The sequence below is a fragment of the Vibrio sp. SCSIO 43135 genome (genome assembly GCF_023716665.1).
GTDB lineage: Bacteria > Pseudomonadota > Gammaproteobacteria > Enterobacterales > Vibrionaceae > Vibrio > Vibrio paucivorans.
The window spans coordinates 1,037,928-1,095,598 of sequence record NZ_CP071860.1 but is presented as its reverse complement, the minus strand read 5'-3'; the positions used below and the strand labels follow the sequence as shown (position 1 = coordinate 1,095,598).

Below are 57,671 nucleotides of genomic sequence, written 5' to 3'. Positions count from 1 at the left end.
TTAGAAAAGAACATTGAAGTCTTGCACGATATTAGTCAGGGCAACTTACGAGAAGTAGAGATCACGCCACACAGTGATAAAGACGTACTGGCCAATTCTCTGGTGACTATGGTTGATAGTTTACGTTCTATTCTGGATGAAGTAGAAGATCAAATCAGCAGTAAAACGCTCCAGCTTGAAAGTAATCAAAGTTCGTTGATGGAGCTGATAGAAAAATTCAAACATACCCAAACTCAGCTCATGGAAACCAAGAAAATGGCAGCGCTATCGGGCATGTTGGTTGGTATGGCGCACGAACTAAATACGCCACTTGGCATCACAGTGACGGCAGCCTCTTTACTCCATGAGCGTTCCCAAGTGTTAAAAGAGCGCTTTAATGACCATACGATCTCAGTTGAAGATATGGCTGAGTTTTTTAGCGTGTCGACTCAATGTTTAGAGATGATCAACGACAATCTATATCGTTCTTCCGATTTGGTAAGTCAGTTCAAAGCGGTGGATCAAGAGATGTCGCCGGAAGAGCCTAAAGTCGTGGTGTTAAATGAAATACTCAACGACATCTACATTCACCTTAACGAAAAACTTACTGCTAATGGTGTCGAATTCACGATTGATTGCGACAAAGAAGTGCTGGCGCATGTGCCACCACTGTCATTGCGTTGTGCGTTAGAAGAGCTGGTCAACAATAGCGTAAAGCATGCATTTTCCGGTGAGCCCGCTGGCAACAAGCACATAACCGTGTCTGTCGTGTCGTTAGGCGAACTTATCCAACTGACTGTTGAAGACAACGGGCGCGGTATTAACGGTGAGCACATTGAGCAAATCTTTCAACCATTCTTTACGACGCTTCGCGCTAATGGCGGTGTTGGGCTGGGGCTTTATATGGTCTACAACATCTGTACCAAAAAGTTTAATGGCTCGATAAGCGTCGAGAGTGAGCCTGCTGCCGGGGCGCGCTTTATTATTTCTATGCCTGCAGCGAGCGCGAGAGAGGCAACCGCCTAACCTTGTTGCGATCTCTGGGAGGATAAAAAGCGGTCGTTTTGTGCTAAACCTAAAAGAGCAGCCGACCCGACGGGGGAGAGACTATGGAACTATTTGCAGACTATCGACATGAAGGGGAAGAAAAGCCTCCTACAGCAGCAGTCGAGAAGCTGGAAAAGGCGTGGAAAGTATTGCTAGTGGACGATGATGAGCAAATGCACAAAGTCACCAAACTGGCACTGAGCGGCTTTGAGTTTCAACACCGAAAGTTAGAACTGATTTCGGCGCTTTCAGCGGCCGAAGCGAAAGAGCTCTTAGCGCAAACGGATGATATAGCACTCGCATTGGTTGATGTTGTCATGGAAACCGAACATGCCGGGCTAGAGCTCATTAAGTACATTCGTGATGAGCTGAATAATCACTCTATTCGATTGGTATTGAGAACAGGGCAGGCAGGACAAGCCCCTGAAGATGTGATCATCAAAGATTATGAGATTGATGATTACAAAGAAAAGACCGAGTTAACTACCCAAAAGCTGAAAACTTTGTTGTATTCCATGTTGCGTTCCTATCGCGACTTATGCCTGATTGAAGAGCAGAAAAAAGGGCTTAGTCGTGTAATTAGCGCATCGGCTAATGTGCAAAATACCTCCTCATTGCAGGCCTACGCTTCGTCTGTACTCAGTCAGTTAACCTCCTTACTTCAACTTAACGCATCGGCATTTTATTGCATTGTTCAGCCTAGGCCAGAAGGAGAAGAAAGCTGTGCGCTGACACTCGCTGCGACGGGCGGCTACGTTAACTTCTATTCAGAGTGTTCCTTTGATGTCTTACCCGCAAGCGTTTCACAGCGGTGCAAGCAAGCACTAGAAGAGCGTAAAACTCAAAGTTTCGATGATGCGTTTGTACTGTTTATGAATGACGATCGTGGCTTAGATAATCTTCTGTACATCAACTTGAATCGAGAACTCTCCGAACTCGATAAGCAGCTGCTTGAAATCTACATGCAAAATATCGGGCTTACGTTTGAAAACCTTCACTTGCTTGAAGATCTAAAAGAGACCTCGAAAGAACTGGTTCACAATCTGGCGAATGCGGTAGAAGCGCGAAGTAAAGAAACAGGGGCACATGTGGAACGGGTTGCGTTGATTTCTGAGCGGTTGGCTCAGCTCTATGGGCTACCTGAATATGATGTTGAGTTGATCAAATCTGCCTCTCCTTTGCATGATGTGGGCAAAGTTGCCATCCCGGACAGCATTCTACACAAACCGGGTAAATTGGATGCTGATGAATGGGAAGTGATGCAAAAGCATGTGGAATATGGCGTGGACATACTGAGTCGCTCTAATCGTAAACTCATTACCGTCGCCAGAGAAATTGCAGGCTCTCACCATGAGAAATGGGATGGCTCGGGGTATCCAGAGCAGCTATCTGGTAGAGATATTCCGATTAGTGGGCGCATTACCGCTTTGGCCGATGTGTTTGATGCACTTGGCGCGAAGCGCTGCTACAAAGAGCCTTGGCCTGATGACGAAATTATGCAAGAGATTGTCGCGCAGCGTGGCAAACACTTTGAGCCTGAACTGGTGGACCTTATGGTCGACAACTGGGACGACTTCATTGCGATACGTGATTCTCTGCCAGATTGAAACTATCTAGTTCAATCAAGCTGACGGGTTAAATATGATAGTCAGTATCGCCTTGCTCTGCATCGGACAAGGGTAAGTCTTTTGGAATGCGTAAGGTAAAGTGGACGCCTTGATTCAGTTTGGATTCAAACTCCAATTCTCCTTTTAGTTTCTGATTCACAAGATTGTAAACGAGGTTCAAACCGAGCCCTGAACCACCTTTGCCTCGTTTGCTGGTAAAAAAGGGCTCAAATATCTTCTGATGCAAGGCTTTATCTACGCCAGAGCCATTGTCTTGATAGTGGAATATGACCCAGTCATCATCGTCTTCAAACGCAATTGCAATTTCTGGCTGTTCTTGATTTGAAAATGCATGATTGATGCTGTTCATGATGAGGTTTGAGACGATTTGAGTCAGCACGCCGGGTAAGCTATTCATGTGGATGCTACTACTGCCGTCTAGAGCAGGGACTACGGGCACCTTGCGAGTTTCAGGATGAAGTGAGGCGATTAAGGCTTCAAGCACCTGTTTAACATTAAACTGGCTGCGGCTCTCAGAGACTTGGTCGACAGCAGTTTGTTTAAAATCCTTGATGAGCTGGGCTGCACGGCTAAGGTTGCTTTCCAGCATACTTGTACCTTCACTGATTTGTTCCATCAAATCGGAGAATTGGTTGCTCGTTAGTGTTCCATTTTCAAACAATGAGTTCAGTTCTTGGGTAACGTCTTTAATCACAGAGGCAGCTGTCACTGAGATGCCCAAAGGAGTATTGACTTCATGGGCAACTCCCGCAACTAGTCCACCAAGGGCTGCTAATTTTTCAGATTGAATCAACTGGTCTTGCGCAGCCTGAAGTTGCTTCATGCTTTGTTCTAAATCGTGAGTTCGATTAGCGACTGTCTGTTCGAGGTTTCGGTTGAGAAATTCGAGTTCATGCTGGGCATTTTTTAGTGCTGTAATATTTATTGCGCTACCACGATAACCGACAAAGTCCTGTTTCTCGTAGCGCGCTTTAGCCTGAAACATCACGTGGTAGTGTGTGCCTGCCATAGTGAAGCTTTCTTCGCACATCGAGAAGTCTTGTTTCAATGCAAGTTGGACTGGAAGATTATTCAGTTGAGAGAATTCTGGTATGTCTTTGACGTTCGGCTTAGTTTGAGTATCGATACTGAATGCCTCTTGCATGGGGTCTGAGCAATAGATGAGTCGCCCTTGAGCGTCGGTTTCCCAGAGCCAATCAGAGGCAGTATGAGCAAAGTCGGCTAAGCGCTCCTGTTCTTGTTTGATGTTGTCGTAAAGTGTGGTGACGTTTTGAGTGATTTTATTGGTTTCGTCCGCGAGCCAGTTAAGTTCGTCGTCTTGTTCCATTATCCACTTGTTGTATGGCAATTGGAGCGGGCCTTTGGGGTGTCGAGGGTTGAAAAAACGTAAGTACTTGGCAACTTCGAATATGCGTCGATTCACGCTTTGGTGGAATACCATTAAGATCAGATAGCACACCAGCGCGGTTTTTAAAGCGTTCAACAATAAGGTGATGAAAAACTGCTTCAAAAGGTAGCTATAGATAGCTTGGGCGTTGGACTCTACGTAAATTTCCCCAATCTCTTCTGGTTCGCTTGCATCTGTCGCTTGATGAAACAACGGATAGAGGTTTGATACTGCATTGTCTTGAACCTTTTCTCCAGCACTGAATGTGTAACGTCCGGAACGTATTTCTAGGTAGTCGATTTTAGGTAAGTTGACCAAGCCGTCTAAACGTTGTTGGAGAAGAATTAAATCGAAATTCCACAACGATGAAGCCAGTAGGCTGGCATGAACATTCTCGACCTCGTAGTGCCGTTGCTCAACATCATCGAATTCTTGGTTATAGTCCCAGTAGAGTTGCATGAGTGTGGTAACAAGAGTGATGGCTCCGCTGAGTAGAATCATGATCAAAATGATTCTTCGGCCAATTCGGCTGAATAAAGGGTGCTCGACGCCTTCTTCGAACTTGTGATATCTACCCATACCAAGGCCAACCCGTTAAACCATAGGTTTAGTATAGGACTAATATACATACATGCTTAACTTGCGCTGGGCTACACTCAAGGTAGGAGGCGCCTATGAAGGTATTGCTGTTTCTATGTATTTGGAGCGTTAACTCGTTTGCTGCGACGGTTTTGCTGATTGAAAGCTATCACAGTGAGTACGCGTGGGACAAAAGTTACGTTCGAGGCATAGAGAGTCAGTTAACCGACGACATTGAACTAGTGAAGTTTCAGATGGACACCAAGCGGATACCGAAGTCGGAATATCAGCTGTCGGCGAATAGAGCTTACCAAACCTACCAAGACATTGCCCCGCAAGTCGTCATCTTAGGTGACGACAACGCCCTGAGTTATATGCTGCCTAAATTGTACGATGAGCCCATTTCCATCGTGTTTCTAGGCATTAATTCCAATCCAAGAAAATTGCTTGCGAAATATCAAGGGCAAGCCAAAGTCACTGGCATTTTGGAGCAGCCTTTGTTTGTAAAAACTATGGGGGAAATTGAAACTATGCTGCCTGAAGGCAGGAAAAAAATCCGCGTGATGTTCGATTCGGGAGTGACGTCAACCATTGCTCAGCGATACATGGAAGGTCAATATCAAACGCTCAGCCAATCAATCGGAATGGAGGCTGAAATCCTAACGATTGAAACTCAAGCTCAATGGCACGACAAAGTGCTATCCGCAAACCAGGACGGAGTTGGGGCGATTGTCATCGGGTTGTACCATACGATCGTAGATCGTAACGGCGACAATGTGACGGCCGACACGATAGTCAGTTGGACCAACAAACATTCTCAAGTTCCTTTATTTGGTTTTTGGGATTTCTCTGTTGGGAAAGGCAAAGCAGCGGGTGGAGTGGTGCTGTTTGGGGAAAGTCAGGGAGAGTCGGCTGGGAAAGCGGTGACGGCGATCGTAGCCGGTAAATCGGCGAGTGAAATCCCAATCCGTGTTGGTCAAAAAGGCCAAGCTATTTATCACCCGCAGGAAATGGCCCGCTGGGGCTTAACTCCGCCGGACAGTTGGCAAGCAATAGAATAAAGGTTGCGGAGTTACTGACGCGACTTTCGTTTCACTTCATACATGCTTTCATCGGATTCGGCTATCAGCTGGTCTAGAGTGATATTGCTAAAGCAATCATTAATGGTTTGGCCAATACTTAAGCTGGTAAGGGAAAGGTGGTCTACGCCTTGAGTTTGATGGGCATAGAAGTCGGTAATTCGTTGAGCCAGCAAGCCCAGCTCTCGTCGATTGCTAAGCAGAGACAGAACAACAAACTCATCGCCTCCCAAACGGGCGACTACATCGTTGTCACGACACTCTTTTTGCAGAACATCAGCCAGTGTTTTTAGGCATTCGTCGCCAGCTTGGTGGCCGTATTGATCGTTGACCATTTTCATTCGGTTAACGTCGATGTAGAGCATCCCCATTGCTTGCTGGTATCGGGGAGCATCTTTGATTTTTTGTTCGCCGAGTAGCTTGAAGCCACGGCGATTTAGCAATTCTGTCAGTTCATCAACTAGAGCTAAGCTTCGAATCTCGTCGAGATTACACAAATGCTTAAGATCAGCCGCGACTAAACGACACATCTGATTGAGCAGCCGGTGAAGTTTTTCATCGTAGTCAGTCACATGTTTATCAATCATGCAAATGGTGCCGAATACGTCACCGTTCGGCCAAAAAATGGGTAATCCACAGTAAGAACGAACCGACTCCTGCACAACGACAGGCGCGTTTTTCCAAACATCGTCGACCAATGCATTTTCCACGTAGAGCCCTTGTTTTGTCTCTACGGCATGTTTACAAAAGCTCTGTACTTCTCTGGGCCAAGCATCACCTTGCTTTAAAAAGTTATCTTTGTTGCCGCTGGTGACAAGGACGCGAAATTCATCTTGGTTGAGCTGGACGATGGTGCCACTGTCTGAGCCAAAAAGTTCCGCAACTAAATCGACTAACTCTTGCCACTTGCTAATATCGAAATGGCCTTCACTTATCATCGATAAGCATTGCTGAGAATCCTTCATATCCGCGCACCTAGCTTGCCAGTCATCCTTTAAGTTTAATAAAAATTTGCTCACTTACCTGAGAAGTTCGAAGCGAAGTGAAAATTTATGCTATTGTTTTAGCTTTTAATTTACTCAAGAAAATCTCATATGGAATTGAAAGCCTTTATCGAAAAGCTCAACGCAGCGCCGGAAACAGTGCAATTTGAAGACTCAATGGCAGTGATTGAGCAAAATTTTGAATTCACACCAACTCGCTTTGAAAACGGTGAGACGGTGAACGAAGCGAACCAGAACAATGGTTCATGCAAGATTTTCGCATTTGCAGAATTACAAGGCCTATCGGAGCAACAAGCATTAGCGTGTTTTGGTCATTTTTATCGCGAAGATGTGTTACAGCATCCAGATAACACAGACCACCAAAACATCCGCAACTTCATGAAAACCGGCTGGGGTGGAGTGAAGTTTGATTCAGCGGCATTAGCCCCGAAATACTAAACTCAATGTACGAACAAGGGAGGCAACAGCCTCCCTTGTTGTTTGTATGATGATGGTCCGGCGTTAAGCGGCGAGTGGCATCTCATTTGATGGGTCTTGTTTGCCATTAACTAAACGTAGCCCAATCATGGCTAAAATAGACATGATTAACATCAGCCCACCCAATGGCATTTGGTTGCTCGCTGGGATAAGCGATGCTCCTAGGGTCGCGAAACCCGCTCCTAAATTCTGCATTCCACCTAAAATAGCACCACCAGTACCTGCATGATAAGGGAAAGGCTGAAGTGCGCCTGTAGTCGCAGCAGGGAACAGAATGCCTGCGCCAAGAAAATAGATTGTTGCCCCACCAATGAGAGTAATTGCGGTGGTCATGCCCATTAAGCCTGGAATTAACACAACCAAAGATCCAAGGATGATCGCCGCTAAACCAACATTTAGTGCGGCCTTTTCACTGCGTTTTTGCGCAATGATGCTCGATAAACCTGCACCAATGAGGTAACCCGGGATTGGTAGTACAAACAGCAGGCTGACCGTTGTTGCTGGTAGTTGTAATACACCTCCCAGTAACACACCGGCTGCGGCTTCGAATACTGCAACGCCAGAGAACGTGGCCACCAAACAGATCAAATACCCTTGAAAGCGTTTGTCAGACAATACGTACTTGTAGCTGACGGTTACTCGTTCGTACTTACGCGATGCTTTCGGCAAGGTTTCCATCATGCTGGTCATCATAGTGATCACAACAGCGATACCAAATAGAGCCAAAAACATATAGCTTGAGCGCCAGCCTAAAGTTTCGGTTAGGTAACCCCCGAGCACAGGTGCTATCAGTGGTGAGAAGATCACACACATGCTGATCAAGCTGTTGGCGCGGTGAAGTTCAGCACCGTTGAAGCAGTCACGCGTTAGGGTACGTGACATCGCACCGCCACTGCCAATGCCCAAACCTTGGATAAAGCTGCCAACAAGGAACCATTGGTATTCGTGAGCAAATAGGGCAACCAAAGTGCCAACAATGTAAATCGCAAGCCCCGCAACAATGATCGGTTTACGACCGAGTCTGTCCGACAGTGGGCCGTAAATAAACTGCGAAAAACCATAGGGGATTAAGTAGCACGCCATCACGGCTTGCAAAGAAGCGGGTGAGACTGAAAACTCGCCAGCCATATGACCAATAGATGGTACGTACATGGTTTGGGTCATTTGGCCAACCGCAGTCAAAATTGCGATCAAGAATGTCAGTTTCACTAAAGGAAACGATGCAGACATGATAAATCTCCATCAAGAAGGCGAACGAAACCATTAGCTGGGCTATCGACCAGCTAATAACGAATATTTAAAGGGGAAATCCTAGGCGCGAGATATTATTGCTGCTCGGGATGATTAGCAATCAAAAAGTGTGATCTCACGCAAGATAAAAATCTATGATTTGAATTAGAAAAACTAATCCACAATGAAGGGCGATTTGAATTGAAGAATTAAGCGATAGGCAGGGCGTTTAAACACTTGCGGCAAATACATTGGTCGCTGTTTACGAGCGAAGAGGTATCACGTTGCTCGACGTTGAAACACCAGCAGGTAGACTTACCCGCACTAATGTCACACCAAGCGGGTTCGCCACAACTTTGACAGAGGTGAGTTTGCTTCTGTTTAGTGAGTTCTGCCATTACTTCGTCGCGTTCTTGTTCAGTTACGTGCTGCCATTGAACGATCTCATCGATAGTGCGATGACACCCCTGGCAAATACCACCATTATTTTTGCATGCTGCGATACATGGAGTTTTCAAACCGAGCCCTAATACTTCTTCAATTTTGCGTCACTATACCTTATCTCAACACGTTTAGATAAAGCGATTGTATTTGAAAAAGGGAATGATTATCATTTAATGAAAATGATAATTACTCTCATGTGTAAAATTAATGATCACTTTACTTGTGGCGCTGCTGTTTATGATGGGGCTGGGCGCAAAGCTCTCAATCCCGATTACCTTGCTTATTCCTCTTCTGACTTTAGTGACTTTTGCCCACTTAGCACTAGGCTTGAACGTGCTGCCTGTCCTGGCTTTCGTATTTGTTGCTGCGCCAGTATTGATCCGCCTTAAACGCTCCTCCCATCTTCACGCATATTTCGCTGCCAGTGTTGTATTGCCAACTCTAATTGGGCTGATATACATCTGAAAGCTTGGCTTGGTTGCACAAAATGGCTTTGGATATAGTTTTTGCCGCTGAGTTAAGGTAGGATCGCCGCCCTTTTTTACGTGCAGATAGCGGGTGGTGCAGGTGTATATAGGTTTTGACTATGGTACAGCAAATTGTTCAGTAGCTGTGATGGAGCAAGGCTCCCCACGATTGTTACCACTTGAGAACACGAGCTTTTATATTCCATCGACGCTCTGCGCGCCGACAAGAGAGTCGGTATCTGAATATCTATACCGACATTTAGATATCTCGCCATCCGACAAGATTGGTGAACAAGTGCTTCGTAGTGCGATTCGATTTAATCGTGACGAAGGAATAGAACTTGAGCCTGATGACCTAGCGTTTGGTAAAGCTGCCCTTGATCTCTACTTAGAAGATCCGCGCGATGTGTATTACGTAAAATCACCAAAGTCTTTTTTAGGTGCCTCTGGCTTACATGAGGTTCAAGTTAGCTTCTTTGAAGACCTTGTATGCGCGATGATGGCTAACATTAAGTCGAACGCTCAAGCGAGTTTGAATGTAGACGTCACCGATACCGTTATTGGTCGCCCGATTAACTTCCATGGTCGAGGTGGTGACGTCGCCAACCAACAGGCTGAAAGCATTCTTCGCAAGGCTGCGTCACGAGCTGGATTTAAGAACATTGAATTTCAATTTGAGCCAGTAGCTGCCGGGCTTGAGTACGAAGCGACACTCGATAAAGACCAAACCGTGCTGGTGGTCGATATTGGTGGTGGTACCACCGACTGCTCGTTAATTCAAATGGGACCAAGCTGGAAAGGACAAAGTGACCGCAGTGCAAGTTTACTTGCCCATAGTGGCCAGCGGGTTGGCGGAAATGACCTAGACATCTACTTGGCGTTCAAGCAGATGATGACGCCATTTGGCATGGGTAGTCAAATGAATGCTGGGATAGAGATGCCGCTTACTCAGTTTTGGAACCCAATCGCAATCAACAATGTTGAGGCGCAGCGTGCCTTCTACTCAAGACAAAACTTGGCAGAGCTAAAACTGCTGCAAAAAGAAGCGCAGCACCCTGAGCGATTGGCTCGTCTCATTGAGGTATTCCATGAAACGTTGGGCTACAGCATTATCCGTCAGGCTGAAGAGGCGAAGATTGCGCTTTCTGACGTTGTGTCTCATACCGCCAACATTCGTCTGTTACAAGAAACGCTTCAGATCGATATTGAACGACAGCAAATGATCGAGGCCATTGAATCGCCGAAAAGTAAGATGTCGGAGTTGGTTAAAGAAGCGGTAGAGCAAGGTGGAACGAAGCCAGATGCCATCTTCATGACGGGAGGTTCTGCTCGTTCACCCATTTTGCGCCATGCCGTAGAGCAGCAATTACCGAACATCCCTGTCGTGAGTGGAAACTACTTTGGATCAGTTACCGCTGGGTTAGCTCGTTGGGCTGAGATTTGCTTTAAGTAGCGAGTGCAGGATTAGCACGCTTACGTTCAAAATTAAAAAGCTCAGCTTGGCCGCTGAGCTTTTTGCTATTTATGCGTTGGGGGGCGATAGGAGAGAGACGCATCGCTTCTCATAAATACATTGCTGGCGATAAGGCTGCCTACACAGACGGTGACCAACGCTATGGTTGTAAAGTAACTTGGGACTTCACCAAAAACTGGAATCGCAAGTAAAGTCGCAATGGCTGGCGTCGCACTACCAAAGGCTGCAGAGCGTTCAGCACCGAGTATGGAAATGGCATGTAGATACGTGAATGATGCTACTAGGCCTGCGCCAATACCTTGAAGCATCACATGACCAAATAACTCATTCCATGGCCAAGAAGAAACAGTAGTCGTAGCTAAATGACTGTCCAACGTGCCGGTAGCGATCAGTAATATCAGGGCTGCTGAGGAAATGAGTGAAATGAAGCCTGCGCTGACTAAAGGTGAGAGGTTTGCGACCCTAGCGCAAATGGTAAACACCGCCCACATTAAACTGCCCAGTAAGAACAGCAAATGCCCCGTGATAGGGGAGTTGCTTCCAGAGGTCGCCTCTGCGCTGCTAAGACTAGACACAAAGAACATACCGATCCCTGCTATCACCAGTGATAGCCCAACGATACGGTGACTACTTAATGGTTGCGCGAAGAAAAACACCGCCAGCCCTGAAACAAACAAAGGCAGTGTGCCTGGTATTAACGCGCTGCCATCAGCGACGGGAGCGTATTGCATAGCGGTTGCAGCGACAAGCAAATAAGGTAATCCGCAGCCAATTAACATTCCTGCCAAGTAACGTTTTGGGACAGCAAAGATGCTTGTTCGAGCTCTGTACGCGAAAGGCAGTAACACTAACGCAGGCAACAGAAAACGAGTCAGTGCGATGTCGGCAGGGGTTAAGTCTGAAATCGCGCCGCCACGCAGCGATAGAAAAAAGCCCGACCAAAGTAACAAAGTCGCGATAATCGCGAGGTAGCCTGAAAACATTCCGTGTCCTTTGTAGTGTGTTAATTATTTGTGAACAACACAGTAATTATGGAGGTTGCTAGACGCATTTATCTGGCAAGTTTCACTTTGATTGGCTAATAATGCGCATGTATAAACTAATAAAAGTGAATTTGTTGGTGGTTTTCAGCTTTAAGAGGCGCAGTGAACAAGATGGATAGAATTGATAGACACATACTAGAGCTGATTCAAAAGCAGGGTAGACTGCCAACCGCAGAACTGGCTGACCGAGTAGGATTATCCGCATCGCCTTGTGCCAGACGGTTAAAACGTTTGGAAGAAGAGGGGTTTATAACCGGCTATAGCGCGAACTTAGACAAATCTAAGGTAGGAGTAGGGATGACGGTGTTTGTCGAAGTTAGCCTCAACAACCATCAAGCAAATTCCATTGATAACTTCGAAAGGGAAGTGAATGACCTTGATGAAGTCACCCGTTGCCATGTAGTGTCTGGGGCGTATGACTACTTGCTAGAAGTCGTGAGTAAAGACCTTACGGGTTACGAAGCCTTTATTCGAAAGCTTCAGTGCTTAGAAACCGTTAAAGACATCCACACGCACTTGGCTATTCGCCAAGTTAAAACCGGTATTACCCCGATATTGAACTGATGGCTTGTACGTTGGGGTCAATAGCGTTGTGAATCGTCACGGTATCTCGACCAGCAAGCTTGGATTCATACAATGCAAGGTCTGCTTTTTTAAACCAGGCTTCTACACTGTCATCGGGCATGCACTTAGCTAAGCCAATACTTAAGGTCACTGTGGCGTCTTGAGGGTATTGATGCTGCTTAACCTTCCGCGACAAGTAATGAAGTTTTTTCTGTACATCCAGCTCAGTGGTGTTTCTACATAGCAGCAAAAACTCATCACCTCCTAAGCGAAATAGCGTATCTGTGTCTTCGGTGTTGTGAGTGATGGTTTGAACCACTGCGCTGATCACTTCATCCCCAACGTCATGTCCATGTTGGTCATTGATCTGTTTAAAGAAGTCGATATCAATAATGGCGATACAGGCTTGCTTGCTTGGCTTAGAGGCGAGCCTAGCACTCTCTAACAGAGTATCGAGTTGGTGACGATTCAACGCTCCTGTGAGTGGATCTCGTGTAGACAAATATCGCAGCTCACTTTGCAGTAGCCTTATGCCACGAACAAGAATATGCGCCACAACCGCCGTAATGAACATTGCAGTGACAAACCTGCCAATAACACTGACCTCTAGATTAGGTATTGCGGCCGCTGAGCTACCCAAAATGATCGCAGTGTTCACCACCAAAGCTTGGGTTTGAGGCAGTAAAAACACTACCGATAGAATAATGGGAAACACCCAGTAGGTTGCGAGCGCCCCAAAAATGTAGATCGCTAAAATCAGCGACATAATGAGCAAAGTAACCGGAATAAGGTGACCAAGAGAAAACGTTTTGCGTGTTGTATTGGCATACACTTCAAACAGCAAACTGATTTCAAACAGCAGCAACACTGTACCGAGCGCATTCTCATTGATGAGGAAGTTTTTGATACTTAAGGGGATAAAAACGAGAAAGCTAATGACACTTAAGAATTTGAGCACCGTGTAGTGCTGGCTAAGATCCAGTATTCCGTTGCTGACTTCACTAAAGGATTTTGGCTTCATATCCATAAACGACCTCTAAGCTCGCTAGCCAACGCATACAGATTTTTCTTATAGTCTAAAAACCATACTCCTATAGGTGGTATTGCGCAAAGTTTATGTGTGAAAAGTGTGGGCTGGTAATTATGTGCTAGAAGCTATGGTAACGGCGTTCATCTAGGGGCTTGTTTTATGTGCATGATAAATAAGAAAGCCTAGCGATGACGCTAGGCTTTTTGTACTGGTTACCTCCGAACGTTGGAAGTTTGTCCCGCGGGGACACGAACCGTCACGTAGCTGACACTTTGGCCATTGACTTGTTTCTGCTTGGCAGTGACCCTCTGACCATCGACGATTAAAGCTGAGTAATCTCCATAGAACCAAGCGTCCCATTCGATTGAAAGGGAAGAGTGGTTAGTGAGAGTCGACTGGGTCAATCCATCATGTCGAATAGCCACTTCTTGCTGGCCAATAAATAGCTGCTCAACTTCCAACCAGTCGATATCAGAGGTGAGGTGTGATGCAGTTGTGACACGGTGGTTAGCCGCGTCGGGTTTAATTCCCATTAAGCCTTCGATGGTATTGGAGATAAACGTAAAGGAAATTTCAGGGTAATCGCCGTTGGTACCTTGTGTCGGACGCTCATGTGGTTCGTCTTTTACGTCCATAATGTATTGCATCCATTTCCATGCTTCTTCATTACGGTTGTATGGAAAGTAAGTTTCAGGAATATAGGTGTATGCTTCGATGTTGCTTGGCGCTTCTGGAGTAGAGCCGATGCCATCACCTAGATTGTCAGCAATGAAATCTAGGTATCTATCGTTACGAACGCCGGGCTCCGTGATGAGCTTCATTGGCATAAACCAGCTGTTCTCTTTGCCGAAATCGTTGAGACGTAACCCATCTTTTTGAACGATGTTAACGTAGTTATCAAGTGGCTGTGCTGGGTCAGCGATGCTCCATTCTTCGTTGAAGAACGCTTTGAGCCTTGCGGCTTTTTCTCGCCAAATTGCCGCTTCGCCGTGTTCGCCTCTCGCTTCTAGCATTCCGGTATAAGCAACGGTAGCTTGGTAATGTGAGCCAATGCCATCTCCCGCTTCAATCGGGAATTCGCCTCGTTCATTATACGTTGCGGAACCTTCAAAGATGCCACCATACCCTTCAGCGATGCCATTTGGGTCTTGGTCGTCATGCAATTCGATATAGTCTGTTAGGACCTTGGTGTAAAAGCGCCACAAGTCTTCATCTTCGATGTAGCGGCTGTCGCCAGTCCATTGATACTGTTCCCATGCTTTTTCGACAAACTCGAACTGCGCAGGCACTTCACGCACAAACCAAGAATCATCGGTATAGTCGATAGTATGTGGGGTACCGTCGAAGTTAACCGCCCAAATGGTGTACCACTTTCTGGATTCGGTAGAGTGTCTGGCAAAGGTTTTGAACATCGAGAAGTTTTCAAGATCGAGCCCTGCGATCTTCGCGCCACTGGCTTGGTGTAAAAAGTCGCGCGAGTAAAAGGCCGTCCGATCGAAATAGCCAGCCCAGTAAGACGGAATGTAATCAGCCGTCCCACTGCCATCGTTGTTGTTTTCATCTCGGTTTACTAAATCGTGCTGTCCCGTCATTACGAAACGGCGAGTTTTGTCGATGGCCCAAGCGAAAGAGTCTTGTAGCTTCTGGTTTGAAGATGTTACGACAACCTGCTTTTTTTTCTCGATGGCTTTGATCGTCCATTGAGCTTCTTTACCTTTCTCATCAAACACTATAACAGTGACGGGCTGAGTGAGATCAAGAATGTCTCCATTTGCAATGGTTGAAGTGCTGGTACTTGAGATCTGAATGTTATCGACTGTGATAGCAGACAAGTCGGTTCCGTAAGGAACATGAAATTCGATTGTACGGTTGTTCTTGTTGAGATTTGTCACACCAGTCTGCTGCTCAGCAGTGAACTGAATGATTTGATTGAACTTAAGGTGGCGATGGTCACTTCGCGTTTTCACTAGTGCTACTTTGTCGACACTCACACCGCCTTGGTCGGAGCCTGAAAACCACACCTTCAATTGTTCGCCTTGCTCAAGCGCCACGCGTTTGAACTTGTGTTTTTTGTAGCGTTTATCTTGGTTATTACGCTTAACGTTTTCACTCAACAGTATTTCGTCGGCAAGGTTAGCAAAGCCATAGATAGCGTCGTTATCTGGACTCATTATGTGGGCAGACAAGTCATAGTAACCAGTCTCAGGTACGGTAATGATCTGGCTGATGTGATGGTTTACACCTTGTGCAACACGGCCACGAAACTCACCTTCGTATGCGTGATCATCTTTAATGTTGGCAAACCAGTAACTCCAACCTAAGCCTTGATCTTCAAAGCTAGGGTTGACCAGAATATTGTCGTTTTGGTGCGCGTAGGCAGCGCTTGATATTGTCAGTGCGACAGCCATAGCAGAGGCAAGTGTTGTGTGTTTCATCGTCGTCTCTCTATTAGTATTAGAGTTTTATAGTTGTGTTGAGAAACCATGAGAGCAATGACTCTCATGGCTGAATTTAATTCAAATTGGGTTGGTAGGATTAGTTCGCGCGTGCAGGCTCAGCGGACATTGGAGCGCTGTCTGGCTGAGCATCTACGTGGTCGTATTTAGCAGTGAGATGGTCTTGAATACTTTGTTGGTAGGCGCCGTTAAGTTTGTAAAATCGAAAGTACACCACTAAAGCAATAGCAAAGAAAAAGGCAGGTAAGCCGACCATGATGCATTGCATCCCAAACACCGTCTCTGCGCTTTGTTCTACGTTCGGTACGTAATCGACGGCGGTAAGCGCAATACCGATAAAGAATGCCGCAAATGCAGAGCCGGCTTTTACCACTAAGGTTTGTACAGAGTAGGCGATACTTTCACAGCGTGTGCCTAGCTTGTATTCCCCGTAGTCCACGGTATCCGCAACCATAATGACATTTAACACCCAGAACAGAGCCGTACCGATTTGCAGGAGGACACCGGCAGCTGAGATGAGCAAAATGCTTTGTTTATCGTATAACCCAACGTATATGAGGACTGCGCTGCCTAAGATTGGGAAGCTCGATGCGCAGGCCCACAGAGTGCGACGCGAAAACATCTGCGCAAGCTTAGGAAACAGTACCAGAGTAATGAGGTTGGCAACGCCAGCGTAAGCCATGTAGTAAGGGAAGAGGTCTTCATTACCGACGACATAAGTAAAGTAGTAAACGGCAAACGCGGTAATGATGTTGGTTGCTAAGTTGTACGAGAGTGCCATGCACAGCACGCTAGTGAGTTGGTCATTTTTGTAGATAAGAGAGAGCAGTTTTTTTAGTGATACTTTTTCTTCTGGTTGCGCCGAGTCTCTAGTGTCGGTTGAATAGCGCTCATTAACATTCTTTAGAGTGATAAATGTTGAAATTAAGAAGCACACAATCAGCAGCGCAGAGAAAACTTGAAATCCGAAACCTTTGTCATCGCCGCCTACAAAGTTAATAAACGGCATCGCAATAGCAGCGGTAACAATCCAAGCAAGGCTGGCAAAGAATCTAGGGTAAGGGACTAGCTCTTCACGTTCGCGTTTATCCAGCGTTAACGTTGGTACCAGTGACCAAAAAGGAATGTCCATCAGGGTGTAGGTCATACCCCAAAGAATGTAAGTGACAAACGCATAAGCAATGAGCCAAGGGCCATCGATGTGGTGCGCGCTAAACAGCATAAGAAGCACAACGGAGTTGGCAATGGTACCGATAAGAATCCAAGGTTTAAATTTGCCCCAACGACTGCGAGTATTGTTGACTATCCAGCCCATGATGGGGTCATTGACGGCGTCCCAAATTCGAGCAACGAGGAAGATCGTTCCTACCGCTGCCGCCGAAATACCGACGACGTCGGTGTAGTAGAACATCAAATACATGTAAACAATCGTGATGGCGAAATCCTTGCCAAACGCACCAAAGCCATAAGATAGCTTGGTATTCATAGAGATACTCATTGTTACTCCTTACGCCCCCTGTTTAGGGGGCGCTATGTAGGTCACGTTATAGTGGTTGTTTTTGTCGTTATTTTTTCTAATTACTTTTGATGTACCCAAGCCGGTAGCCAACCCTCATGCGCTTCGATAAGGTCATCCACCAAGGCATAAATTTCATCGAGCCCTAGAACGGCGGCAGTATGTGGATCGAGTAGGGCTGCGTGATAAATTCGCTCTCGATTCTCCGTTAAAATCGCTTCGGTTAATAAAGTTTGAACATTGATATTGGTCTGCATTAGGGCGGCAAGGTGGCTTGGTAGAGTGCCGGCTTTGATTGGCTGAACACCATTAGCGTCGACCAAGCAAGCGACCTCAACGCAGCACCCATGTGGTAGGTTATCGATGAGGGATTCATTCTTGACGTTGCCGTAGATAACGCTTGGCGTGCCAGTCCATATGGAGTTCATAATGGTACTTGCGTACTCATGCGATTCTTCCACAGTAATTTGCTCAGCGTTTTTAAACTCTTCTAAATCCTTTTTCCAGTCTGCAATCTGCTCAACACAACGCTTAGGGTATTCGTCGAGTGGAACCTTGTAGCGTTCAATCAAATCAGGGCGATTTGGTTTGATAAAGTAAGGGGTGTACTCAGCGAAATGCTCAGAAGATTCTGTCACGAAATAGCCTAGCTTTTTGAACATCTCATAACGCACTAAGTTGGTACAACGGCCACTATGGTGCAAGCCGGGTTTTGGAGCCTTACCACTTTCAAATGCTCCTAGAAGATCAGGATAGATATCGACGTATTCACCGTGCTCATTTTTCTTCTCTAGCGTTAAGTAGTAAGCCATGTGGTTGATGCCCGCACAGGTATAGCGTAAATCTGAGTAGTTCAGATCTAAGTCGCGTGCGAGTTCTTCTGCGGTGCCTTGTACCGAATGGCATAAACCTACTTGTTTGATATGAGGGAACTTTTCGTACATTGCCCAAGTATTCATTGCCATAGGGTTCACGTAGTTAAGCATGGTCGCATTCGGGCAGACTTCTGTCATATCCTCGCAAACTTTCCATAGGCGCGGGATAGTTCTCAAAGAACGCATGATGCCTCCAGGACCTAAGGTATCGGCAATGGTTTGTTCTAACCCATGACGTTTACACACCTCAAAATCGGTAACAGTGCAAGGTTCATAGCCACCAATTTGGAAAGCAATAACAACAAAATCCGCTCCTTGTAGGGCTTCCTTCTGATTGGTATGGCAGGAAATAGTGCCGGTCGCCCCTGATGATTCCATGAGTTTTCGAACTACGATGTGAGACTCTTCTAATCGAAGGTCATCGATGTCCATTAATGCGATATGAGCATTTTTCAGATCTGGTTTGTGGAATACGTCCCCAAGAATGTTTTTGACGAAAATCGTTGAGCCGGCACCAATGAAAGTGATTTTTGGGCTGTTCATGTTAGGAGTCCTTCTGTTTTGTGCTTGTTGCAATGCAATCAAATTACACGTTTGCCAAGCCAGAATTCCTCTCAGATAACCCAATCAGTGTCCTGATTTCTAATATTCGCGATTCCGCAAATTAAAATCTTAGGAAATGGGATAACTTTATTGAATAAGCGGAGGTATGCTGTCTATTCGGTCAGTAAAGATAGAGCCTTCAAAGGCTTAACTCACATATACTTACAGAATTAAGTTCGGCAACCTGGAAGTGTGGTACGGTTTGGTGAAGATTCTTTGTTTTCTTATGCCAAGGTTGTTATACGGATTCCTAAGGAATAATCATGTCGCAGGATTTGGATACGATGAGTGTAGTCACTCAAGATGAATACTCACCAGAGACGGTGTCGGTCAGCCCGCTGTCTTTGTATTCGTCGTATGAAAAAATCGATGTGGAACTCAGAGCACCCCATGCTATGCCCGGCTACCATTGGCATGGCCAAGTGGAAGTGAATATTCCTTTCGGTGGAGATATTGAATACATCATCAATGGTAGCCCGGTAGTGATTAAAAATGGCTCAATAGGCTTATTTTGGGCCTCCGTACCTCACCGGCTGACCAATCCGGGTGATAGCCACAATATGGGTATCATCAATATTCCAATCCATCATTTTATGTCTTGGCCACTTAATCGCGATCTTATCAACCAAATCACCCACGGCAGTGTTCTCCAGTCGCTATCGGGCCGTTTAGTCAGTGAGTTTGAATTGGCGCGCTGGGCGCAGGATGTCAATCATCCTTCGGAAAGCCGCCAGCAACTTGCTATTGATGAAATTGGCTTGATGCTAAAACGCTTATGCTTAGACGGCTGGGAGCAACTGCTGGTTAATACTCAGGAAAAATCAACGCAGAAAGGGGTATCTAAGCATGCTCAGTTCTACGTAAGTCAAATCTTAGAGTTCATTGCGACTCACCATAATCAACCCTTGACGTCACAGTCGATTGCGGAGCATGTTGGGCTGCACACCAACTATGCGATGAACATTTTTAAGCGCACGATGCAGATGACGATTAAGCAGTACATCACCGCAATGCGTATTAATCACGCCCGCGCTTTACTGAGTGATACAGACCGTTCGATATTGGATATCTCTCTAACGGTTGGTTTTAACTCCAGCAGCCGCTTTTACGAGACATTCCAAACTTATATCGGCTTAACCCCCACTCAATACCGAAAAGCGTCTCGGGAAGACCATCGTTGGAGCGCCCATGGTAGCAGCCCGGTGTATGACCTTGAGAAAGGGGCCTGCGATGGCAAAAAGCCACTAGGTATGGCCGGTAGCTAAACGCCCAAAGGTTTACTTTCATGTTCTGTGTTAAAGCCGCTTTGTAATAAGAGCGGTTTCATTTCAGTGTGTTTGGTATTCCGTGTCTATAATTTTATAAGTCAGTGAATTTGAGTTAATGTCATGACGCGTTTGATTGTCCAGCAATTCGTATCGTCAAAGTCGGTAATATCTATCATATCTTGGTTGCTATCACTGATGGCGATAGCCCTGCTGGCGTGTGTTTATTATTTTTTATCTACACTGGATAATCTGGCTGAGTCGGAACTTAAGCAAAGGGCAGAACTCGCTCTATACATCGAAAACGAGCATCACGAAGATATCTTATCTGAATACGCTTTTTGGAACTTTGCATATCAAAAAGTGTATGTCGACTTCGACCCTGAGTGGGTTGAACGCAACATTGGCCAATATCTATTAGACCACTACGAATTTGATATCAGTATCGCTATCGCGCCGGGAAATCAGATGAGGGCGATGTCGGTGGATGAGCAGGAAGCTAACTTAACTTACGAGCAAATCATGGATGCGGGGCTGTCACAGTTGTTAACAGCTACTGCTGAAGGGCGTGAACAAGAAGAATCACTCAATGGGTATTTGAAGCTAAATGAAGACGTGTACTACTTTTTATCTGGGCATTTCGTTGAAGAATTCACAGAGCAGCCGAGGCCAGGGCACTATTTGGTTCTAGGGATAAAGGTGGATCAAGAATACCTTGATAAACTATCGCTGAATTATCAATTAGATGACTTAGCGCTTGTTACTGAGGGTACTTCTCTGAAGAACAGCTTGTTATTGTACTCACCGAAAGGCGAGGAACTAGGGGCACTAACTTGGACTCCATTTGTCCCCAGCAAAGCCATCCTACCCAAAATTGCTCTGGTGTTCTTAAGCTTACTTGTTATCTCGATATGTATTGTTCGCCATTTACTCAAAAAAGAGCAGCAAGACAGAAAAGCGTATGAAGAACGACTGTACCGAGAAGCGACGACGGATTCCCTGACTAAAGTAAAAAATCGACGCTATTTCATGGAGCTAGGGAGAAACGAGCTGCGCGTGCATCACTATCGGCAAAAAGGTATGTGTTTACTGGTGATGGACATTGATCACTTCAAATCCATTAACGATCAATACGGCCATCGAGCCGGCGATCAAGCCTTAGTACATTTCGTTACTCTGTGTAAGCAGAACCTAAGAAAGTCAGACATTATCGGCCGTATTGGTGGTGAAGAATTTGCTGTGGTGCTACCTGAAGCGGATATCGATGCAGCGTTAGAAGTGGCTCAGCGTGTTCAAGATAACCTACGTGACAGCGACTTACTCATCAATAAACACCGGCTCAAAATGACAGTGAGTATTGGGATCGCGATACTTAGCAACGAACCTAGTTTTGAGTTGTTGTTAGAACATGCTGACACGGCAATGTACGAAGCAAAAGGGGCGGGAAGAGATACGACGCGTTTCTACAAGCATGGCATTGCAGTTGCTAATTCAGCGTCATAGCTAAAAGGTCACTCCTGCTTTCAATAAAAAAGCCTGCCAAATGGCAGGCTTTTTAATGTTAATTGGTTCGATATCTAGACAGAATCTCACCCAAGTTATGTGATGCGTTCGCTAGATTACCCACACCAACTGAAGATTGCTCAGCGACTTCGCGAATCGCATTCGATTGAGTTCGAATGTCAGACAGTTCGGAAGCAATATCGTTTGCGACAGCACTTTGTTCTTGAGCTGATGTAGAGATCTGAATGCTCATATCGTTGATAGTGCGAGCTGACTGAGAAATTCTTGCCACATCGTCGCCAATATCACTGACAAGCTCGCTGCTGGTTTGCGCTTGGCTTACCGTCTGGTTGGTAATCTTAGAGATGTTTTGGCTTTCAGATTGAAGCTTTTCAATCATAGCTTGAATTTCTACCGTAGCCTGCTGTGTACGGCTTGCTAATGTACGCACTTCATCCGCAACGACGGCAAAGCCGCGGCCTTGTTCACCCGCTCGCGCTGCTTCAATTGCGGCATTTAATGCCAGTAGGTTCGTTTGTTCCGAGATACCGTTGATAGTCGTGATGACGTCACTAATTTGAGTGGTATTCTCGTTCAGGGTAGCGACCGAGCTGGACGCATCTTCAATATAGGAAGATAGGTGGGCAATTTCCTGAATAGCCTGCTCAACACGCTGGCGACTTTCTTCAACTTGTGCAGAATCTTGTTCACTCTGTTCTGTTGCTTGATGCGCGATATTAGAGACTTCCTGAGCCGATGCGGTCATCTGCTCCATAGCGGTCGCAACTGAATCTAAAGAAGAATACTGGCTTACGATCTGTGATTCACTGTGCTTCATGTTTTGTTCGAATGAAGACGAAGTGGTGCTTAGCGTTGTTGCGTTGTCTTTTACTGAAACAACCAATTCAGTCAGTGTGTCCATCGCATTGTCGAGGGCACAGCCAATAGTACCGAATTCATCACGACCCGGATGAAATCCAAGGCGTGACGTTAAATCACCTTCAGCAATCTTTTGAGTCGTGGTGTAAAGCACCCAAAGTGCACCACCTAAGAATGTCGCAATCCAGTAAAGCAACAAACCGAATGGAAGCGCCCATAAGTAACTAAGCAGCATCGAAGTCAGTGCGTCTTGACGCGCAGCACTATACTGTTGAGACATGTCTTCAGTTAGCGCATAAACCTGACCATCACGACCTTTCGCTGTTGCAGTCACAGAGCCATTCTCAAATGTGGTCGCCGCAAGAACGCTACGCTGACTGAGATTGTTGACGTTATCTGCAGGGCTATCACTGCCGGTAAGAATACCTTGCAGCTTGTATTCCACCGCTATTGTTGCTTGTTGTTGTGCTTGTTCGATTGTAGAAAAGTATCGTGCACCAGCGACGAATGTTAAGGCAGCTAAAAAGAGAACAAAAATGGCCCACATTTTGTCATTGACCGACATCTTGATAAACAATCGATCTATCGTCCTGAAATCAACTTCTTTCATGGTTACTCCATAACAGCAATTTGTAAGCGATTAGTGTATTAATCTTGGAGAGAATCGTATGAGATTTAGATCGACTTATTGTGAAATGTAATGATATGAAAGTTACATATAAGAGATGTGTATCACATTATTCTTATGACGAAAAAGGGGACAGGCAGTGCCTGTCCCCTCAAATACTTCAAGGCTCATTAACCTAGAGCAGGTAGTACGCCTAACGTAATCAGGATCTGAGCTGAGATTATCAACACACCGATGCCTCCAGTTAGATAAAGAGCAGCATGTCCACCCAACACTTGGTACTGGCCTTGGTAGTCTTCAGATTTACGTACTTTATGTACCATAATGACCGGCAAGAAAATCGCCAAAATAACCAACGCAATAGCCGCATAGCCCAATGCCATAATAAAGCCTTGTGGGTAGAACAGAGCGAAACCCAGTGGCGGAGTAAACGTGACGACTGCAGCGACGACTCGATTAAAGCCTTGGCCCTCTTTTTTCATTGTGTCGCCAAGGAACTCGAACAAGCCCAAGCTGACTCCGAGGAATGAAGTCAGTAGAGCCAAGTCAGCGAATACACCGACAATTTGACCAAGGTCTGAACGGTGAACAGTTTGCGAGAGTGTTGAAATCAACCCAGATAGCCCAGAATTATCGACTAACTGGCTTTGGCTAACAACACCAAGCGTCACTACTTGCCAGAAAATGTAAATAACCAGTGGAATTGAAGAACCAATTAAGATGGCTTTGCGCAGAGAGCGGGTATCGCCATCTAGGTAGTTAACAATGGCAGGTATACTGCCGTGAAAGCCAAATGAGGTAAAAATCACCGGAATGGCAGCCACCACTAACCCTTGTTGCAGTGGCATGCTGAGTAAGTACGACTCTGTGACATTTGGTGCTAGGAAGGCGAGTACCAAAACCATCGCTACCAGCTTACTGATAAACAAAACTCGGTTTACTTTGTCTACCGCACCTGTACCCACAGCAACAATTGTAGCAACGATTACCGTAAATAGGACAGTGGCCGATGAGCCTGATATTTCAAATCCAGACCACTGGCTGATGCGCTCACCAAACTGAGCGCCGCCTCCAGCAATGTATGCAGCACATAGTGCATAGAACAAAAACAGCATCGCAAAGCTCGCGAGCCATTTACCCTTTTGGCCTAGGATTTGTTTGGCAAGAGTGTGCAGTGTTGCACTGCTGTCTGCGTACTGGTGTAGCTCCAACATGAGTAGAGCAGTGAAGGCCATTAATGCCCACAAGCCCAGCATGATCGCAAGCGAAGTCGAAAAACCAATCCCTGCAGACGCAAGGGGTAACGCAAGCATGCCTGCTCCAATTGTGGTTCCAGCAATAATGAGTGTGCTTCCAAAGATTCGTGATTTTGTCATCTGTAAAATATTCGGTACATGTGTTGGTGGTTGTCATATGTAGCGGTAGATATGTTTATTTCGCACGATACAACTGCTTTGTTGGGGATTTTGTGGAATTACACACTAAAGATCAAGCTAAATGTAATGTTTTTTGTCCGCGAGCGTAATGGTAAGTTTACAGTAAGCCGATCGTGACGCTTCAATGCAGTGGCAAACGATTACTTGTGCGCAGAATCAAATCGGGGTACGTTTTCTCTTCCCGCTTTCAAAAAAGTGTCATATAAATGCTTTAAAAAGGAACAACAGACTCCATATAGGAGTGTGTAGTACAAGTCTTGTATTTAAGGAGGTCCCAAATGAGTGACCAATATGCGAACGATGAGTGTCTAGAACTACTAGATGCGATGGAAATCGGTATCGACTTATCAGACTACGAACAGTCGATCGAAGAACTTGCGGAAGAGACATTCAAATAATCTGCCCGCGAAACCAGTTAAGCCAGTGCCTTTGCACTGGCTTTGTGCTTTTAGGCACTCTGTTTCTAGGGGCTAAGGTTTAAGGTTTGCGGTTTCTAAACCACGCTCTAACCGTATTGTTTGGTCGAATTGGTTAGATCCAAGCGCTACGCACATTTTTCGCTACACTGAAATCACTGTTTGAAGTAAATCGAACGCCCCAAATCATTAAGGATACTGAACGAGTTGTTATGAACTTTCTAGCTCATCTTCATATTGCTGATCATTGTGATTCGAGCCTGCTAGGGAACTTGCTGGGTGATTTTGTTAAAGGGGATCCAGCAGGAAAGTTCCAACCTCATATTGTCGACGGTATAAAGCTGCATCGGCTGGTGGACTCCTATACTGACCATCATGAAGTGATGAAACCGGCAAAGCAGATGTTTTCAGGAACATCACGCCGATTTGCTCCTATTGCTTTAGATGTCTTTTGGGATCATTGTTTGGCCTCAAAATGGCAAACTTATCACTCCGAATCTCTGGCCCAGTTTTGTAAACACAGTGAAGTGGCTACTCAAAGCGAGGCCGATTTCCCATTGCCAGAAAGGTTTAAAGTTACCACAGGCCATATGTGGAAGGGGAAGTGGCTAGAGTCGTACCAAGAATTAGACAATATTGAATATGCTCTGCAGCGTATGTCGAAACGTAGCCCGAGAATGGCGGGGCTTGCGTCTTGCTTTCAGCATATAGAGGCAAATTACGCTGAGCTGCAGTTGTTATTTGATACGCTTTACCCAGATGTATTAAACGCAGCAAAACGAGCGTCATTCTGATAGAATCCGCGCCTGCTTTCTTTATTGGTAAATCACATGTCACATCCATTTCTAGAATTAGGTCTAAACCCTCAGTTGGTTGAGGTTGTAAAAGAGCTTGGTTTCTCGCAGCCAACAGAAGTTCAGCAGCAGGCAATTCCAAAAGTTTTAGAGAAAAATGACGTGTTGGCGGGCGCTCAGACCGGTACAGGAAAAACAGCGGCGTTCGGCTTACCTATATTGCAACGTTTCCTAGATGAGCCACAGCAACGTGAAGAAAATAGCCGAGTGATACGAGCTTTGGTATTGGTGCCGACTCGTGAACTGGCGCAACAGGTTTACGATAGCTTAGTCAGCTATGCAAGCGGCACTGAGCTTAAAATTGTCACGGCGTATGGTGGCACGAGTATGAATGTGCAAACCGCAAATTTGAAAGGTGGGGCTGACGTGCTTATCGCCACGCCAGGGCGATTACTGGACCATTTGTTCTGCAAAAACATCATTCTGACTCAAACAGAAGTACTGGTTTTAGATGAAGCAGATCGCATGTTGGATATGGGCTTTATGCCGGATATTCAGCGCATTCTGAAGCGAATGAATGAAGTCCGTCAGACCCTGTTCTTCTCTGCGACTTTCGATAAGAAAATCAAAGCCATCGCGCATAAGATGATGAATGATCCGGTCGAAATCCAGGTCACGCCTTCAAATAGTACCGCTGAGACGGTTAAACAAATTGTTTACCCAGTGGATAAGAAGCGAAAGAGCGAGCTGCTCGCATACCTAATTGGCTCTCGCAATTGGCAGCAAGTGTTAGTCTTCACTAAAACTAAGCAAGGCACAGATGCATTAGTCAAAGAATTAAAACTTGATGGTATTAAAGCGGCTTCAATCAATGGAGATAAGAGCCAAGGTGCTCGCCAAAAGGCGCTTGATGACTTCAAAGAGGGCAAAGTAAGAGCCTTGATTGCAACGGATGTGGCTGCTCGAGGCATCGATATTCAGCAGCTAGAGCAAGTGGTTAACTACGATATGCCATACAAAGCTGAAGACTATGTGCACCGTATTGGTCGTACGGGTAGAGCGGGGCAGGAAGGTTTTGCGATATCTTTAATGAGTCGCGATGAAGAGTACTTACTTGAGGCCATAGAAACCCTACTGGACAAGCGTTTACCTCAAGAGTGGTTGCAAGGTTTTGAACCTAGTTTGATTGAAGAGATTGAACCCGATAGATCGCCACGTAAAAAGAGTCGTTCTGCGGAAAAACGTAAAATGAAAGCCAAACTAAAAATTCACGCAGGGCGTGGTAAACGTAGGTAGCCGTTGCATTCATCCATTAATCTTGTATGGCTTTAACGACATAAATAAAAACGCCTCCAATTAGGAGGCGTTTTTATTATTCTGATTTGAATTCACATGGTACATCGTAAATTAAGTCTGCAACAGAAGCGGGCTTCACCTGCTGAGATTCGGTAATGCCAAATCGGCAAATCATCATCTGATTGAACATATCCCAGTGTTTGAGCAGGCATTGGTCGTAATCGGTTGTTTCGTCCGACCATGTCTGTTTCAAGAACGGACTCATGCTTGCAGCGCCATGAGCGAACATGATCATCTGCCATTTGATTTCCCAAATTTTAACGGGCGTCTCTGGGTGCTTTTCATTGTACTCATCAGCGATGGCAAAAACGATTTTCTGCAGCTCTCCTGAGCGGTCGATAAAGTAATCGAACAGTGCGTCTTCTTGCCTTACAGCATCGGCAATGAGCTGGATCGGTTGCTTAGCAATCAGCATGTGTGCCAGCAAATGAACGACGAAGAAGTAGAGCTTCTCATTGGCATTCGCTGACTTCGGCATGTGCTCAATGATGGTACCCATATATTTCTCCATGTACTCATGGAGGCCGTCACTGATGGCATACCAAATCTTGTCTTTGCTGCCAAAATGGTGGCGAATCAAGCTGTGTGATACTCCCGCCTTTTCACTGATATTTCGTAAAGAGACGCGTTCGTAGCCCAGTTCGCAAAATAACTCGGCTGCCACGCACATGATATCGCATTTGGTTTTTTCAGCATCCTGTGCGCTTCTACGCCCTTGTTTTCTTTCAGTCATTTCTATTGCCCCTGTTCGAACGCTCTATTTTTACCAGATCTCGTCCGATTTTTCACGGTAAAAAATATTGTCCAAGTGGAAAATATATATTGATCTTGTGAATACGGTAATTATACTGCACAGGTGTGCAATAACAATAATCGAGAACAATTATGCTCAGCTTAAACTCAAAATCAATACCCGGACGATTGCTCACAGTGGCTGCTTTCAGCCTTGTTTTGGCTGGGTGTAATAAAGCGAATTCAGAAATGACAAACCCGGTTATCAAGCCAGTCAAACTGGTCGAAGTACCGGATCTTCAGGCGCAGCAATTAGATAGCTTTATCGCCAAGATAGATGCGACCGAAAGAGCGGCGTTGTCATTTCAGGTACCAGGTGAAATCGAAACGGTAGAAGTTCAAATGGGAGAGCCTGTCAGCAAGGGCATGGTTCTCGCGAAACTTGACCCAACAGATTACCAATTAGCTGTTGATGCGAGACAAGCGGAATACGATTTGGCGGAAACGCAGTTGAAGCGTGCACAACAGTTGATGAAGAAAAAACTGATCAGTCGCGACAGTTTCGACCAAGCGGAAACCAGCTACAAAGCTGCAAAAGTGGCGTTGCACCAAGCTAAAACGGATCTTCAGTACACGGTAATTACCGCACCGTTTGATGGAGTGGTGTCTTTGTCATTTGCAAAAGCTCATGAAGTGGTTGCAGCTAATCAGCCTGTTCTAAACGTAATTGATAATTCAGTAATGGATGTGACTTTTACCATTCCAGTGAGCTACACCGAGATTTATGGTCTGGATATGATTCGCAATGGTCAGCTTTCTGTATCTATGGACAGCCATCGCCAATATGTCATACCCGCTCAGTTTAAAGAAGTGTCGACCCAACCTGATATGGACACCAACAGCTATACCGCGAGCGTCACGATTCAAAGGCCTGAAGAACTGAACTTACTCTCAGGAATGAGTGGACAGGTAAAACTCGTTAATACCCAAAAACCGAATCACTACCGTTTGGCTGACAGTGCCTGGGTAGAAAAACAGGTGCAATCAGGTGTAGTGATGCGCTTTGACCCACAAACTCAGTTAGTTAACCGCGTAGAGGTAGCGATAGACGAGCATGGCAATGTGGTTTCAGGCATTGAGAAAGGTGATTTGTTAGTGGAAGCCGGTGTGGCCAATCTAATGGATGGTCAACAAGTGAAAGCATGGACGAGAGAAGCGGGTATCTAAATGAAACGTAACGTAATTTCTAAGCTAGCTTTGGCTGGACTGGCCGCGGTTACACTGACTTCAATTCAAGGCTGTGAGCAACAGACTGAACATCGTCCGCGCCCTGAGTTGCAAGTAAACACCGTCACACTGGCACAGCCTATTGTTAGCCAGTACCGAAGCTTTAACGGTCAAGTTGTGCCAGCAGAACTTACGCCGCTGTCATTCCGTTTGGACGGTGAGATCTCAGGTATCTTGGTACAAGAAGGGGATCGAGTAAAGAAAGGTGAAGTGGTTGCCATTCTTGATGACTCTAAGCAAAAACAAACCTTGTTTGATGCACAGGCGAAAATGGAATTGGCGTTAAAGCAGTTCCAGCGCGGCAAAGATTTGTTCAGCAACAAGATGATTTCCAAAGCGGAGCATGACGAGTTAACCGCTAACTTTAAGCTGGCACAGGCTAATCTTGGCCTGGCCAAATCTCAAATCGAATACACTCGCTTGCGTTCTCCAGCTGCTGGCACGGTAGCTGGTGTCGATAAGAAGCGGTTTGAGAACACCTCTCCAGGTGAAAGTGTATTGAGTATTTATCAAGATGACCAAGTGTATGTCCGCATCAGCTTGTCGGATTCGGTGATCGCGATGCTTAACCCAAATCGTAACGCAAAGAAATACCAGCCAAGTGCGACGTTTTCTGGTCATGAGGGGAGTTACACATTGAACTACCTGGAACACACTAGTGAGTTACACCCTCAGAGCCAAACTTATGAATTCTGGCTTTCAATGCCACAAGTAGAACCAGAGATACTGCCGGGCACCAGTGTGAACGTCACAGTGGATATGGTGGCAGCGGGTTTGAGCACGGTGCAAGGGTTTGAGGTGCCAATGACGGCGATCGACAGTGGTCTTGAAAGAAAAGAGTTTTTCGTGTGGAAGCTACAAGAAGGCGTTGCAACGCGCGCGCCGGTTGAGGTTGAACAGATTAATAGTGAAGGTGCAGTTGTCGCATCTGGCGTTCAGAGCGGAGATGTACTGATTAACTCAAACTTGCGTAAGTTACGTGAAGGTATGGCTGTTCAAGGAGCACAACAATGAGCATTGCTGAATACTCAATAAAGAACAAGGTCATTAGTTGGCTTTTCCTTGTGATCCTTGCGGTTGGTGGTGTTACGTCCTTTATGGATTTAGGTCGCCTCGAAGACCCAGCGTTTACTATTAAAGATGCAATGATCATATCCACCTATCCAGGTGCGACGTCCCAGGAAGTAGAAGAAGAGCTTACCTATCCGTTGGAAAAGGAAATTCGGAAACTCCCATATATCGATAAAATCACCTCGACGTCTTCCAACGGCATGTCTCAGATTATGGTCAGCATGCAGATGGAATATGGCCCGGATGAGCTACCGCAAATTTGGGACGAAATGCGTCGTAAGATCAACGATTTATCACCAACACTGCCTAGTGGGGTGAATTCGGTCCAAATCATCGATGACTTCGGTGATGTGTACGGCATCATGATTATGCTCACCGGCGATGGCTTTGATTACATCGAGCTAAAACGCTATGCCGATCATCTTACTCGAGAGTTGGAGCTGGTCGACGGTGTAGGCAAAGTTGCGATTGCGGGAGACCAACAAGAGCAGTTATTTGTTGAAATCTCGCTGGAAAGACTTGCTGCATTTAACCTCGATATGAATACTGTCGTTGGATTGTTGAGTCAGCAGAACAGTGTTCAAGCGGCTGGCGAAGTGATGGTGAATGGCCAAGCCCTCACGATTAGACCTAACGGCACATTAACGTCGGTAGAAGAGCTTGAAGATCTCGTCATTCATGGCCGAGACACGGGCAATTTAATTCGCTTGAAAGATGTGGCGGACGTAACGCGTGGTATTCAAGAAAAGCCTTCTAACCTAATCACTTACAACGGCAAACCGGCAATCAACCTTGCAATCTCATTTAATGCTGGTGTTAACGTTGTTGAGGTGGGTAAAGCGCTTGAACAAGAGTTAGCTGCACTTGAAAGTATCAAACCGGCGGGTGTGGAGCTTAACTACTTCTATAACCAGTCAGCGGAAGTGGATAAATCAGTACAAGACTTCGTTGTCAGCTTAGGCCAAGCGGTGGCAATCGTAATTATTGTTCTGCTGTTTGCGATGGGGTTACGAAGCGGCATCATCATTGGTGCAGTACTTCTGTTAACGGTATTTGGTACCTTTATTCTAATGAGTTACAACGATGTGGAATTACATCGTATTTCTCTAGGGGCATTGATTATCGCGCTAGGTATGTTGGTCGACAACGCCATCGTGGTGGTAGAAGGTATTCTTGTCGGCTTAAAGCAGGGTAAGAGTAAACTACAAGCCTCGGTTGATATTGTTAAACAGACTCAGTGGCCGTTGCTTGGTGCGACAATCATTGCGATCACGGCGTTTGCTCCGATTGGTTTATCGCAGGACGCAACAGGCGAGTTTATGGAGTCCTTGTTCTGGGTTCTTTGTTACTCGCTGTTCTTGAGCTGGATTACGGCACTCACTTTAACGCCATTCTTAGCTAACTTACTGTTAAAAGAAGAAAAATCGGATAGTGCACAGGAAGATGTTGACCCTTACAAAGGTGTTTTGTTTACTGTGTTCGGTACGCTACTTCGCTTTGCAATGCGCTTCAGGTGGTTAACGGTCGCGAGTATGGTCGCGTTACTTGTCGCTGCTGTTATTGGGTTTGGTTCCGTTAAGCAGTCATTCTTCCCTGCGTCTAATACACCAATGTTCTACGTAGACATGTGGATGCCGGAAGGTACTGATATACGCGAAACAGCTAAGCAAGCTAACGAAGTAGAAAGCTATATTCGTAGCAAAGATAACGTTGAGTTTGTTACCACAACCACGGGGCAGGGCCTGCAACGTTTTGCGTTAACGTATCAGCCAGAGAAAAGCTACGAAGCGTACACGCAGCTGCAAGTTCGCGCGACTGATCGTGATGCGATGTTTGAATTGTTGGCAAAGTTGGACGAGCAACTTCCAGTTAAGTTCAATCAACCAACGTTCCAGTTCAAGTTGATCGAATTTGGTCCGTCACCCGCCTCCAAAATAGAAGCGCGTATTTCGGGGCCTGATCCACAAGTTTTGCGTAACATCGCTCAGCAAGTGGAAGATGTCTTCCTTGCAGACCCAGGTGCTCGCAATGTTCGCCATGACTGGCGTGAGCGAACCAAAGAGCTCGTCCCGCTATTTAATGAATCTAAAGCAAGACGTTTAGGGATCTCAAAGCAAGAGTTGTCTGAAACCCTACAAATGGCGTTTGGCGGCAGTGCGATTGGTCTGCTGCGTGATGGAACTCATATGCTGCCGATTATTGCGCGCTTGCCGGAGAGCGAACGTGTTGATTTTGAATCGTTAGCTAACGTTAAGATTTGGAGCCCATCACTTCAGACGTATATTCCTGTCGAACAAGTAATCGATGGAGTGACATTGGAGTGGCAAGAACCGCTGATTCAGCGTCGAGATAGAAAACGTACATTAACAGTACTGGCAGACCATGATGTTCTAGGTGATGAAACACCAGCAAGTTTGTTTGCACGTGTTCAGCCTAAAGTTGAAGCTCTGCACCTTCCCGCTGGTTACTCGATTTCTTGGGGGGGAGAATACGAATCATCGAAAGATGCACAGGAGTCGTTATTTGGTTCATTACCAATGGGGTACTTGTTGATGTTCATCATCACGATGTTGCTGTTTAACTCAGTGAGAAAACCACTGGTTATCTGGTTTACCGTCCCTCTAAGCATCATCGGTGTTTCAATTGGCTTATTAAGTAGCAACATGCCATTTAGTTTTACCGCTTTCCTTGGTTTATTAAGTTTAAGTGGGATGATCTTAAAAAATGGCATTGTACTACTCGACCAAATCAATATTGAATTGGAATCAGGTAAAGACCCGTATTTAGCAGTACTAGATAGTGCAATCAGCCGTGTTAGACCGGTAAGTATGGCGGCGTTAACCACGATATTAGGCATGATTCCGCTCGTATTTGATGCTTTCTTTGGCTCAATGGCAATAACAATAATGGCAGGCTTAGGCTTTGCTACGGTACTGACGCTAATTGTCGTACCTGTATTGTTCGTCATTTTCTATCGAATCAAACCATCCACTGCCGGATAAATCACGGAAAGATTAACGATTCGTTTGCCAGCCCTAACTTCGGTTAGGGCTTTTTTATATATTTGTCATTAATGGTCTTTGTTAAAGTCTAACTATTCGCTGTTTTAAACATAAATTATTAACCTAGTGATATATATTGAATATCACTAGGTTAATAATAACCATTCATCATTAGGAGCACCAAAATAGGGCTGTTATATCTAACAATAATTACAAGAGTGATACATTTTGGTGCAATTATAATGAATGGGTGAATACTCTATGTAACAAGTGTTTGATTGGCTCTATTTTCTTAATATACAGTAACTTACGAATTATTGATAATGTTCAATAATAAGGAATAATTTAGTTAAAACAGAGGGTTATAATGGATTTAACACCTATATAACATTTCATCCCTTATGGGATCATCCTCAACTTTACGAATATAAAACGAAATAGTATTTGAAATGTAACATTTAGGCTTTAATTTAAATAACAACAAGTTCTTAGTTTTTATACTGAGAATAATACTAATAATGTCAGTTGGTGCTTATTTAGCGGCACCACTCAGATGCACTTATTTTATTGCTGTTAAGAATGGAGTCTCTTAATGAAAAAAGTCGCTTTGATCACTGGATCAAAAGGCGGAATTGGTTCTGCTATTTCAACTCAACTCGTCAACGATGGTTATCGTGTGATTGCTACTTATTTTACCGGTAATTATCAGTGTGCGCTGGATTGGTTTAATGAAAAGCAGTTTACTCAAGACCAAGTACGCTTGTTCGAGTTGGATGTAACCAATACAGAAGAATGTGCACAACGTTTAGCCCAACTTCTTGAAGAAGAAGGCACGGTGGATACGATCGTTAACAATGCGGGTATCACTCGCGACGGTCTATTTAAAAAGATGACCGCTAGTGCATGGAAAGATGTCATCGAGACTAACCTCAATAGTGTGTTTAATGTGACTCAACCTTTATTCGCAGCAATGTGTGAAAAAGGTGATGGTCGCGTTATCAACATCTCATCGGTAAATGGACTGAAAGGCCAATTTGGTCAAGCAAACTACTCAGCGGCGAAAGCTGGCATGATTGGTTTCTCCAAGGCTTTGGCTGCAGAAGGGGCACGCGCAGGTGTCACCGTTAATGTAGTTGCTCCTGGCTACACAGCGACTCCAATGGTTGAGCAAATGAAGCCTGAAGTGCTTGAATCCATCAAAGCTCAAATCCCTATGAAACGCTTAGCGACACCTGAAGAAATTGCCAAAGCGGTGAGTTTCTTGGCTAGCGAAGACGGCGCGTACATCACTGGCGAAACACTGTCGGTGAACGGCGGCCTATACATGCATTAAGAGGGTGAGAGCTATGGAAAAAGTATTTATTGTTGCAGCAAAACGAACGCCTATTGGTGCTTTCGGTGGAACACTGAAAGATATGTCGGCAGGTAATTTAGCGTCTGTTGCCATTAAAGGGGCCTTGGCGTCTGGAAATGTAAATCCAGAGATTGTGGATGAAGTCATTGTTGGCCATGTTGTAAGTGCAGGCCAAGGAATGGGAGTAGGTCGTCAGGCTTCATTGTACGCGGGTATTCCAGAATCAGTACCAGCATACAGCTTAAACATGGTCTGTGGCAGCGGAATGAAAACCGTAATGGATGCGGCTTCCCATATTAAAAGCGGCGATGCAGACATCGTTGTCGCAGCGGGTGTTGAAGTGATGTCGCAAATTCCATTCACGGTACCAGCTAGCATTCGCGACGGCCACAAAATGGGCAACATGGGGCTGACTGACTTACTCGTGTCAGATGGTCTAACGGATGTTTACAACCAATACCACATGGGTGTAACGGCCGAAAACGTCGCCAAAGAGGTGAATATTTCACGTCAGCAGCAAGACGAATACGCACTGGGTAGCCAAATGAAAGCGGTTGCCGCGATTGAAGCAGGCAAGTTTCAGGATGAAATTGTTGCCGTTGATGTCAAACAGCGTCGTGAAACAATCGTGTTTGATACGGATGAGTATCCAAAGTCTTCTGCAACATTAAGTGGTCTAGAAAAACTGCGTCCAGCCTTTGACCGCGAAGGCTCTGTAACGGCGGGGAATGCTTCAGGCATTAACGATGGAGCGAGCGCAATAATTCTAGCATCTGAAAGCGCAGTGAAGCTACATGGGTTAACGCCTATCGCTGAAATCGAGAGTTACGCTCAATCGGGGTTAGATCCAAAAGTGATGGGGTTAGGCCCGGTAGAAGCGGTAACAAAAGCGCTAGCTAAGGCTGAGTTAACTACAGCGGATATGGATCTTTACGAGCTTAATGAAGCTTTTGCTGCTCAGGCACTCGGCGTGATTCATAAGCTCGCGGAAGAGCACGAAGTATCGGTTTCATCCATTTTGGATAAAGCCAATGTTAATGGTGGTGCAATTGCACTTGGGCATCCTCTAGGTGCTTCAGGAAATCGCATCTTAGTCACTCTTATTCATGAATTAACCCGACGTAACGGCCAATATGGCGTCGCTTCACTGTGTGTAGGTGGCGGTATGGGTACGGCAGTTGTCGTCAAACTAGTTTAATCATCAATGGAATTTCCAGAAATTTATTAGGAGCAACACTATGTACACTGATTTCTTCAAAACTTTCACAGACCAAACTGAACAGAACCTACAGCCTTACCTAAAATTCAACAAGCTTGTGACCAAGAATGTTGAAGTCCTAACTGAGCTGCAACTTAACGCAATTCGCACTTACAGCGAAATGGGTTTAACTCAGATGAAAGCGGCGAGCGAAATTAAAGATGTGACGTCTTTAACTGCGTTTAACAGCCAGCAACTATCTGTTCTTACGAAGCTTTCTCAGCAAATGATGGACGACAGCAACAAGCTACAAGCTATCGCAAAAGAGTTTAAAGAAGACGTAGATTCTCTTACTTCGGAAAACCTTAAGACTGTGACTCCTGCATAAGCACAGTATCCGCTTGCCGCCTTTCTAAGGCGGCTTTTTTCCGAATACAGGAGTATAAATTATGTTTCAGCACTTCTTTTCGGACTACCTTGTAAAGCTCCAAGAAACCAATCAACAGTGGTGGCACGATCTTGAACTCAGCAAGGCAGCCGTTAACTCTCCTCTAAATAAAGCGATGCAAGAAGTGAACTTTGAAGATACAGCAAAGCTCTTCGAACAAGCTGCCAATCAGCCCGCTGCGCTTTTAAAGCTGCAAACACAGTGGTGGGAACAACAGCTTCAAATCTGGCAAAACGTCGCATTAGCAGGGAATACCGAGAGTTTAATTGAAGCTGAAAAAGGCGATAAGCGTTTCAGTGACGACGCATGGAAATCCGATGCGTTTTATAACTTTATTAAACAATCTTACCTTTTATTCAGCAAAACTTACCTAGACACCATCAATAGCATTGAAGGGCTAGACGAAAAAACGAAGGAACGCCTTTCGTTTTTCTCACGTCAAGCGATCAACGCTATGTCGCCAAGCAACTTTATTGCGACTAATCCAGAGCTGCTTAAGCTGACGTTAGAGCAAAATGGCGAGAACCTGTTATCGGGTTTGGAACAGCTAAAAGAAGACGTAGAGTCAAGCGCGGACATTCTTAAAATTCGCATGACGAACAATAATGCTTTTCGTGTAGGCGAAGATGTTGCTAACACAGGCGGTGACGTTGTTTTTAAGAACGAACTTTTTGAGCTGATTCAATACAAGCCACTCACAGAAAAAGTCAATTCAACGCCACTTTTGATTGTTCCTCCTTTCATTAACAAGTACTACATATTGGACTTGCGTGAAAAGAATTCGATGGTGCGCTGGCTGCTTGAGCAAGGGCATAGTGTTTTCATGATGTCTTGGCGCAATCCGGGTAAAGAACAGGCGCAGGTTGAGTTTGGCGACTATGTCACAGAGGGCGTTGTTAAAGCTGTGTCAGCTATCGAAGACATTACTGGCCAAGAGCAAATCAATGCCGCTGGTTATTGTATCGGTGGTACGGTATTGGCATCAACGGTGGCTTATTACGCTGCTAAACGTATGAAGAAGCGCATTAAGTCTGCGACCTTCTTTACTACGTTACTTGATTTCTCCCAGCCAGGAGAAGTTGGGGCTTATGTAAATGACACGATCGTCAGTGCTATTGAAATGCAGAACAATGCCAAAGGTTATATGGATGGACGCTCATTGAGTGTGACATTCAGTTTGTTACGTGAGAACAGCCTGTACTGGAACTACTACGTCGACAACTACCTCAAAGGCAACAGCCCAGTTGATTTTGATTTACTGTACTGGAATAGCGATAGCACCAATGTCGCCGCTAAGTGCCACAACTTCTTGCTTCGAGAGCTTTACTTAGAGAACAAGCTTGTGCAAGACAAAGGCGTTAAAATCGGTGGTGTATGGATTGATCTAAACAAGATTAAAATCCCAAGCTATTTTGTGTCGACCAAAGAAGACCACATCGCTCTTTGGCAAGGTACTTATCGCGGAGCGTTAAAGTCAGGTGGAAACAAGACGTTTGTACTTGGCGAGTCTGGCCACATCGCAGGCATTGTGAATCATCCAGCCAAAAACAAATATGGCTACTGGTTGAATGATAACCTCGATGATTCTGCTGAAGAATGGCTAGCGAATGCAAGTCACAAAGAAGGATCTTGGTGGACACATTGGCATCAATGGCTATTGAGCTTCAATGCTGAGGAACAAGTAGAGCCGTTTACTCAAGGCTCTGAGCAGTTCCCAGTTATTGGCCCTGCACCAGGTAGTTACGTTAAGCAGGTGTTGCCGGTTAAATCGAAAGTAGACAACCAAGAGAAAGTTGAAGAGTCCTAATGAACATTAGGTATTTTTGCCAAAGCCCAACCAAATGGTTGGGCTTTTTGTTTCTGTTACCCCAACTAAAAGGGGGCGCTTGAGTTAAAAGGGAGACAACCCTATAGGCAATTTACTAAATCTTACCGGTACACTTGTATTGAGAATAAATATCGAAAATGATAGTGATAGAAAGGAGGGGCTAGAGGTCCTGAGCTCTAAAGCGGAATCAAGGAATATATGAACAGAAACGTATGGATGCTGTCAGTGTGTCAGGCACTGCTGATGACGGGAAATATATTGCTAATTTCCGTAATTGGATTGGTCGGGAAACAGCTTGCTCCGTCAGACAATATGATCACCTTGCCGGTAGCGTTGCAGTTCCTGGGCCTAATGTGTGCGACCATACCGGCTTCGCTGATTATGGGGAAGCTAGGGCGCAAGAAAGGCTTTAGTATCGGAAACATCATTGGGATAACTGGCGCGAGCACGGTAGCTTATGCCTTATCCAATCAGCAATTCTACCTATTTTGTTCAGGCGCTTTTTTATTGGGTATAGGAATCGGTTTTGGTACTTTATATCGTTTTGCAGCGATTGAAGTGTGCAGTGAAGAAGTGCGTCATCGTGCGATTTCAATTTCTATGGCTGGTGGTGTTTTTGCGGCTTTTCTAGGGCCTAACTTGGCTATTTTATCTGTTGAGTGGTCGTCGGATGGCCTATATACCACGGCATTTCTTGCATTGGTGGTGCTCAATGTTATCGCGTTGGCGATTTTGCAATTCATCCAATTTCCTCCTGCACCTAAAAAGCACACCCAGCCAAGCTCCGACTCGCTAATGATGATCGCTAAGCAGCCTAACTTTCTCATCGCCGTATTTGCTGCAATGGTTGCGTACGCGGTAATGAATATACTGATGACAGCGACACCGTTAGCGATGATCGGATGCGGCTTCGATTTTCATAAAGCAGCTGGTGTCATTGAATGGCATGTACTGGGGATGTTTGTCCCAGCATTTTTCACCGGAAAGCTGATTGAGTTATTGGGTGCACGTAAGATGATATTGACCGGTGGGTTGCTGTTTGTGCTGTGTGTGATGATTAACATTAATGGACAAAGCATTTGGCATTTCCGTTCGGCACTTGTGCTATTAGGTGTTGGGTGGAACTTCATGTTTATCGCGGCAACCAGTTTGTTTAGTCAATCATACGCGGCACACAATAAACCTAAAGCGCAGGCCTTTAATGAATTTGTGGTGTTTGGTTGTGTGACCATCACCGCGCTACTTTCTGGCTGGTTGGAAGCGACAGTAGGATGGGAAAAGCTTAACGTTTACGTATTACCGTTTGTCATCGCTGTAATGGTGATATTTAGTGTTAACGTGTACCGTTCTCGTATGGCTGCGCAATAACGTCGCGCCACAATAATAAAGCCACTCTAACTAGTGTAAGGGAGTGGCTTTAGTGTCAGGCTAGTGCTTAGTAGGCAATACCAATTCTTTGGTTTAGATGTTTAGCCGATTCCAATTCATCGACCAAAGCATGAGCATAATCGGTCACCGAAATACGGCTGTTACCTTGCTCGTCCGTAAGTAATTGTTCCCCACCAACTCTATAGTTTCCTTGTTTGTCACCAGGGAAAATCTCAGCCGCTGGACTAATGTAAGTCCACGTTGTTGGTCCCTGATATTGGCGGAATACTTTCAGTGCTTCGCCTTGAGCGATGGCTTCTGGTTTGTACTCTTCAGGAAACTCTGGAATCGTCACTAATGGTGTGCTTGGAGCGACTTCCAGTGAACCGGCACCGCCAACCCAGACTATGCGCTGTGTCTTTGTTTCTGCAAGTGAGGCAAGCAGTCGGTTTGCCGATTTAGCCACGATTCCATGGTTGTTCGCTGCACGTCCGCCAATGGATACGACTAGTGTGTCTACATCAGTGAGAGCCTGCTCAAGATCAAAATCTTTGGATTCAATATCAAGTGTGCGAACTACGTTTGATAAGCCGTCAACCTTGCTCTTATCTCTAACTAGTGAGATGACATTGTGACCACGTGAAGCCGCTTCTTTTACGATCTCACCACCAATCCATCCAGTTGCGCCTAATACTGCAATATTCATAACGTCGTTCTCCGTGTGTTGTTGTGTTTTGACGATGGAGAAAGTTTATTAGTTAAGGTATTTGCAATAAATATCAAAAATAGATGTATATTGTATCTCAATAGATATCTAATTAGGGTGAGAAATGGATAGGTTGATCGCCATGCGTAGCTTTGTTGAGGTAGCAAACTGCGCCAGTTTTACCAAAGCAGCAGAGAACCTCGATCTAAGTCGATTACAGGTGTCTCGTCATGTCCAAGAGATTGAAACTTGGTTAAAACAGCGCCTGCTGCATAGGACCACAAGAAAGGTCAGCTTAACCTCGGTTGGCGAGCAAGCTCTGCGACACTGCGAGAGCATATTGAACGAAGTTGCAGAACTTGAAGTAAAAGCGCTGAGTCATTCCGACCGTTTAGAGGGGAGGATCCGCATTTCAGCGCCAATCGGTCTCGCGCAAACCATGTTGCTGGATGTGATTTCCGAATTCACTGAACGACACCCTGACGTGATTATTGAAGTGGTTGCCAGCGATCAGTTTTCTCAGCTTGTTGAAGAAAGGCTAGATATTGCTCTGCGCTATACCGCTGAACCTGATGACACTCTTATTGCACGTCGGCTTATGCATGTCGACTCCATCGTATGTGCATCACCACAATACCTGCAAATTCAGGGTGAACCAACTCAGCTCCAAGATCTCGAAGTTCATAACTGTTTTGGTCATTTAGGTGCAACACATTGGGACTTCGTAAAAGACAACCAACCAGTCAGCGTAAAAGTACAGGGTAATTTGTTTGCCAACGATACCATGATGATTTCGTTGGCAGCCCTGCGTGGAAAGGGTATTGCTCGTCTACCTTGTGATTTAGCAAATCCGCTAATCGCGCAAGGAAAACTCGTCAGGATTCTACCGGAATACACGTTACAGAGCAGTGCGATCTGGGCCGTGTATCTATCCCGTAGCTATCAATTACCTGTGGTTAGGCAGTTCATCGACTTTATCGCCGAGCAATGGAGCCACGACATTCGAGCACAGTAAGTCGATGTAAGTTGGACTTAGCACGCTTAAGGCAATATTTAATGATTAACTGCTCTTTTATTTGGGTTAAATCATTGCCCTTTGCCGCAAAATTGATATTATCGCGAAACATAGTCGGGGGGCCAAATGGCTGAGATCGCAAAAGCGAGACCCGTTGAACCTGATTCAGTTAACACTGGCGTAGGGAACTATCACTCTTGTCTCACTTGTGGCGATAGCCACGTGATCTAGGGCTAGAAGTTCCTGCACGCTTGCTTAGGAGCTTATATGCCGCACTCTTCATCTAACGATACTGTAAACACACCGATTGTTTTAACCATTGCGGGTTCAGACAGTGGTGGTGGTGCCGGTATTCAAGCTGACATTAAAGCTATCTCAGCAACAGGCAGCTATGCGTGCTCCGCGATCACTGCGATTACAGCACAAAACACCCTTGGCGTATCTGCTATCTTTCCAATTCCACTAGAGCACGTAGAGAAGCAGCTCGACGCGGTGTTTACCGACCTCAACGTAATCGCTGTAAAAGTTGGCATGCTTGCAGACTCTTCCATCATTAAAGTGGTGGCAGAAAAGATTAAGCAATACTCACCGAAATTCTTAGTGGTAGACCCGGTTATGGTTGCGACGAGCGGAGATCTTCTTTTAGAGCAATCGGCCATCACGACACTAAAAAGTGAGTTACTTCCTTTGGCTGATGTTATTACGCCAAACCTACCGGAAGGTGCAGCGTTAATTGGTTGTGACGTACCTGAAACTGAGCAAGCAATGACCGAGATGATTACGGAGCTGCGTAATCTTGGTGCTAAAGCTGTATTGCTAAAAGGTGGTCACCTAGAAAAAGATCAAAACAGTAATGACCTATTGATTACCGCGAACGAGGTCGAGCAGCTATCGGCAAAACGTGTGAAAACACGTAATACTCACGGTACGGGTTGTACTTTATCTTCAGCGATTGCATCGTATCTTGCGCAGGGTAACGACCTTAGCTCAGCGACGGCTTTGGGCAAGAAGTACATCTCTGAAGCTATTGCCCATGCTGATGAGCTGGATATCGGTTCTGGCCATGGGCCGGTTAACCACTTTTATGCAATCCAAGCAGGCAATCGCTAATACTATGTTGGATTCAACGAAGCTTGATTCAACAAAGCAGCCTGCCAGTCAGCAGAGTCATAATGAGGCGATAGAAAGCCCCGATGAATGCATCGACATTCGTGGTGGTTACTTGCGCTATCTAGATAACGCGCAACCAACGATTGAAAAACTGACTATGCAGATCCCAGCGAAAAACTGGACCTGCATACTGGGTAAGAGTGGCTGTGGTAAAAGCTCGTTACTGCGGTATTTAGCCGGTTTGCTCGGCGATAAAGTCGAATGGCGTGGTGCAGTTTCAATTCAAAATCAGCAAACGCTATCAGCAGAAGTGCACTCGTATATCGCTTACATGGCACAACAGGATTTGTTAATGCCATGGCTGTCGGTGCTAGATAACGTACTACTTAGCAGCCAATTTGGTGAAGCGAGTTCATTATCGAAGGGGCAGCTAACCTCCAAAGCATTAGAACTGCTAGAGCAAGTCGGTTTGCGAGACCACGCTCAGAGCTTGCCTCAACAGTTATCGGGCGGTATGCGTCAACGAGCCGCGCTTGCACGAACCTTAATGCAAGACAAACCGATTGTATTAATGGATGAACCATTTTCTGCGCTTGATGCTGTCACGCGCCACCGCTTACAGAATTTGGCGTGTGAACTGTTAAAAGAGAAAACGGTTGTGTTAATCACTCACGATCCGCAAGAAGCGATCAGGCTGGCTGGGCAGTTATACATTATGAGTGGCTCTCCAGCGCGGGCGGTATGTTTGGATGTCCCTAAATCTCCGACACCAAGAAAGCTCGATGCCGAATGTGCTCAGATTCAGCAAAGCATCCTAGACAGTTTGGAGCGTGATTATGAGTAGCATGACCCGTGTAACCGCCATTTCAAACAAATTGGAAAAGAAAGAACGAGTTTCTCACCCAGCGCTGCGCGTAGCGATTTCATGTTCTGTGATTGTCGCAATTTGGCAGTTGGTTGTGGTGGTGTTTGATATGCCGTCTTTCATTTTGCCTGCGCCTTTGGATGTGTTTGAACGCCTGATACAGCGCCACGACGTATTGCTGAAGCATACCTGGGTGACTGGGCAAGAAATCGTTCTAGGGCTATTTCTTGGCTTAACCATGGGGATGACATTTGCTCTGCAGATGCTGCTGTTCAAACCGGTAAAACGTTGGCTATTGCCTATGCTGATTGCCAGCCAAGCGATACCAGTCTTTGCGATTGCACCTGTGCTGATGCTTTGGTTTGGTTATGGCATCACCTCGAAAGTCGTCATGGCTGCGCTGATTATCTTCTTCCCTGTCACAACTTGTTGCTACGACGGCCTTAGAAATACCCCCGTTGGCTATATCGATCTTGCCAAAACGATGGGTGCGACTCGTTGGCAATTGCTAAGGCGTGTCCAACTTCCAGCCGCACTACCAACACTGGCGTCTGGTATACGTGTCGCGGTTGTTATCGCGCCAATTGGTGCTGTTGCAGGTGAGTGGGTTGGCTCGAGTGAAGGCCTTGGGTATTTAATGCTTCAAGCCAATGCTCGCATGATGATCGATGAAATGTTCGCCGCTCTATTTATTCTTTCTGCACTTTCCGTTGCGCTGTACTTCATCGCAGACAAAGGGCTTAAGAAACTCATTCCATGGGAAGCTTGAATCTCCCTCAAGCATATAAAGAAAACAAAAGGACTATCTAGTGAAAAACAAAACAATTTTAAGCGCAGTTGCGCTTGCTGCTCTGAGCCTATCTACCAGCGTAGCAGCTGAAACGAAGAAGCTGACACTTATGTTGGATTGGTTTGTAAACCCAAACCACGGCCCGATTGTTATCGCTAAAGAGCGTGGGTACTTTAAAGAACAAGGCATCGAAGTCGACATTCAAGAGCCTGCCGACCCAAGCACGCCAGCTAAATTAGTGGCTGCAAATAAAGTCGATTTGGCGGTGTCTTACCAACCGAGCTTAACCATTGACGTTGCTGCCGGTCTGCCGCTTGTTCGCTCAGCAACCCTTATCGCGACGCCATTGAACACTTTAATGGTGCTAGACAATAAAAAGATTCAAAGCCTGAGTGACCTTAAAGGTAAGAAAATCGGTATCGCTATTGCAGGTAACGAAGAAGCGACCATCGGTACTATGTTAGATAAAGGCGGCGTGAACTACGAAGACGTACAAATCATCAATGTTGGCTGGGCGCTATCGTCTTCACTTGCATCTGGTAAAGTGGACGCAATTTGGGGCGGACTGCGTAACTTCGAAACCAACCAACTTGAACTGGAAGGTTATAAAGCGAAAGCGTTCTTCCCAGAAGAGAATGGTGTTCCTGCCTACGACGAGCTTATTTTTGTTGCTAACGCTAACAAATACGACGAGCAAGCTATTGTAGCGTTTAACAAGGCGCTAGAGCAGGCGACAACTTATATTGTCAACCACCCACAAGAATCGTGGAAAGAGTTTGTTGCCTATGCACCGGATACATTAAACAACGAACTGAATGAGCGTGCATGGAACGATACGCTAACTCGATTTGCGCTGCGTCCTTCTGCTGTTGACCTTAAGCGCTACGACGATTACGCGCAGTTCATGTACGCGCAAGACATCATCGAATCGCTACCTGAAGCAAAAGATTACGTACGCAGTTTTCAATAATAACGACTTAGAGTTATCACAATGAACCATCAAGATTTAATCAACGCTTGCCGTGAAGATTGGGAAGCGTATACCAAGCATGATTTTGTTACCCAATTGGCGAAGGGCGAACTTGCTCAGCCTTGTTACTTGCATTACTTGAAACAAGATTTCTTGTTCCTTAAGCAGTATGCACGTGCTTATGCACTAGCGATCTACAAGGCGCGCACTCTGGAAGAAATGCGCTTTGCACTACCAAGTGTTCATGCATTGCTAGACTCCGAGATCAAACACCACGTGACGTACTGCGAGGAATGGGGTTTAACCGAGCGCGATATGGAAGCGGAGCCAGAGGATTTTGGTACTGTCGCATATACACGTTACGTGCTGGATGCAGGCATGACAGGCGATTTGGTTGACCTATACGCAGCGTTAGCACCTTGTTCAATCGGTTATGCAGAAATTGGCCGTAACCTTGGCAGTGATGAGAACACCGTTCGTGACGGGAACCCATATGCGAGCTGGATTGATCTATACAGCGGTGAAGAGTTCCAAAACGGCGTTGGTCACAGTATTGAACGTATAGACCAATTATTGGCCGAGATTGATGTCAATAGCCAGCGTGGCCAACACTTGATTCAAGTGTTCAAAACGGCGACTCGTATGGAAATTGCTTTTTGGCAGCAAGGCTTAGACGCCCTGCAAGCGGCTAAGTAACCGGAGGCGTACATGAACATTGAAACAATTAATAACGCGCTTAATGCAGTACGTGATCAAAAACCATTGGTTGTGAATATCACCAATTACGTGGTGATGAATAACACTGCAAATGCTCTGTTAGCGATTGGCGCGTCGCCAATCATGGCGCACTCTCAGCAAGAAATGGCGGAGATGATGTCTTTCTCTGGCGCGTTGGTGATTAACATTGGCACGCTTGATAGCGTTTGGACACCTAGAATGGCGTTTGCTGTCGAGCAGGCGAATTCAAACGGCAAAGTGGTGGTTCTAGACCCTGTTGGTTGCGGTGCAAGTTCACTGCGAACTGAGACGTCGAGAAAAATTGCGTCTTTGGCGGAAAAACTGATCATTCGCGGTAATGCGTCTGAAATCATTAGTTTAGCCGGTGAACAAGGGCAATCTAAGGGCGTAGACGCACTGGATAGCAGCGAAGCCGCACTGGGTGCCGCGCGTTATCTTGTCGAACACTACAAGTGTAGCGTCGTAATTTCAGGTGCGACCGATTACGTAGTGACTGAACATGACGTGTACACGCTAAATAATGGTCACGAAATGATGCCTTACGTGACGGGAATGGGCTGTACACTGACGGCTCTAACTGGCGCATTTGCGGCAGTAGGGGATACGACAGGTTTAGCTGCTGCCGCTGTTTTAGGGGTAGCTGGTGAAATTGCCGCTCAGCAATCAAAAGGGCCGGGCAGCTTGCAAGTTAACTTGCTGGATGCTCTGTACCAACTTGATGCGGACACACTCGCAGCGCGTTTGAAGCTATCGTAGTCCATTTTGTAAAACCTATGCAGAGTCTCCAGTATGCAGGCTCTGCATAAAATAGGAAGTCCTATGAACCCTTACCGTTTGTATCTAGTCACAGATGATCAACAAGATCTATCAACACTGGTTAATGTCGTAAAACAGGCCGTTGCTGGTGGCGTGACCATGGTTCAGGTACGAGAGAAACATGGTGATGTTCGTGCTTTTATAGAACGTGCGTTAGCGGTGAAAGCCGTATTGAAAGGCTCAGGTGTACCTCTTATCATCAATGATAGAGTCGATGTAGCATTAGCTGTTGATGCCGATGGTGTTCACTTAGGGCAGTCGGATATGCCAGCGGAAATGGCAAGATCTCTAATTGGTCCAGATAAAATCTTGGGCTTATCGGTAGAAAACGAGCGGCAACTTAGCGAGGCGTTAAAGCTTAATGTGGACTACCTTGGGTTGAGCGCAATCTTTGCGACACTAACCAAAACCAACATCAAGAAAGAGTGGGGCATCGAAGGATTAAGAGCAGCGGTTGCTCAAAGCCAGCTGCCAATCGTAGCAATCGGTGGTATTAACAGCTCAAACCTAGATGACATAGTAGCGACTCAAGTTGAGGGTATCGCTCTGGTTTCTGCAATCTGTCATGCCGATGATCCTGAATCCGCTTCCAAACAGCTAATCGCTCAAATTGAGAAGTCTGTAAGTTAGAGGGTTACAGAGTTGTAGTAGAGTAATAAAACGGACTACAGCTCAGTGACTATGGATATGACAGCCAACAAACTCTACTACGTATACGACCCAATGTGCTCTTGGTGCTGGGGCTACAAACCAACTTGGAGCAAAATTGAACAAGCAATCTCAAAGGACCTAGACGTTGTCTACGTTGTTGGTGGACTCGCACCCGACTCAGATGTGCCTATGCCGCTAGAGATGCAAACTCAGATAGCGTCATACTGGAAACGTATTGAAGACTATTTAGGCACTCAATTTAATTACGATTTTTGGGAAAAGAATACACCTCGTCGTTCAACGTACCCATCGTGTCGGGCAACATTGGCTGCCCGTAAGCAAGGTAAAGAGCAAACCATGCTCACTGCCATTCAACATGCCTATTACCTTCAAGCGCGTAACCCCAGTGATAATTCGGTATTGATTGAGGTTGCTAAAGAGGCCGGTTTAGATCAAGCGCAGTTTAAGGCAGACCTTGAATCGAGCGAGATTGAAACCGAGCTACAGAACGAACTTGCGCTCGCGCGTTCGATTGGTGGTAATAGCTTCCCGTCGCTATTTGTCGAGCGAGAAGGTCGTATTACTGAGCTTCGAATCGACTACCAAAATGCCGACTCCACCATCGATGAAGTGAAAGCGTTGTTAGCGCTTATCTGATTCAAATAGGGTGCAGCAAGCCTGTTCACCCTCCACAAACCAATACTCCTATGTACTTAAGCCGATTCATGCTTTCGGCTTGAGTACAGCTCAGCATCATCTACAGAACAATAACTCGCCGATATCGCACTCATTTCAAACGTCTTAAATCTACGAGAGTAGAAGCTAATTTAATTACTAGTCATATGGAAATAAACCTTTAACTATTGGTCTATTAATCGCTGGTTGGATTTGAATTATATTAATTTCATCCACCGATTTTTAAGGAAGAGACAATGAAAGTATTAGCATTTGGCGCAAGCAGCAGTAAAAACTCAATCAACCAGCAACTGGCACACTACGCAGCGAAACAGATTAAAGACGCCGATATCAACCTGATCGACATTAACGATTTCGAAATGCCGATTTTTAGTGAAGATCGTGAAAAAGAATTAGGCTCTCCTGAACAAGCGCAGCGCTTCTTCAAAGCTATTGGTGAAGCGGATGTGCTTGTTATCTCTTTTGCAGAGCACAACGGTTCTTATACCGCTGCGTACAAGAATTTGTTTGATTGGACGTCGCGTATCAACATGCAAGTGTTCCAAAGTAAACCTGTTCTGATGCTCGCAACGTCGCCGGGTCCAGGCGGTGCTAGTACCGTATTAGCAGCCGCGAAAGGATCTGCACCGTATTTTGCGGCTGATGTAAAAGCTGCTATTTCACTTGCCAGCTTCTACGACAACTTCGACTTTGAATCGGGCACGGTCACCAGCGGAGAGTTCAACCAGCAGCTGTTGGACGCGATCGAAACACTATAATCACCAAAAGGTAGCGCTATGGAACAGCCACTCCTAACCAAGCCTGTAAAGTCCGCGCTGCTTTCAATGGCAGCGCCAGCAGCGTTTGGCATGCTAATGACTTTCTTGTTTCAACTTGTCGACAGCTATTTTGTCGGCAAGCTGGGCACTCAACCACTAGCCGCAATAAGCTTTGCCTACCCAGTGTATATTCTTGTGGTAGGCCTTTTTATGGGTATCGCCGCCGGTGTTTCTGCCACAGTTGGTAAAGCACTTGGAGAAAATAACAAACGCAAAGCGCAATCGCTCGGCACCATTTCTATCGTCCTGTTTGCTCTCTTTACGCTGCTGCTTGGCGGGTTAGGGTATAGCACCATAGATGTGACATTTAGCTTGCTAGGGGCAGATGCTCAGACGGCCGCGTTAGTTGGCGAGTATATGGGGCCTTTGTACTTAGGTATGGCACTATTGGTGATTGGGTTAATCGCCAACGCTGCCTTGATGGCAAAAGGCGTAATGGTGAAAACAACCATCATCATGGCGATTGGTGGTGTCACTAATGTAGTGTTCGACTATTTCTTGATCTTTGGCTTCGGAATTTTCCCCGAGCTCGGACTCCAAGGTGCTGCGATTGCGACGTTGATTTCATGGGCTGTGATCGCCGTGTTGATGTTGGTGCTACTGTTCGAACAAGACATATTGTCGTTTCAAGCTGTCCATGACGTTAAAGCGCAAGTCGAAGAAATCTTACGAATCTCTACGCCTGCGATCGCCGCGCAAATACTCGGGCCAATAGCCATCGCATTTGTTACTCGCATGGTTTCAAGTCATGGGGAGTCGGCAATCGCTGCATTCGGAATTGCAACGCGATTAGAGTCGTTATTATTGACCGGTATTCTATCGCTTAGTGTGATTGTCACTCCTTTAGTCGCGCAAAATTTTGGTGCGAGAGCGACGCATCGCTTAGATGCTATCGTAGCGTATTCAGGGAGAATGACGGTGTATTGGGGGCTAGCGACGTTTGGATTGATTGCGCTTTTCAGCCGAGAAATCATGGGGTTGTTTACACATGAACCACAGGTCGTTGAGCACGGCGCGCTCTACTTTTACGTAGTGGGGATCACCTTTCCTGCTTATGGGCTAGTTTTACTCACGAGTGCATTTCTGAATGGCGTGCAACAAGCCAGTTCATCTCTCAAACTGACCTTAGTGAAATCACTAATGCTGACTATTCCATTAGTTTTTATTGGAGCGCAACTGGACATTGAGTTTATCTGGGGCGGGATTGCAATAGCGAATGTGTTGGGAATGATGTACGCCAAGAAATTGCTCGATAGCTGGGTGAAACAATCGGAATCACAGCTTGACCAACAGTCACCGATTGAAGACTACTGGAGTGATCTAAAGGGGTTATTCAGCCGCACTTAGCCCAATGAATTGACCGAGTAGGCTAAGGCATTACTCTGTGTTTTATTCGGCTTAATCCAACAGGAGTGATGCCCAGATAGCGTGCAATGTCGTTCTGAGTAACACGTTCTAATAATTCCGGAGCGGTATCGACTAGCTGCGTAAATCGTTGCTCGGCGGATAAGCATAATAGGTCGCGTTCACGCTGTTCTTTTTTCATTGCAAAACTGAGCAACAGCTGGATCATTTGCTGAGCGAGCTGTTCATCTTGTTGTGTGGTTTGATACAAATCCTGAAAATCAATCTGAAGTAACTCTGTGTCACTGAGTGCAACTAAGCCAAAAGTCGTTTTTTTCTGTGCATAGGCTGCAGTCATGCTGCCGATCACGTCTCCTTCCTGCAAAAACGATTTTATAAGCTCTTTGCCGTCTTCGGTGACATACACCGCTTTTAGAATCCCGCGTTGAATCGAGTATAGGTGGGGGCTACTTTCTCCTTGATGGAAAATATACTCACCTTGCTTTGTGCATACTCGCTTTCCGTATTTCTTTACGTATTCAGAAAATTCCATCACTTTTAACCCAGGTTAACGCCAACACCAGCTCTGTTGCTTAGATTGATTACCAATCAGCCTAATACAAGCAAAAGGAATGGTGAAGAATGGAGTTAACAAATAAGACAATACTCATCACCGGTGGGACGTCTGGGATAGGTTTGCACTTGGTAGAGCAGCTTTGTACTGGTAATCGAGTTGTTATCGCTGGGCGCGATCTCGAAAAGCTTCGACAGCTTGAGCTCAATTATGGCGTCGAAACTTGTTGGGTAGATTTAGCGGTGATTGAATCGGTAGAAAAGCTTGCCCAAACCATCGAAAACCAACATTCCCACATCGATGTGCTCATTAATAACGCTGCGGTTCAATACACGCCGACGTTCGACAGTGACGACTTCCACTACCAAACCATTGTTCGGGAAATTACGACTAATTTCACGTCGGTGTGCTGTTTAACTTATCTACTGCTGCCTCTGCTAAGAAAGTCTGATTCAGCTACCGTACTCAATGTGAACTCAGGGCTAGCGTTAACGCCTAAAAAAGGCTCTGCGGTTTACTGTGCCACCAAGAGTGCATTGAGTACTTTCTCTACCTCACTCAGTTATCAATTAGCCGAGCTCAATATCAAGGTGCTACAAGCCTTTCTTCCTGTGGTCGACACGCCCATGACGTATGGCAGAGGTAAAAGCAAGATGTCAGCTGAGCGCGCTGCACAAAAAATCATACACGGAATAAAAGCAGAGCAAAAAGCAAACGACATAGGCAAAGTTAAGCTGCTTCGATGGCTTCTGCGTTTTTTCCCTGCAATGGCATACCGAATCATGAGGAATGCGTAATGAAGCTGCATAAATGGTTTATGGTTTTATCGGCATTTGTTACTCAGGCCGCTGCATCTGAAGACGCTGTCGCTGCAGCAACGGACAGCCTGACCGTCGAAGTTGAAGTGACTGGGATTGATGTGGCACGGGGAGGAGATGTGATCGTGTTTGTTTTCGCCGAAGAAGGCTTTCCCAAGCAGCATGATAAAGCGCTGCAATCTAAAGTAATGCCGGTTAATGGAGACACGCAACACTTTGAATTTAATGTTCAGCAATCGAACCTAGCGATAAAAGTGCTACACGACGAAGATGGCACAGGCAAGGTTAGCAAAAACTGGACTGGCGTTTACCCATCGGAAGGGCTTGGATTTTCCAATGATCAGAAAGTGACGCTTCTTGGTGCTCCTACTTATCGAAATAGCGTGGTGAACCTGAATGAGCAAAGTGCTCGGCTTCAGATTGCCATTCTTTACCCGTAAGGAGCTGGCTATGTCTTCAATGATTAAAGTGCTACTGGTATTGGCGCTCGCATTCGCCTCTACGTTCATCCTACTCAACGCGATTGGGGTATTGAACGTTGAAAAAATTGAACGCTGGTTTGAATTGGCTCAGTCGATTTCACCGTTATACATTTTTGCAATTGCAGTATTACTGCTGACCGCAGACTTGTTCGTCGCAATGCCCACACTCACCATCACTTTGTTGGCTGGGTTCTTCTTAGGGCAATGGTTTGGTGCACTGGCGGCAACAAGTGGGATGACGCTCGCTGGGTTAGTCGGGTATGGAATATCGTTTCGATACGGCGAAAAACTGCTACTCAAATTACTGAAGGAAAAGACAAACATTGCAGAAGCAAAACAGGCATTTAACCAGCATGGTTTCACCATGATACTGCTATCTCGGGCTACCCCAATTTTGCCGGAAGTCACGGCCTGTTTAGCGGGCGCATCGGGCATGAAATTGTCTAAGTTCATGCTTGCATGGACTATTAGCACAGTCCCGTATTGCTTGATTGCTGCTTACGCTGGTTCCATCAGTAGCATGAATAACCCGAAGCCAGCATTGATCGCTGCGGCGTTAATGACAGGGATCTTGTGGCTTGGCTGGTACTGGTTTCGCAGGCAGGCTCTGGCAGTTGCCACCAAGTAAGCCTTATGCGATGTCATCAAATGGCTATTGATATTGATTCACATTATTTATGATTGCCCCAATGACATGCAAGGAGCTGAACCCACAAGGGTTAGCTCCTTTTTTAATGAGGCAATCAAAGTGAAAAAGACACTGGTTTCGACCCTAATATTAACGCTACTCGCATCACCTGCGTGGGCTGAATCAGAGGTGATAAGTGATAAATCGTTAGCTGAGAAAGCAGCGAAAGAGTTAGCTAACCCAAACACTGCCTATGCAAGTTTAAATTTTAAGTTTCAGTACAACGGTGGATACAAAGACGGCGGAAGCAACTTCACCACGGTGTTTCAACCAACATTGCCGTTTCCTTTGGATGGTGGTGACAAGATCATTTTTAGGCCAGCGGTGTCGGCCATAGATAACGACTTCAATGTCGGCAATGTGCACATGAATCAATCAGGTGTATCCGACATTTCATTCGACTTGGCGTATGCGCCAAACATTGCGCCAGATACGATTGTCGCGTTTGGTGTAATAGCATCGTTTCCGACAGGCAGTGATGAATTATCTTCGGATCAGTTCGCTGTGGGGCCAGAAGTATTGTTTGGTAAGCTAAGTTCAGAGCGAGTAGTAGGCTTGTTTCCTAACCACTTGTATGGCGTAGCGGGATCAGGCATTGATGAAGGCAAACGCATTAACAAAACGTCTTCGCAGCTATTTTGGGTAGAAATGTTAGGAGGCGGTTGGACGTTCGGCACAGCGCCAACCATTTCCTACGATTGGAATACCAATCAAGCCGAGATACCGCTGAACATAAGTGTCACCAAAACAACCGTTATTGGTGGTCGGCCTTGGAAATTCGGTTTAGAGGCGAATTACTACATCGAGAAAGACGATAAAACCAGACCAGATTTTATGATTGGATTCAACATCACTCCGGTGGTCGAAAATCAGTTGGCGTCTTGGTTAAATTAGGTGATTGAGAGCCTTAGCGACTGGCTAAGGCTCTATCGTTAAGAAGTTAAATGTGGCAGGTTACGCCTGTGCCATTTTATAGGTTCTGTAACCACCAATCAGATTGCGCGCTTTAAAGCCGTTGTTGACCAATTGGCGATACGCTACGTTACCGCGTAACCCAACTTGGCAATAAATCACAATCTCTTTGTCTTTTGGTAGTTCGTCCATACGATGGCGTAACTGATCGACAGGAATGTTAATCGCACCTTCAATGAAGCCGACATTCTCAAGCTCTCCCGGATTACGAACATCAAGCAGCACTTGGTCGTTTGTCAGTGAATCGATCTGGTCGTAATGAATCGGAGTGGCATCTCCCGCCATAATGTTGCTTGCAACAAACGCAGCTTGATTTATCACATCTTTTGCTGAGCCATATGGCGGCGCATAAGTAAGCTCGAGGTGTTGAAGCTGTTCCACTGTCATACCCGCACGCTGCGCGACTGCCATGACATCGATACGCTTATCGACGCCGTCTTTACCAGCTGCTTGCGCACCTAGGATTTTGCCCGTTTTAGGATCGAACAACATTTTGAATGAGACGATCTCTGCGCCAGGGTAGTAGCTCGCGTGACTGGCTGTGTGGACATACACCTTTTCGTATTCAATGCCTTCGCGCTTCAGTTGCTTTTCGTTTTTGCCAGTAGATGCAACCGCCAAATCAAAGATCTTACAAATCGCAGTGCCTTGTGTACCTTGATAGGTTTCGCTGCGGCCTAACATATTGTCTGCCGCCATGCGCCCCTGACGATTAGCAGGGCCCGCAAGAGGAACCAAAGTTTGCGCGCCAGTGACAAAGTCTTTCTCTTCAATAGCATCACCAACAGCGTAGATACTTGGATCGCTGGTCTGCATCATTTCGTTGGTGTAAATACCACCTAGCTGCCCAATCTGAAGCCCAGCCTCTCGGGCAAGCTTGGTTTCTGGTCGAACACCAACCGCCATGATGACGATATCGGTACGTAGTGTCTCACCGCTATTTAAAGTCAGGTTTAGCTCGCCATTGATATGTTGATGTGCAGTGCTTTCTCCGCTGTCTGCATTCGCTACTTGCTGATTTGGTACAAAATCGATGCTTTCAAGGGCGACACCAAGCTTTAGGTCGATGCCTTTTGAACGAATTTCTTGATGAGCAAACCCCGCCATTTCTCTATCTACTGGAGTCATGACCTGATCGGCCATTTCGATCAGCGTGGATTTGATGCCAAGTTGGTGGAAGGCTTCCATCATTTCCAAGCCGATGAATCCGCCACCCACGACAGTGGCGTGCTCTAGCTTGTTCATTTGAATGGTTTGGATGATTCGATCCATATCAGGGATGTTACGCAGTGAGTGCGTTAACGGATTATCAACGCCCGGAATCGGTGGAACCACTGGGCCCGCACCTGGACTTAGCAGCAAAAAGTCATAATTTTCTGTGTATTCAGAGCCGTCGAGTAGGTTCTTAATGGTGACTGTTTTCTCGTGGCGATTAATCGCTACCACTTCGTTCATCACACGAACATCGACGTTAAAACGGGCTAGAAAGCTCTCAGGGGTTTGTAGTAATAGCTTGCTTCGTTCCTGAATGTCGCCACCAATATGGTAGGGCAAGCCACAGTTGGCAAACGAGACAAAGGGCCCGCGCTCGAACATGATGATCTCTGCATCTTCACTTAATCTACGTGCACGTGCGGCGGCTGATGCACCACCAGCGACCCCACCAACAATAACAATTTTAGTCATTTAGAACTCCAACTTACCAACGCCCTGACATCAGCGTTCTCAGGCTATATCGAAACCTAGCTGCATTCTTTACGTGATTACTCATGGCTTGCTAGGCAAATTTTCTATTACGTTAAACCTATAAATTAGAAAAGTCTAATGTTAATTTTGCTAAATTCACAAACTCTAATTTAGTGTTGACTGAATATACTTATATAAGTAATATCTAATTAAGGTTTTTATTGAGGAGTCTGTTGTGGTTGAAGAACAGCTAGACATAAAAAGCATGCAGGAAAAAGTCACCGAGGCTGCCGATTTACTGAAAGTAATGGCGCATCCAGAACGGTTGCTCGTGCTTTGCCAATTAACGCAAGGGGAAGTAGGGGCTGGTGCGCTACAGCAAGCGTCAACGTTGAGCCAATCAGCGTTCTCTCAGCATCTCACAGTACTGCGTAACCATAAGCTGATATCAGCACGAAAAGAGTCACAGCAAGTGTTCTATTCATTGGCGGATCCAAGAGTGGAAACACTTATTGGCAGCCTACACAGCGTGTTCTGCAAAGAGGAAACATCATCATGATGCAAGCATTACCTTGGGAATCACTATTTGGCGGCATTTTGCTTGGCGTATCGGCGGTATTGCTCTTATTAGTGAACGGTAAAGTGGCTGGCATCAGCGGCGTTATTAATGGCTTGTTAGCGCCTAAGTCCGGTGATTATGCTTGGCGACTATTGTTTGTGCTGGGCATGGTATCCGGTGGAGTGCTTAGCGTTATGATGCTAGGAATTGACGCGCCAAGTACACAAAGCAGTTCTTTATTGGCTCTGTCGTTAGCGGGTTTACTCGTGGGGTTCGGTACTCGCATGGGTAATGGCTGTACAAGTGGACACGGTATCTGCGGGATTGGCCGTTTATCGAAGCGCTCAATCGTGGCGACCTGTGTCTTTATGGCTGTGGCAGCGCTTACCGTTTTCATTCGCCTACATGTGCTTTAACGATAGGGATAAGACAATGTGGTTATTTAGAATTACAGCATTACTGAGTGGGTTATTGTTTGGTGCTGGAATGGCAATTTCAGGCATGATTCAACCAGAAAAGGTGATTGGCTTTCTCGATGTTGCAGGCGCGTGGGATCCGAGCCTAGCGTTTGTGATGGGAGGCGCGTTACTGGTGTTTATGCCGAGCTATTTCCTACTCATTAAACCAAGAAAAGCATCGGTCACTGGCGAAGCAATCTGTTTGCCAACCAAAAAGACGTTAGATTCAAGGTTGCTTTCAGGGGCCGCGATTTTTGGCCTTGGATGGGGTGTTGCAGGCATTTGCCCTGGGCCGGCAGTCGCCAGTTTGGCGTTGGGTGATAAAGGCATAGTGTTGTTTCTTTTATCCTTGATTGTCGGTTCTTTGATTGGGCAGCAGGTATTGGAACCCAAACAACCCTCACCATCAATTCCTCAAAACTAGTCAATGATGAAATGAAAAGGCCCAGCGATAGCTGGGCCTTTGTTTTTTAATGAAGACTGCTGTCTATTTTACTTTGTTGCCGTTCACCCATACGGAAGAAATCGCAGGCTCCGTGGTGTGTACAATGATTTTTTCTAGGATGTCTCGCGGTGAGTCCAAATCTGAGTAAACGCGGACTTGGCTGTGTTTTGCGTTCGTATCGACCACAATGGCATCGAGTAAGTACCCTGGTTTGAATACGCCGATAGGCAAATCCAGTGTTAGACCACCGCCGTGCGTTGCCATCCAAAATGCTTCAACGAAAGAAACACGGGTATTCGGCTCGCCACGGTTTTGCATTAAGTGGGTATTGGTTCCCGCTTCACGTACTCGCGAATGGCTGACAGCATCTAAACACGCATGGAAGATTGATGGAATCGGGCCACCAGACAGATCCGAGCCTAAGCCCACATGCAGATCTTGGTCAATTGCTTCTCTCAGAGGGAACGTCGCATCGGCAAAATACATGTTAGAAAGTGGGCAGTGAGCAATACCAGCGCCCACTTCTTTAATGGTTTGCTTGTCGCATTCTGATAGGAAAATCGAGTGCGCCAGAACGGTTCTGCGTGTCAGAAGCTGAGTTTCATGGTAAATCTCGACGTCTGTTTTTTGGTACTTCTCTTGCGAGAAATCACGCGCCCAGTCGCTTTCTGAAGCGTGAGTTTGTACATGACATTGATAATGTTGCACAAGCTTACCAAGCCCTGCTAGAAGATCTGTCGAGCAAGTCGGTACAAAACGAGGCGTCACAACAGGATGAACAAGGCCACTCTTGTCATCAATGGCGATAATGTTTTGGATGAATGCTTCAGCATCGCTTAGGGCGATTTCTGTGCTTTGTTCGACATAGTAGTCTGGACACATCGATTTTTCGTCCATCGATACCTTGCCGATTAATGCTCGCTGGCCTTTTTGCTTACACACTTTGGCTAGGTATTCTGAGGCTGCATTGTCAATCGTTGCAAAGTACATCGCCGTTGTTGTGCCGTGGGCGATCAGCGTATC

At 45.8% G+C, this 57,671-nt stretch carries 53 protein-coding genes and 1 riboswitch (2 of these 54 cut by a window edge); of the genes, 37 read left to right on the top strand and 16 right to left on the bottom strand.

Annotated elements, in window-relative coordinates:
* Window positions 1–1,005: the 3' portion of an ATP-binding protein gene (locus tag J4N42_RS19355; RefSeq protein ID WP_252031178.1), read on the top strand. Its footprint begins 1,284 nt before the window's first position; 1,005 of the gene's 2,289 nt are visible here — the last part of the coding sequence; its start codon lies beyond the left edge, outside the window; its stop codon occupies window positions 1,003–1,005.
* 83 nt (window positions 1,006–1,088) lie between these two features.
* A complete protein-coding gene (locus J4N42_RS19350; RefSeq protein WP_252031175.1) occupies window positions 1,089–2,633 on the top strand; it encodes a DUF3369 domain-containing protein in 1,545 nt (514 codons plus the stop codon).
* Between the two features lie 28 nt (window positions 2,634–2,661).
* Here J4N42_RS19350 and J4N42_RS19345 read toward each other — a convergent pair whose 3' ends face one another.
* The gene (locus J4N42_RS19345; RefSeq protein ID WP_252031172.1) at window positions 2,662–4,620 is read right to left on the bottom strand and encodes a PAS domain-containing sensor histidine kinase; all 1,959 of its coding nucleotides are present in this window, start codon (window positions 4,618–4,620) and stop codon (window positions 2,662–2,664) included.
* A gap of 95 nt (window positions 4,621–4,715) precedes the next feature.
* On the opposite strand from J4N42_RS19345, the gene J4N42_RS19340 reads away from it, so the two are divergent.
* Window positions 4,716–5,681 (top strand): ABC transporter substrate-binding protein, encoded by a 966-nt coding sequence (locus tag J4N42_RS19340; protein WP_252031169.1) that lies wholly within the window; start codon window positions 4,716–4,718, stop codon window positions 5,679–5,681.
* Window positions 5,682–5,692: 11 nt separating this feature from the next.
* On the opposite strand, the gene J4N42_RS19335 is transcribed toward J4N42_RS19340, so the two are convergent.
* Window positions 5,693–6,664 (bottom strand): sensor domain-containing diguanylate cyclase, encoded by a 972-nt coding sequence (locus J4N42_RS19335; protein WP_252031166.1) that lies wholly within the window; start codon window positions 6,662–6,664, stop codon window positions 5,693–5,695.
* 129 nt (window positions 6,665–6,793) lie between these two features.
* Here J4N42_RS19335 and J4N42_RS19330 point away from each other — a divergent pair, with 129 nt between their 5' ends.
* Complete coding sequence (locus J4N42_RS19330; protein WP_252031164.1) at window positions 6,794–7,141, top strand: HopJ type III effector protein; 348 nt, start codon at window positions 6,794–6,796, stop codon at window positions 7,139–7,141.
* A gap of 63 nt (window positions 7,142–7,204) precedes the next feature.
* On the opposite strand, the gene emrD is transcribed toward J4N42_RS19330, so the two are convergent.
* Both emrD and J4N42_RS19320 read right to left on the bottom strand, forming a co-directional pair.
* Complete coding sequence (emrD, locus tag J4N42_RS19325; RefSeq protein WP_252031161.1) at window positions 7,205–8,410, bottom strand: multidrug efflux MFS transporter EmrD; 1,206 nt, start codon at window positions 8,408–8,410, stop codon at window positions 7,205–7,207.
* Window positions 8,411–8,619: 209 nt separating this feature from the next.
* Window positions 8,620–8,928 carry a DUF1289 domain-containing protein gene (locus tag J4N42_RS19320; RefSeq protein ID WP_252031158.1) on the bottom strand — a complete coding sequence of 103 codons (309 nt, stop codon included), beginning with the start codon at window positions 8,926–8,928 and terminating at the stop codon, window positions 8,620–8,622.
* A 133-nt stretch (window positions 8,929–9,061) separates the two neighbouring features.
* Between J4N42_RS19320 and J4N42_RS19315 the strand changes: the two genes are divergently transcribed.
* Window positions 9,062–9,319, top strand: coding sequence for a hypothetical protein (locus J4N42_RS19315; RefSeq protein ID WP_252031155.1), 258 nt, complete (start codon window positions 9,062–9,064; stop codon window positions 9,317–9,319).
* 102 nt (window positions 9,320–9,421) lie between these two features.
* Window positions 9,422–10,774: a molecular chaperone gene (yegD, locus tag J4N42_RS19310; RefSeq protein WP_252031152.1), complete on the top strand. Its 1,353-nt coding sequence runs from the start codon at window positions 9,422–9,424 to the stop codon at window positions 10,772–10,774.
* A 65-nt stretch (window positions 10,775–10,839) separates the two neighbouring features.
* On the opposite strand, the gene J4N42_RS19305 is transcribed toward yegD, so the two are convergent.
* Window positions 10,840–11,778 carry a DMT family transporter gene (locus J4N42_RS19305; RefSeq protein WP_252031149.1) on the bottom strand — a complete coding sequence of 313 codons (939 nt, stop codon included), beginning with the start codon at window positions 11,776–11,778 and terminating at the stop codon, window positions 10,840–10,842.
* Between the two features lie 171 nt (window positions 11,779–11,949).
* Here J4N42_RS19305 and J4N42_RS19300 point away from each other — a divergent pair, with 171 nt between their 5' ends.
* Entirely contained in the window at window positions 11,950–12,402 is a 453-nt protein-coding gene (locus tag J4N42_RS19300; RefSeq protein WP_252034102.1) for an Lrp/AsnC family transcriptional regulator, read from the top strand.
* Here J4N42_RS19300 and J4N42_RS19295 read toward each other — a convergent pair.
* The 4 genes from J4N42_RS19295 to J4N42_RS19280 all read right to left on the bottom strand — a co-directional run bounded on the left by J4N42_RS19295 (window position 12,383) and on the right by J4N42_RS19280 (window position 18,822).
* Complete coding sequence (locus tag J4N42_RS19295; protein WP_252031146.1) at window positions 12,383–13,429, bottom strand: GGDEF domain-containing protein; 1,047 nt, start codon at window positions 13,427–13,429, stop codon at window positions 12,383–12,385. The genes J4N42_RS19300 and J4N42_RS19295 overlap by 20 nt on opposite strands.
* Before the next feature lie 215 nt (window positions 13,430–13,644).
* Entirely contained in the window at window positions 13,645–15,867 is a 2,223-nt protein-coding gene (locus J4N42_RS19290) for an SGBP N-terminal domain-containing protein (RefSeq protein ID WP_252031143.1), read from the bottom strand.
* Window positions 15,868–15,967: 100 nt separating this feature from the next.
* Entirely contained in the window at window positions 15,968–17,386 is a 1,419-nt protein-coding gene (melB, locus tag J4N42_RS19285; RefSeq protein WP_252031140.1) for a melibiose:sodium transporter MelB, read from the bottom strand.
* Between the two features lie 80 nt (window positions 17,387–17,466).
* Window positions 17,467–18,822, bottom strand: coding sequence for an alpha-glucosidase/alpha-galactosidase (locus J4N42_RS19280; RefSeq protein WP_252031137.1), 1,356 nt, complete (start codon window positions 18,820–18,822; stop codon window positions 17,467–17,469).
* A gap of 323 nt (window positions 18,823–19,145) precedes the next feature.
* Between J4N42_RS19280 and melR the strand changes: the two genes are divergently transcribed.
* On the top strand, window positions 19,146–20,147 hold the full coding sequence (gene melR, locus J4N42_RS19275) for a transcriptional regulator MelR (RefSeq protein WP_252031135.1): 1,002 nt from the start codon (window positions 19,146–19,148) through the stop codon (window positions 20,145–20,147).
* Window positions 20,148–20,270: 123 nt separating this feature from the next.
* Window positions 20,271–21,650 (top strand): sensor domain-containing diguanylate cyclase, encoded by a 1,380-nt coding sequence (locus tag J4N42_RS19270; RefSeq protein WP_252031131.1) that lies wholly within the window; start codon window positions 20,271–20,273, stop codon window positions 21,648–21,650.
* A gap of 58 nt (window positions 21,651–21,708) precedes the next feature.
* Here the strand turns inward: J4N42_RS19270 and J4N42_RS19265 are convergent, their stop codons facing one another.
* Together J4N42_RS19265 and J4N42_RS19260 are read right to left on the bottom strand one after the other, a co-directional pair.
* A complete protein-coding gene (locus tag J4N42_RS19265) occupies window positions 21,709–23,139 on the bottom strand; it encodes a methyl-accepting chemotaxis protein (RefSeq protein ID WP_252031129.1) in 1,431 nt (476 codons plus the stop codon).
* Window positions 23,140–23,327: 188 nt separating this feature from the next.
* Window positions 23,328–24,533, bottom strand: coding sequence for an aromatic amino acid transport family protein (locus J4N42_RS19260; RefSeq protein WP_252031126.1), 1,206 nt, complete (start codon window positions 24,531–24,533; stop codon window positions 23,328–23,330).
* A gap of 688 nt (window positions 24,534–25,221) precedes the next feature.
* On the opposite strand from J4N42_RS19260, the gene J4N42_RS19255 reads away from it, so the two are divergent.
* Complete coding sequence (locus J4N42_RS19255) at window positions 25,222–25,803, top strand: acyl carrier protein phosphodiesterase (protein ID WP_252031123.1); 582 nt, start codon at window positions 25,222–25,224, stop codon at window positions 25,801–25,803.
* 36 nt (window positions 25,804–25,839) lie between these two features.
* Window positions 25,840–27,099, top strand: coding sequence for a DEAD/DEAH box helicase (locus tag J4N42_RS19250; RefSeq protein ID WP_252031118.1), 1,260 nt, complete (start codon window positions 25,840–25,842; stop codon window positions 27,097–27,099).
* 76 nt (window positions 27,100–27,175) lie between these two features.
* Here J4N42_RS19250 and J4N42_RS19245 read toward each other — a convergent pair whose 3' ends face one another.
* On the bottom strand, window positions 27,176–27,892 hold the full coding sequence (locus J4N42_RS19245; protein WP_252031116.1) for a TetR/AcrR family transcriptional regulator: 717 nt from the start codon (window positions 27,890–27,892) through the stop codon (window positions 27,176–27,178).
* A gap of 152 nt (window positions 27,893–28,044) precedes the next feature.
* On the opposite strand from J4N42_RS19245, the gene J4N42_RS19240 reads away from it, so the two are divergent.
* From J4N42_RS19240 to J4N42_RS19205, 8 genes are all read left to right on the top strand, one after another.
* Entirely contained in the window at window positions 28,045–29,118 is a 1,074-nt protein-coding gene (locus J4N42_RS19240) for an efflux RND transporter periplasmic adaptor subunit (protein ID WP_252031113.1), read from the top strand.
* Window positions 29,119–30,192: an efflux RND transporter periplasmic adaptor subunit gene (locus J4N42_RS19235; protein WP_252031110.1), complete on the top strand. Its 1,074-nt coding sequence runs from the start codon at window positions 29,119–29,121 to the stop codon at window positions 30,190–30,192.
* Window positions 30,189–33,251: an efflux RND transporter permease subunit gene (locus tag J4N42_RS19230; protein ID WP_252031107.1), complete on the top strand. Its 3,063-nt coding sequence runs from the start codon at window positions 30,189–30,191 to the stop codon at window positions 33,249–33,251. Before J4N42_RS19235 ends, J4N42_RS19230 begins: the two co-directional genes overlap by 4 nt.
* A 592-nt stretch (window positions 33,252–33,843) precedes the next feature.
* The gene (locus J4N42_RS19225; protein WP_252031105.1) at window positions 33,844–34,584 is read left to right on the top strand and encodes an SDR family oxidoreductase; all 741 of its coding nucleotides are present in this window, start codon (window positions 33,844–33,846) and stop codon (window positions 34,582–34,584) included.
* 13 nt (window positions 34,585–34,597) lie between these two features.
* Window positions 34,598–35,803: an acetyl-CoA C-acetyltransferase gene (locus J4N42_RS19220; RefSeq protein WP_252031102.1), complete on the top strand. Its 1,206-nt coding sequence runs from the start codon at window positions 34,598–34,600 to the stop codon at window positions 35,801–35,803.
* A gap of 40 nt (window positions 35,804–35,843) precedes the next feature.
* Window positions 35,844–36,191 carry a phasin family protein gene (locus tag J4N42_RS19215; RefSeq protein WP_252031100.1) on the top strand — a complete coding sequence of 116 codons (348 nt, stop codon included), beginning with the start codon at window positions 35,844–35,846 and terminating at the stop codon, window positions 36,189–36,191.
* Between the two features lie 61 nt (window positions 36,192–36,252).
* On the top strand, window positions 36,253–38,058 hold the full coding sequence (locus J4N42_RS19210) for a class I poly(R)-hydroxyalkanoic acid synthase (protein ID WP_252031097.1): 1,806 nt from the start codon (window positions 36,253–36,255) through the stop codon (window positions 38,056–38,058).
* A gap of 219 nt (window positions 38,059–38,277) precedes the next feature.
* Window positions 38,278–39,447 carry an MFS transporter gene (locus J4N42_RS19205; RefSeq protein ID WP_252031094.1) on the top strand — a complete coding sequence of 390 codons (1,170 nt, stop codon included), beginning with the start codon at window positions 38,278–38,280 and terminating at the stop codon, window positions 39,445–39,447.
* A gap of 67 nt (window positions 39,448–39,514) precedes the next feature.
* On the opposite strand, the gene J4N42_RS19200 is transcribed toward J4N42_RS19205, so the two are convergent.
* The gene (locus tag J4N42_RS19200) at window positions 39,515–40,153 is read right to left on the bottom strand and encodes an NAD(P)-dependent oxidoreductase (protein ID WP_252031092.1); all 639 of its coding nucleotides are present in this window, start codon (window positions 40,151–40,153) and stop codon (window positions 39,515–39,517) included.
* A gap of 124 nt (window positions 40,154–40,277) precedes the next feature.
* On the opposite strand from J4N42_RS19200, the gene J4N42_RS19195 reads away from it, so the two are divergent.
* From J4N42_RS19195 to J4N42_RS19145, 11 genes are all read left to right on the top strand, one after another.
* Window positions 40,278–41,168 (top strand): LysR family transcriptional regulator, encoded by an 891-nt coding sequence (locus J4N42_RS19195; RefSeq protein ID WP_252031089.1) that lies wholly within the window; start codon window positions 40,278–40,280, stop codon window positions 41,166–41,168.
* 105 nt (window positions 41,169–41,273) lie between these two features.
* Window positions 41,274–41,372, top strand: a riboswitch (TPP riboswitch).
* A gap of 63 nt (window positions 41,373–41,435) precedes the next feature.
* Window positions 41,436–42,278 (top strand): bifunctional hydroxymethylpyrimidine kinase/phosphomethylpyrimidine kinase, encoded by an 843-nt coding sequence (thiD, locus tag J4N42_RS19190; RefSeq protein WP_252031086.1) that lies wholly within the window; start codon window positions 41,436–41,438, stop codon window positions 42,276–42,278.
* A complete protein-coding gene (locus J4N42_RS19185) occupies window positions 42,253–43,122 on the top strand; it encodes an ABC transporter ATP-binding protein (RefSeq protein WP_252031083.1) in 870 nt (289 codons plus the stop codon). Before thiD ends, J4N42_RS19185 begins: the two co-directional genes overlap by 26 nt.
* Window positions 43,115–43,912, top strand: coding sequence for an ABC transporter permease (locus J4N42_RS19180; RefSeq protein ID WP_252031081.1), 798 nt, complete (start codon window positions 43,115–43,117; stop codon window positions 43,910–43,912). Before J4N42_RS19185 ends, J4N42_RS19180 begins: the two co-directional genes overlap by 8 nt.
* A 40-nt stretch (window positions 43,913–43,952) precedes the next feature.
* Entirely contained in the window at window positions 43,953–44,903 is a 951-nt protein-coding gene (locus J4N42_RS19175) for an ABC transporter substrate-binding protein (protein ID WP_252031079.1), read from the top strand.
* A 21-nt stretch (window positions 44,904–44,924) separates the two neighbouring features.
* Window positions 44,925–45,599 (top strand): thiaminase II, encoded by a 675-nt coding sequence (gene tenA, locus J4N42_RS19170; protein WP_252031077.1) that lies wholly within the window; start codon window positions 44,925–44,927, stop codon window positions 45,597–45,599.
* A gap of 12 nt (window positions 45,600–45,611) precedes the next feature.
* Entirely contained in the window at window positions 45,612–46,397 is a 786-nt protein-coding gene (gene thiM, locus J4N42_RS19165) for a hydroxyethylthiazole kinase (RefSeq protein WP_252031075.1), read from the top strand.
* A 63-nt stretch (window positions 46,398–46,460) separates the two neighbouring features.
* Window positions 46,461–47,087, top strand: a complete 627-nt coding sequence (thiE, locus tag J4N42_RS19160; protein WP_252031073.1) for a thiamine phosphate synthase — start codon at window positions 46,461–46,463, stop codon at window positions 47,085–47,087.
* Window positions 47,088–47,144: 57 nt separating this feature from the next.
* On the top strand, window positions 47,145–47,765 hold the full coding sequence (locus tag J4N42_RS19155; RefSeq protein ID WP_252031071.1) for a DsbA family protein: 621 nt from the start codon (window positions 47,145–47,147) through the stop codon (window positions 47,763–47,765).
* 275 nt (window positions 47,766–48,040) lie between these two features.
* A complete protein-coding gene (locus J4N42_RS19150) occupies window positions 48,041–48,562 on the top strand; it encodes an NADPH-dependent FMN reductase (RefSeq protein ID WP_252031069.1) in 522 nt (173 codons plus the stop codon).
* An 18-nt stretch (window positions 48,563–48,580) separates the two neighbouring features.
* Window positions 48,581–49,969 carry an MATE family efflux transporter gene (locus tag J4N42_RS19145; RefSeq protein ID WP_252031067.1) on the top strand — a complete coding sequence of 463 codons (1,389 nt, stop codon included), beginning with the start codon at window positions 48,581–48,583 and terminating at the stop codon, window positions 49,967–49,969.
* Between the two features lie 22 nt (window positions 49,970–49,991).
* Here J4N42_RS19145 and J4N42_RS19140 read toward each other — a convergent pair whose 3' ends face one another.
* Entirely contained in the window at window positions 49,992–50,519 is a 528-nt protein-coding gene (locus J4N42_RS19140; RefSeq protein WP_252031064.1) for a Crp/Fnr family transcriptional regulator, read from the bottom strand.
* An 89-nt stretch (window positions 50,520–50,608) separates the two neighbouring features.
* Here J4N42_RS19140 and J4N42_RS19135 point away from each other — a divergent pair, with 89 nt between their 5' ends.
* From J4N42_RS19135 to J4N42_RS19120, 4 genes are all read left to right on the top strand, one after another.
* Window positions 50,609–51,337: an SDR family oxidoreductase gene (locus J4N42_RS19135; RefSeq protein ID WP_252031061.1), complete on the top strand. Its 729-nt coding sequence runs from the start codon at window positions 50,609–50,611 to the stop codon at window positions 51,335–51,337.
* A complete protein-coding gene (locus J4N42_RS19130; RefSeq protein WP_252031058.1) occupies window positions 51,337–51,798 on the top strand; it encodes a DUF2141 domain-containing protein in 462 nt (153 codons plus the stop codon). The genes J4N42_RS19135 and J4N42_RS19130 overlap by 1 nt, the downstream gene beginning before the upstream one ends.
* Window positions 51,799–51,808: 10 nt before the next feature.
* Entirely contained in the window at window positions 51,809–52,468 is a 660-nt protein-coding gene (locus tag J4N42_RS19125) for a TVP38/TMEM64 family protein (protein ID WP_252031055.1), read from the top strand.
* A gap of 120 nt (window positions 52,469–52,588) precedes the next feature.
* Window positions 52,589–53,422, top strand: a complete 834-nt coding sequence (locus J4N42_RS19120) for a hypothetical protein (RefSeq protein ID WP_252031052.1) — start codon at window positions 52,589–52,591, stop codon at window positions 53,420–53,422.
* Window positions 53,423–53,482: 60 nt separating this feature from the next.
* On the opposite strand, the gene J4N42_RS19115 is transcribed toward J4N42_RS19120, so the two are convergent.
* Complete coding sequence (locus J4N42_RS19115; RefSeq protein ID WP_252031049.1) at window positions 53,483–55,186, bottom strand: FAD-dependent oxidoreductase; 1,704 nt, start codon at window positions 55,184–55,186, stop codon at window positions 53,483–53,485.
* Between the two features lie 265 nt (window positions 55,187–55,451).
* Here J4N42_RS19115 and J4N42_RS19110 point away from each other — a divergent pair, with 265 nt between their 5' ends.
* Genes J4N42_RS19110 through J4N42_RS19100 form a run of 3 tightly spaced genes read left to right on the top strand, consistent with a single transcriptional unit; the run spans window position 55,452 to window position 56,627 of the window.
* On the top strand, window positions 55,452–55,745 hold the full coding sequence (locus tag J4N42_RS19110) for an ArsR/SmtB family transcription factor (RefSeq protein WP_252034101.1): 294 nt from the start codon (window positions 55,452–55,454) through the stop codon (window positions 55,743–55,745).
* Window positions 55,742–56,161, top strand: a complete 420-nt coding sequence (locus J4N42_RS19105; protein ID WP_252031046.1) for a YeeE/YedE family protein — start codon at window positions 55,742–55,744, stop codon at window positions 56,159–56,161. Before J4N42_RS19110 ends, J4N42_RS19105 begins: the two co-directional genes overlap by 4 nt.
* A 16-nt stretch (window positions 56,162–56,177) precedes the next feature.
* Window positions 56,178–56,627, top strand: a complete 450-nt coding sequence (locus J4N42_RS19100; protein WP_252031043.1) for a YeeE/YedE family protein — start codon at window positions 56,178–56,180, stop codon at window positions 56,625–56,627.
* Between the two features lie 63 nt (window positions 56,628–56,690).
* Here the strand turns inward: J4N42_RS19100 and guaD are convergent, their stop codons facing one another.
* A protein-coding gene (gene guaD / locus J4N42_RS19095; protein ID WP_353505357.1) for a guanine deaminase crosses the window boundary here: on the bottom strand, window positions 56,691–57,671 show its 3' portion. It continues 366 nt past the right edge of the window; 981 of the gene's 1,347 nt are visible here — the last part of the coding sequence; its start codon lies off the right edge, out of view — the gene reads right to left on this strand; its stop codon occupies window positions 56,691–56,693.

Coding starts and splice junctions, on each gene's coding strand:
- J4N42_RS19230 (WP_252031107.1), top strand. CDS start 30,189: ATGAGCATTGCTGAATACTCAATAAAGAACAAGGTCATTAGTTGGCTT.
- J4N42_RS19200 (WP_252031092.1), bottom strand. CDS start 40,153: ATGAATATTGCAGTATTAGGCGCAACTGGATGGATTGGTGGTGAGATC.
- J4N42_RS19140 (WP_252031064.1), bottom strand. CDS start 50,519: ATGGAATTTTCTGAATACGTAAAGAAATACGGAAAGCGAGTATGCACA.
- J4N42_RS19235 (WP_252031110.1), top strand. CDS start 29,119: ATGAAACGTAACGTAATTTCTAAGCTAGCTTTGGCTGGACTGGCCGCG.
- J4N42_RS19345 (WP_252031172.1), bottom strand. CDS start 4,620: ATGGGTAGATATCACAAGTTCGAAGAAGGCGTCGAGCACCCTTTATTC.
- J4N42_RS19130 (WP_252031058.1), top strand. CDS start 51,337: ATGAAGCTGCATAAATGGTTTATGGTTTTATCGGCATTTGTTACTCAG.
- J4N42_RS19245 (WP_252031116.1), bottom strand. CDS start 27,892: ATGACTGAAAGAAAACAAGGGCGTAGAAGCGCACAGGATGCTGAAAAA.
- thiM (WP_252031075.1), top strand. CDS start 45,612: ATGAACATTGAAACAATTAATAACGCGCTTAATGCAGTACGTGATCAA.
- J4N42_RS19335 (WP_252031166.1), bottom strand. CDS start 6,664: ATGAAGGATTCTCAGCAATGCTTATCGATGATAAGTGAAGGCCATTTC.
- J4N42_RS19225 (WP_252031105.1), top strand. CDS start 33,844: ATGAAAAAAGTCGCTTTGATCACTGGATCAAAAGGCGGAATTGGTTCT.
- J4N42_RS19105 (WP_252031046.1), top strand. CDS start 55,742: ATGATGCAAGCATTACCTTGGGAATCACTATTTGGCGGCATTTTGCTT.
- J4N42_RS19265 (WP_252031129.1), bottom strand. CDS start 23,139: ATGAAAGAAGTTGATTTCAGGACGATAGATCGATTGTTTATCAAGATG.
- thiD (WP_252031086.1), top strand. CDS start 41,436: ATGCCGCACTCTTCATCTAACGATACTGTAAACACACCGATTGTTTTA.
- melR (WP_252031135.1), top strand. CDS start 19,146: ATGTCGCAGGATTTGGATACGATGAGTGTAGTCACTCAAGATGAATAC.
- J4N42_RS19220 (WP_252031102.1), top strand. CDS start 34,598: ATGGAAAAAGTATTTATTGTTGCAGCAAAACGAACGCCTATTGGTGCT.
- emrD (WP_252031161.1), bottom strand. CDS start 8,410: ATGTCTGCATCGTTTCCTTTAGTGAAACTGACATTCTTGATCGCAATT.
- J4N42_RS19205 (WP_252031094.1), top strand. CDS start 38,278: ATGAACAGAAACGTATGGATGCTGTCAGTGTGTCAGGCACTGCTGATG.
- J4N42_RS19150 (WP_252031069.1), top strand. CDS start 48,041: ATGAAAGTATTAGCATTTGGCGCAAGCAGCAGTAAAAACTCAATCAAC.
- melB (WP_252031140.1), bottom strand. CDS start 17,386: ATGAGTATCTCTATGAATACCAAGCTATCTTATGGCTTTGGTGCGTTT.
- J4N42_RS19280 (WP_252031137.1), bottom strand. CDS start 18,822: ATGAACAGCCCAAAAATCACTTTCATTGGTGCCGGCTCAACGATTTTC.
- J4N42_RS19305 (WP_252031149.1), bottom strand. CDS start 11,778: ATGTTTTCAGGCTACCTCGCGATTATCGCGACTTTGTTACTTTGGTCG.
- J4N42_RS19240 (WP_252031113.1), top strand. CDS start 28,045: ATGCTCAGCTTAAACTCAAAATCAATACCCGGACGATTGCTCACAGTG.
- J4N42_RS19250 (WP_252031118.1), top strand. CDS start 25,840: ATGTCACATCCATTTCTAGAATTAGGTCTAAACCCTCAGTTGGTTGAG.
- J4N42_RS19330 (WP_252031164.1), top strand. CDS start 6,794: ATGGAATTGAAAGCCTTTATCGAAAAGCTCAACGCAGCGCCGGAAACA.
- J4N42_RS19295 (WP_252031146.1), bottom strand. CDS start 13,429: ATGGATATGAAGCCAAAATCCTTTAGTGAAGTCAGCAACGGAATACTG.
- J4N42_RS19260 (WP_252031126.1), bottom strand. CDS start 24,533: ATGACAAAATCACGAATCTTTGGAAGCACACTCATTATTGCTGGAACC.
- J4N42_RS19215 (WP_252031100.1), top strand. CDS start 35,844: ATGTACACTGATTTCTTCAAAACTTTCACAGACCAAACTGAACAGAAC.
- J4N42_RS19145 (WP_252031067.1), top strand. CDS start 48,581: ATGGAACAGCCACTCCTAACCAAGCCTGTAAAGTCCGCGCTGCTTTCA.
- J4N42_RS19340 (WP_252031169.1), top strand. CDS start 4,716: ATGAAGGTATTGCTGTTTCTATGTATTTGGAGCGTTAACTCGTTTGCT.
- J4N42_RS19180 (WP_252031081.1), top strand. CDS start 43,115: ATGAGTAGCATGACCCGTGTAACCGCCATTTCAAACAAATTGGAAAAG.
- J4N42_RS19155 (WP_252031071.1), top strand. CDS start 47,145: ATGACAGCCAACAAACTCTACTACGTATACGACCCAATGTGCTCTTGG.
- J4N42_RS19125 (WP_252031055.1), top strand. CDS start 51,809: ATGTCTTCAATGATTAAAGTGCTACTGGTATTGGCGCTCGCATTCGCC.
- J4N42_RS19315 (WP_252031155.1), top strand. CDS start 9,062: ATGATCACTTTACTTGTGGCGCTGCTGTTTATGATGGGGCTGGGCGCA.
- J4N42_RS19185 (WP_252031083.1), top strand. CDS start 42,253: ATGCAATCCAAGCAGGCAATCGCTAATACTATGTTGGATTCAACGAAG.
- J4N42_RS19270 (WP_252031131.1), top strand. CDS start 20,271: ATGACGCGTTTGATTGTCCAGCAATTCGTATCGTCAAAGTCGGTAATA.
- J4N42_RS19115 (WP_252031049.1), bottom strand. CDS start 55,186: ATGACTAAAATTGTTATTGTTGGTGGGGTCGCTGGTGGTGCATCAGCC.
- J4N42_RS19300 (WP_252034102.1), top strand. CDS start 11,950: ATGGATAGAATTGATAGACACATACTAGAGCTGATTCAAAAGCAGGGT.
- J4N42_RS19255 (WP_252031123.1), top strand. CDS start 25,222: ATGAACTTTCTAGCTCATCTTCATATTGCTGATCATTGTGATTCGAGC.
- J4N42_RS19135 (WP_252031061.1), top strand. CDS start 50,609: ATGGAGTTAACAAATAAGACAATACTCATCACCGGTGGGACGTCTGGG.
- J4N42_RS19195 (WP_252031089.1), top strand. CDS start 40,278: ATGGATAGGTTGATCGCCATGCGTAGCTTTGTTGAGGTAGCAAACTGC.
- thiE (WP_252031073.1), top strand. CDS start 46,461: ATGAACCCTTACCGTTTGTATCTAGTCACAGATGATCAACAAGATCTA.
- tenA (WP_252031077.1), top strand. CDS start 44,925: ATGAACCATCAAGATTTAATCAACGCTTGCCGTGAAGATTGGGAAGCG.
- J4N42_RS19290 (WP_252031143.1), bottom strand. CDS start 15,867: ATGAAACACACAACACTTGCCTCTGCTATGGCTGTCGCACTGACAATA.
- J4N42_RS19350 (WP_252031175.1), top strand. CDS start 1,089: ATGGAACTATTTGCAGACTATCGACATGAAGGGGAAGAAAAGCCTCCT.
- J4N42_RS19210 (WP_252031097.1), top strand. CDS start 36,253: ATGTTTCAGCACTTCTTTTCGGACTACCTTGTAAAGCTCCAAGAAACC.
- J4N42_RS19100 (WP_252031043.1), top strand. CDS start 56,178: ATGTGGTTATTTAGAATTACAGCATTACTGAGTGGGTTATTGTTTGGT.
- J4N42_RS19110 (WP_252034101.1), top strand. CDS start 55,452: ATGCAGGAAAAAGTCACCGAGGCTGCCGATTTACTGAAAGTAATGGCG.